This is a genomic window from Klebsiella sp. GL120222-02 (genome assembly GCF_003097195.1).
Classification (GTDB): domain Bacteria; phylum Pseudomonadota; class Gammaproteobacteria; order Enterobacterales; family Enterobacteriaceae; genus Klebsiella; species Klebsiella variicola.
Map to the genome: position 1 here is coordinate 113,866 of NZ_QEQO01000003.1, position 57,141 is coordinate 171,006.

The window sequence follows — 57,141 nt, forward strand, 5'->3', positions numbered from 1 at the left end:
AACTGATCATAATGCGCGGGATCCACAAGCGCGCCCCCACCTTCTGCATCGCCAGGTTGCTGGGCACTTCAAAGATAAAATAGGCGACAAAATACAAACTGCTGGCGAAGCCAAAAGCCGCCTTACTCAGGCCCAGATCCTCATTCATCTGCAGCGCAGCCATACCAATATTGCCCCGGTCAATAATCGACACCAGGTAGCTGACAACCAGGAAAGGCAGGATGCGCCAGATAACCCGCCGCATGGTCTCTTTTTCCAGCGCATCGTTATCGATAGCGCGGTTCGGTAATTGATCGGTCATGGTTTCCTCGCAGGGTTTCATTATGTTTATCAGGAAAACGATGTAGTGACGAAATAAGTGACTTCAGCCTGATGCGTCCGTTTTGCCGCGTCCGGAGATGAGGATGGGCTGCCTGGGTTGTCATGTTGCTTCACCAGGTAACGCAAGCCACACGTTTCTGGCCGCAAGGTGCGGCGCGGTAACGATCTCCATGAACATCTCGCCTTTGTTGCACTGTGTACAACTTAGTTTTATTTTACAAAACTACTATAACGAGGCTGCCGTGTTTTTATCCAGTTAACGATCGGTTTAAATTATGTAAATAAGAGGTGAATCACAGATACTTCGGGTCGTTAAAACGAGGGAAAATGAAGATTTGATAAAAAACACTAATTTTTCAGTGAGTTAAGTAATTGAGATTATTGACGCAGAGCGATGCATCGCCAGGACCTGGGTCAGCCTGCGCAGCGCAGCGCCGCCGGGCAGATCGGGTAGCCCGGCTAAGCACAGCGCAAGCCGGGAAAATCTCCAGGTTAACGCGCCAGATTGTCGTAGCCGCGCCAGCGGTAGTTAAGCACCGACAGCGCCCAACAGGCGACGAACAGCCCCACCACCACAAATCCGGCATCGCCAAGGTTATCGTTTAACATCCCCACCCAGCGCCATATCCCGCCACTGAGCGCAAACTTATCCATCAGCAGGCCCAGCGCTTCCAGGCCGCCGATAAACAGCGCCACCACCACCGAGGTGCCGGTGATGGTCATATTGTAATAAAGCTTGCGCTGCGGTTTGCTGAACGCCCAGCCGTAGGCGCCGACCATCAGCACGTTATCGAGGGTATCCACCAGCGCCATACCACTGGCGAACAGCGCCGGGAAGACCATAATCGACCAGACGGAAATCCCGCTCGACGCGCCGGCGGCGGAGATACCCAGCACGCCGATTTCGGTAGCGGTGTCAAAACCGAGGCCGAACAGGAAGCCGACCAGGTACATCTGCCAGCTGCGGCTGACCAGACGGAAGGTTTTGCCAAACAGCCAGCTCATCACCCCGCCGCCGCTGACGATTTCGTCGCTCACCTTCTCACCGCGCTTCCACGCCCGAAAGCTGCGCCACACGCTGCGTAAAATCACCAGGTTGATAAAGGCCATCGCCAGTAAAAACAGGGCCGACACGGCGGTGCCGATGACGCTGCCGGTGTCATGCAGCCAGCTCATCTGCGCGCTGAAGGCGGTGGCGGTCGCGGCAATCGCCGCCGAGGCCAGCACCACAATCGATGAGTGGCCCAGCGAGAACCAGGCCCCGACGGCGAATGGCCGCCGCCCCTGCTGCATCATCTTGCGGGTCACGTTATCAATCGCCGCGATATGGTCGGCATCCACCGCGTGGCGCAGGCCGTAGCCCCAGGCCAGAAGGCTGGCGGCTATCAGCGCGCCGCTGTCGCCAAAGGCCTGCAGCGCCCAGCACCAGGCCAGTAAGTTCGCCGCGATCAACCCCAACACCAGTCCCGCAGCGCGCGGCTGCTGGCGTAAAACTGTCATTATCATTGTTATGTTCCTTGAGCCTGCCCGCGGGCGGCGGCGATCACCGCCTGACCATAGGCGATTGCGCCGTCGCCGGCCGGCAACTGCTGCGCAAACAGCAGAGTAAAATCCGCCAGATAAAAGGTCAATCGCGCCGCCAGCAAGCGGTTATGCAGCACCCCGCCGCTGCAGACCATCGTCTCGATACCGCGGGCAGTGGCGCAGTCGCGGGCCATCGCCGCCAGCCCACAGGCCAGGGCGTCATGGAAGGCCCAGGCTTTCTGCGCCGGGGTCGCCTGCCAGCCCAGCCATTGTCGCCAGAAGGTGGCTAAGTCCAGCACGTCGTCGCGCCACGGCAGCGTAACCGGGTGGCTGACGCCGGGGCAGCTGGCGGCCAGCGCTTCCAGCCGACAGGCTGCTTCGCCTTCATAGCTCAGGCTCTCCGGCGCGCAATCCAGCGCGCAGGCAACGGCATCAAACAGCCGTCCGCAGGACGAGGCGCGCGGCGCATTAATGCCGCGTTCAATGGCCTGCGCCAGCAGCGGCCAGTTGCGCTGGCGGAGGGGGGCGGTCTGCGGATAATCCTGCCAGTCAGGGACAAAGGCCAGGCACTGAGCCAGCAGATTTCGCCACGGCTGGCGCGCCGCCAGGTCACCGCCCGGCAGCGCGACGGCCGGCAACCCGCCAAGATGTTCGCACTGGCGATAGTTAACCCGCAGGCACTCCCCGCCCCACAGCGCGCCGTTCTCCCCCATGCCGATGCCGTCGAGGGTCAGGGCGATAACGTCGCCGCCGTCAAGCGGCCAGCGGTGCTCGGCCAGGCACGCCGCGGCATGAGCATGGTGATGCAGCACCGTCTCCACCGGCAGCGACAGGGACGCCGCCCACTGCGTTGAGCGATAGCCGGGGTGGGCATCAACCACCACCCGCTGCGGCACAAACGCGTAAATGCTTTGCATCAGCTGCAGGGTGCTGCGCCACTGCTGTTCAACGCCTTCCTCGCCAAGATCGCCAAAGTGCTGGCTCAGCAGCGCTTCGCTGCCGCGCGCCAGGCAGAAGGTATTTTTCATATCCGCGCCGAGAGCCAGTAGCGGCGGGATGTCTTGTAGCCCCGGCGGCAGCGGCAGCGCATCCGGGACGTAGCCCCGGGCGCGGCGCAGCATTTCACCGCTTGACCGCACCAGCGAATCATCCATTCGCTGCAGGATGTCGCGATTATGCAAGAGAAAGCCGTCGGCAATGTCGGCTAAGTCGTTGAGCGCCTGAGCATTACTTAACGCCGGCGGACGGCCGCTAAGGTTGCCGGAGGTCATGACGATGGGGCGCGCCAGGGCCTGCAGAAGTAAATGCTGCAGCGGATTAGACGGCAGCATCACCCCTACTTCCGCAAGTCCTGGCGCAATCTCGTCACACAGGCCGGAGACCTGCGCTTTAGCAATCAGTACGATGGGCGCCGCCGGGGAGCCCATCAGCGCCGCGGCGTCGGCGGGTAAGCCCGCCGCTGACGGCAACATCACCGCCAGCGGTTTCGCCGGACGGTGTTTCCTCGCCCGCAGCGTGGCAACGGCAGCGGGATTACCGGCATCGCAGGCCAGATGAAAGCCGCCGATGCCTTTTATCGCCACGATGTCGCCTGCCGCCAGCCGCGTGATGGCCGCCTGCAGCGCCGCCTCGCTGTTCAGCGTTTCCCCCTCTGCCCGCCATTCCAGCCGCGGTCCGCAGTCGGGGCAGGCCACCGGCTGGGCGTGAAAACGGCGATCCGCAGGATCGCGGAACTCCGCCTCACAAGGGGAACAGAGCGGGAACGGCGCCATTGCGGTGAAAGGCCGGTCGTAGGGCATGGCGCGGATAATGGTTAACCGCGGCCCGCAGTGGGTGCAGTTGATAAAGGGGTAGCGGTAGCGGCGCGCCCGGGGATCGTTCATCTCCGCGAGGCACGCCGGACAGGTCGCGGCATCGGGCACGATCTGAGTGCGCATGCATCCCGCCCCGCTCTCGCGGATGGTGAAATCCTGCGGCGTGGCCGTCCAGCAATAAGGGGTGCAGTCGGTGCTGTCGATACGCGCCAGCGGCGGGCAGTGGTCAGCCAGAGCGGCAGTAAAACCATCGTCGCCCCCGGCCAGCCGCACCAGGACGCCGTCACCGTCATTACAGACATCGCCGCAGCGGGCCTGCCTCCGGGCCAGCCGCCAGACAAAGGGGCGGAACCCCACCCCCTGCACTTTACCGCGAATGCGGATTTGCACCCCGTTCATGCCACGACTTACCAGGCCAGCGCCGTACGGCGACGTTTCTCGATATTCATCTGCTCCAGCTTGTTGCGGTCAACGCACACCAGGGCGTGCGTCGGGCAGACTTCCATGCAGGCCGGGCCGCTCTCGCGGTGGAAGCAGAGGTCGCACTTGTTGGCTTCGGCTTTTTCCGCCACGACGTTCAGTCCGGCACCGCTATGGCGGATCACCGGGCGCACCACCACCTCCATCGCCCCGTACGGGCAGGCAACAACGCAGGTTTTGCAGCCGATGCAGCGCTCCTGCATCACATGGACAAAGCCTTTATCGCGGCTGATGGCGCCGTTCGGGCAGACGTTGGCGCAGGGGGCGTCTTCACACTGACGGCAGGCGGTCGCCGTGGAGACATTGACCCCTTTGATCACGTGAATACGCGGTTGAAAGGTGTGAGGCGTCAGGGCGGCGCAATCCTGATGTTCCTGATGGGACACCACGCAGGCCACTTCGCAAGTGCGACAGCCGATACATTTGCTCGCATCGGCGATAATGAAACGGTTCATCCATTTCTCCAGCAGTAAGAAGGTTAGGCGCCGGAGTATGCATAATACGTTCCAGTTTTTATATTATTGATAGTTAAGAGAATTAAATCGAACATTTGCTGTCATCGTCAGTAGTGACGATGACAGCTGACGACGTCAGGCACAGGGACCCGCCACCAGTGAATCACGCTCAATTAGCGCCCCGGGGAAGCTCTGCTGAAAGTTGAACTCCCCACCATCCAGCATAAATATCAGCCGATTGATGCTCTCTTTAATCATCTCCGTCACCGGTACCCGAACGCTGGCGAGCGACGGCACCATATACGGCGCCAGCACAATATCATCAAACCCCACCACCGAGACCTGATCCGGAACCTTAACGCCCAGCTGGTGAAGCTGCTTCATCGCTCCGATCGCCATATCGTCATTGCTCGCCACCAGCGCGCTGTAGGTCACCCCGCGCTGACGCAGGATCTCCACCGCCGCCGCGCCGGTTTCCGGCGTCCAGCGCCCCTCCGCGATGAGCGCCTCGTTCAGGGCGATGCCATGGCCAGCCAGCGCGTCTTTGTAGCCGGCAAGGCGTTCGACGCCGGTGGGTGAGTCAAGGGAACCGGTAATAAAGGCGATATCGCGATGGCCAAGCGCAATCAGCCGCTCCACCACCCGCATCGCCGAGGCTTTTTGATCGGACCAGACACAGTGGCTGGCGTGGCGACGCAGGCGGCGGTTAAGCACCATGATCGGCTGCGAGTGGTTCTCAACGATCTCGTCCATCTCGTCAACGGTGAGAAAGCGCGGGTAGATGATGATCGCATCGCAGCGCAGGTCCAGCAGGTACTGGATCGCCTCCCGCTCCTCTTGCGCGCTGTGCTTGCCGTCGGCCAGGATCAGCTGTCGTCCCTTGTCTTCCGTCATCCGCGCCACGTGATACAGCAGCTCGCTGAAATAGACGCCGTGGTACAGGGTGTTGGTCACCACCAGGCCCAGGGTTTGCGTCGTTTTGGTCGCCAGGTTGCGCGCCAGCAGATTAGGCCGATAGCCGCTCTCCGCCACTGCCTTAAACACCCGGTCTTTGGTCTCCTGACTGACATAGCCGTTGCCCGACAGTACCCGCGAAACGGTTGCCTTCGATACCCCCGCGCGCTTTGCGACCTCCAGCATCGTTGCCATGTGATTCTTCCTGTTGCAAAAGTTGCAGGCAGTGTACTGCACGTTTCCCGCTTTTACAGCATTCCCCTGTTCACCACCGCGATCCGGCTCACGGCGACGCTTCGCGATCAAAATCACAAAATTGAGATCATCTTTTTTTATTTCTTGTGCAATCAAATGAAACTCACCATTATTTTGTGGAACCGGTTTCCTATATAAACATGGTATCGCCCGGCGATGCGGCGCGGTAGCAGATCAGTACCCTATTGATAAACAGGATAAAATCCGATGTCGAAAAATTATGCAGCCCTGGCGCAACAGATAGTCGCGGCAATCGGCGGAGTCGATAACGTCGCCGCCGTGACCCACTGCATGACCCGTCTGCGCTTCGTGGTCAAAGACGACGAAAAGGTCGATAGCCCCACCCTGAAAGGCCTGACCGGGGTACTCGGCGTTGTGCGCAGCGATAACCAATGCCAGGTGATCATCGGCAATACCGTTTCCCAGGCCTACCGCGAGGTGGTGAATCTGCTGCCTGGCGACCTGCGCCCGGCTGAGCCGCAGGGCAAAGCGCCGCTAACCCTGAAACGCATCGGCGCCGGGATCCTTGACGCGCTGATCGGCACCATGTCGCCGCTGATCCCGGCGATTATCGGCGGATCGATGGTCAAGCTGCTGGCAATGATCCTTGAGATGAGCGGCGCACTGCCGAAAGGCTCGCCGACGCTGACACTTCTGGCGCTTATCGGCGATGGCGCATTTTTCTTCCTGCCGCTGATGGTGGCCGCCTCCGCGGCGGTGAAATTCAAAACCAATATGTCGCTGGCTATCGCCATCGCCGGGGTGCTGGTGCATCCCGGGTTTATCGAATTGATGGCCAAAGCCGCCCAGGGCGAACACGTTGAATTTGCCTTTATTCCGGTTACCGCGGTGAAATACACCTACACGGTGATCCCGGCGCTGGTGATGACCTGGTGCCTGTCGTATATCGAGCGCTGGGTGGATCGCATTACCCCGGCGGTGACGAAAAACTTCCTTAAGCCGATGCTGATCGTGCTGATCGCCGCCCCGCTGGCGATCCTGCTGATTGGCCCGCTGGGCATCTGGATCGGTAGCGCCATTTCCGCGCTGGTGTATACGATCCACAGCTATCTCGGCTGGCTGTCGGTGGCGATCATGGGCGGGCTGTGGCCACTGCTGGTGATGACCGGGATGCACCGCGTCTTTACGCCAACCATCATTCAGACCATCGCCGAAACCGGCAAAGAGGGCATGGTGATGCCATCGGAGATCGGCGCCAACCTGTCGCTGGGCGGATCGTCGCTGGCGGTGGCGTGGAAAACCAAAAACCCGGAGCTGCGCCAGACGGCGCTGGCCGCCGCGGCATCGGCGATTCTGGCCGGGATTTCCGAACCGGCGCTGTACGGCGTGGCGGTGCGCCTGAAGCGCCCGCTGATCGCCAGCTTAATCAGCGGCTTTATCTGCGGCGCGGTGGCGGGAATCGCCGGTCTGGCCAGCCATTCGATGGCGGCGCCAGGGCTGTTTACCAGCGTGCAGTTTTTCGATCCAGCCAATCCGATGACTATCGTCTGGGTATTTGGCGTGATGGCGCTGTCGGTGGTGCTGTCGTTTGCCCTGACGCTGATCCTCGGCTTTGAAGATATTCCCGTTGAACAGGCCGCTGCCGACGCCAGAGCGCGCCAGGCCCGGGCCCAGGCATCCCACGCCTGAACACACAATTGATAATGAGGTAATGCATGGCGAGTTTCCCACAGGGATTTTTATGGGGCGGCGCACTGGCCGCCAACCAGTCTGAAGGCGCTTATCTTGAAGGCGGTAAGGGGCTGACCACCGTGGATACCCTCCCCCACGGCGCCCACCGCCTGCCGGTAAAATTAGGCCTGGAGAAGCGCTTTACGCTGCGTGAAGACGAATTTTACCCCAGCCATGAAGCGATCGATTTTTACCATCGCTATAAAGAAGATATTGCCCTGATGGCCGAGATGGGGTTCAGCGTCTTTCGCACCTCCATCGCCTGGAGCCGCCTGTTCCCGCGCGGCGACGAGCAGCAGCCGAATCCGCAGGGCATCGCCTTCTATCGCTCACTGTTTGAGGAGTGCAAAAAGCACGGTATCGAGCCGCTGGTCACGCTGTGTCATTTCGACGTGCCGATGCATCTGGTGATGGAGTACGGCTCCTGGCGCAACCGCAAAATGGTGGATTTTTTCAGCCACTACGCCCGCACCTGCTTTGAAGCTTTTGACGGTCTGGTGAAATACTGGCTCACCTTCAATGAAATCAACATCATGCTGCACAGCCCCTACTCCGGCGCCGGTCTGGTGTTTGAAGAGGGTGAAAACCAGGAGCAGGTGAAGTACCAGGCCGCGCATCACGAGTTGGTGGCCAGCGCGCTGGCGACAAAAATCGCTCATGAGATTAACCCGCAAAATCAGGTCGGCTGCATGCTGGCGGGCGGCAATTTCTATCCTTACTCCTGCAAGCCGGAAGATGTGTGGATGGCGCTGGAGAAGGACCGCGAAAATCTGTTCTTTATCGACGTCCAGGCGCGCGGCGCCTATCCGGTGTGGGCCGCGCGGGTGTTCCGGGAAAAAGGGGTCACGATTGCGAAACAGCCGGGCGATGACGAGATCCTCAAAAACACCGTCGATTTCGTCTCCTTTAGCTACTACGCGTCGCGCTGCGCCTCGGCGGAGATGAACGCCAGCAACACCAATGCCGCCAACATCGTCAAGTCGCTGAAGAACCCGCACATCCCGGCCAGCGAATGGGGCTGGGGCATCGACCCGCTGGGCCTGCGCATCACCATGAACATGATGTATGACCGCTATCAGAAACCGCTGTTCCTGGTGGAAAACGGGCTTGGCGCCCGCGATGAGATCGATGCCAATGGCGACATCAATGACGACTATCGCATCAGCTACCTGCGCGAGCACATCAGGGCAATGCGCGACGCTATCGGCGACGGTATTCCGGTGCTGGGCTACACCAGCTGGGGCTGCATCGATCTGGTCTCGGCGTCAACCGGCGAGATGAGCAAGCGCTACGGCTTTGTCTATGTCGATCGCGACGATGCCGGCAACGGCACCCTGGCGCGTAAGCGTAAAAAGTCATTCTTCTGGTACCAGAAGGTGATAGCCAGCAACGGCGCCGATCTCGACTAAGCGTCCTCGCCCACGCGCGCCCATTCCCCGCGATAAACGGGGGACGGGCGTCTGCTTTCTGTTGCATCTATTACATGCTTTTTTCTCGAGCCTGATTCCAGTTTCTGGTTTGCCTCCTGTTCACAATAACTGGTATTTTATCCAGTACTTTTACAGGGGTATCTTCAGCAAGGAGCACATCATGAGCGCACAGCACACTACCGCAGCCAGAGGGATAGCCAGGGCCATTCGCCAGTTAACCGTGGGATATGTCAGAAAACGCCATGAAGACCGCAAAACGCGGGAGACGCGGCGCTACACCCGCCACGCAGCCCTGAACCTGAACGGCGACTGGCTGGAGCAGGCGGGGTTTCCGGTCGGCACGCAGGTCAGAGTCTCGGTGTCACCCGGGAAATTAGTGATAGAGAATCTTGAGCTGGCGCCGCCGGGAACGGGGCTCCCGGCAGGTCAGTCGTGCGCCGGCGGAGAGCCCGGTTCGCCGCTGGGTTAATCGTCTTCAGCCTCCAGCCGGGCAAAGCCGCCCTGGCCCTGCCAGTCTGCCAGCTGCTGGTACACCCGGGCAACGGCCTCTTTTACCGGCTGGGTCATCGGATAATAAAAACCGACGATATCCGGCTGAATGCCGAGGAAAATCACCTCGCCGACGTCCTCTTTCAACTGATCGACCAGATAGTTGAGCGGCATGTTATGGGTGGTCATCATAAACATCTCGGCGATGTCGTCGGGGTCGATGACGCGAATGTCGCCGGGGTTGAGGCCCATATCGGTGGCATCGACAATCAGCAGGCGTTCGGGGCGTAATTCGCGGATCGCCACGATGTCGTTTTCCGGCGCGCTGCCGCCGTCGATGACCACCCACTGGCCGGCCGGGTTCGCCGCGCACATCTCCGCCAGCAGCGGGCCGGCACCGTCGTCGCCCATCATGCTGTTGCCAACACAGAGTAAAACGTCAGTCACGTAATCTCCTCACCATCAGATAGATGGCGCTCTCCTGGTGAATATCATGCAGCATGCTGAGCAGGGTTTTACTCCACGCCTGCTGCTGCGGGGTCTGCGCGGACTGCGCTTTATCAAAGGCGTTGGCCAGCATCGCCACATGGCTGCTGTCGATGACGATTTCGCCATACTTCGGCACACCCTCCATTTTGCGCCGCGCGGCGCTCCCGGCCTCAAGGGTGGCGATCCATGCCAGATACGCCTCCCACGGGCAGCTCAGCGCCGCCTCGAGACAGTCGATGACGCCGAGGTGGTGGCCAATCGCCAGGCTGTAATAGACCACCTGCTGCGCCTGATCCGGCGTGGCGTCGTTCTCATCAATAAATTTACGGCTCAGCTGACTGAACACCACCGTCTCGCTCATCGGATACGCGCCCCCTCGACCACCTGGTTGAGATGGGTGACGATCTCGGTCAGACGCGGATCTTTCTCCGCCTCCAGCCAGCGCAGCACCTGGCTGTCGCCCTGGCCGAGCAGACGCATATAGTCGTCAGCAATCTGCCGGCCATAGCGATAGCCCGCCAGACGCCGCGCTTCGCGATCGATGCGCACCCGCAGGGGCTGCACCATATCGGCATGCAGCAGCTCGGTCGGCTGTTCGTCGAGTTCGCCTGGCAGACGAGCATGGATTTTCTGCTCCAGCAGGCCGAGCGCCATAGCAAAGCCGTACAGGGTGGCGGCGGGCGTCGGCGGGCAGCCCGGAATATAGACATCGACCGGTACGATTTTATCGGTACCGCCCCAGACACAGTACAGGTCGTGGAAGATGCCGCCGCTGTTGCCGCAGGCGCCGTAGGAGATACAGATCTTCGGATCCGGCGCCGACTGCCAGGCGCGCAGCGCCGGGGAGCGCATGGCGCGGGTCACCGCCCCGGTAAACAGCAGGATATCGGCATGGCGCGGCGAAGGCACCACTTTAATCCCGAAGCGTTCAGCGTCGAACAGCGGCGAAAGGGTGGCGAAGATTTCAATTTCGCAACCGTTGCAGCCGCCGCAGTCGACGCGGTAGACGTAGGCCGAACGTTTAATCTTCTTCAGCAGCGAGGCCTTCATGCTGGCGATGGATTCATCCACCGTCATCGGCACGGGAATGCCGTTTTCATCGCGCGGGCCAAGTAAAGTACTCATCAGCTGGCCTCCCTCATATGGCGGGTTAGTTCAATACGATCGGACGGCACCAGGCATTTCTGGCGCTTGCATTCCGGGCAGGTTTCGAAGCTTTCGCGGTGCAGCTCGGCGCGGGTATCGCCGTTATGCTTGAGCAGCGCGATGGCGTAGTCGATCTCCTTCTGCACCGCGAACGGACGCTGGCACTCCCGGCAGTGGCAGATAGCGAAGCGCGACTGCTGGAGGAAATCCTCTTTCTTCCACACCGCCAGCTCATACTCCGGCGACAGCTTAATCGCCGCCGTCGGGCACACCTCTTCACAGCGGCCGCAGAAGATGCAGCGCCCGAGGTTGAACTGCCACGCCAGCTGTTTAGTGGTCAGATCGGTCTCGACCGTCAGGGCGTTCGACGGGCAGGCGTTCACGCAGGCCGCGCAGCCGATACACTGCTGCGGCGTATGCTCCGGCTTGCCGCGAAAGTTTTTGTCTACCGGCATCGGCTCCAGCGGGTAGGCGTGCGTCGCGGTGCCGGTCTTAATAACTTTTTTAATAAAGGTAAACATGGCGATTCCTTATTTCAGCGGCGAGTTTTTACGCTCGATGCTGTAGCGCTCCAGCTCTTTGTACGGCACCACTTTGCTCTTCTTCTTGCGTACGTCGACAACGGTCATGCGGTCGGTACAGGAGTAGCACGGGTCGAGGCTGCCGATGATCAGCGGCGCATCGGAAACGGTGTTGCCGCGCAGCATATAGCGCAGGGTCGGCCAGTTGGCATAGGTCGCCGCCCGGCAGCGCCAGCGGTACAGTTTCTGGTTGTCGCCGGTCATGCTCCAGTGGATATCGTCGCCGCGCGGCGCCTCGGAGAAGCCCAGTGCGAAGCGGTGCGGAATATAGGTGAACCCTTCCACCATCAGCGGGCCGCCCGGCAGGTTATCGAGACCGAAATCAATCATATTCAGCGCGGTATAAACCTCGTTGATCCGCACCTTGAGGCGAGATATTACGTCGCAACCCTGCTCGCTGTGGACTTCCATCGGCAGCAGGCCGTAGCCGACAAACGGGTGGTCGGCGCGGGTGTCGCGGGCGTGGCCGCTGGCGCGCACCATCGGGCCGACGTTACTAAAGTCGCGGGCGATTTCCGGATCCAGACGGCCAATACCGACGGTACGCTGTTCCATATTCGGCGTGCTGAGCAGCATATCCACCAGTTCCTGCACGTCGCGGCGCATCTGCTGCGCCAGCTGACGGGTCTGGATCATGTCCTCTTTCAGCAGGTCGCGGCGGATCCCGCCGATCAGGTTCAGGCCGTAGGTTTTACGCGCGCCGGTGAGAATTTCCGCCATCTTCATTGAGGTTTCGCGCACGCGGAAGAACTGCATAAAGCCGGAGTCAAAGCCGGTAAAGTGGCAGGCCAGACCGAGGTTCAGCAGGTGCGAGTGCAGGCGTTCCACCTCCAGCAGAATGGCGCGGATCATCTGCGCCCGCTCCGGCACCACGATGCCCATCGCGTTCTCCACCGAGGTGGTGTAAGCGGTACTGTGGGCGAAGCCGCAGATGCCGCACACCCGGTCCGACAGGAAGGTCACTTCGTTATAGCCCATGCGGGTTTCCGCCAGCTTTTCCATCCCGCGATGGACGTAGAACAGGCGGTAGTCGGCATCGATAATGTTCTCGCCGTCAACGAACAGGCGGAAGTGGCCAGGTTCATCAGAGGTGACGTGCAGCGGGCCGATCGGCACCACGTTGTTTTTCTTGCTGCCGAGCTCGTTAATGAACTCGTAGGTTTCCGCGTCGGTGGTCGGCGCCGGACGCTGGCGATAGTCCATGCTGTCTTTGCGCAGCGGATAGAGTTCGTCCGGCCAGTCGTCCGGTAGCACCAGACGACGTTCGTCCGGCAGGCCGACCGGCACCAGGCCGTACATATCGCGCACTTCGCGCTCGCCCCACACCGCCGCCGGGACGCGCGGCGTCACCGACGGGTATTCCGGTTTGTTGGCGTCCACTTCCACGCGCACGGTGATCCAGCATTTGGTGCCCTGCTCCATCGACAGCACGTAATAGACCGCGTAGTGGCCGTTGAGCTTACGTTCATCGTTGCCGAACAGCACCGACAGCCAGCCACCCTGCTGGTAGTAGAGAAACTCCACCACTTCCGGCAGGTAGTTGACCTTCACGGTGATAGTTAACTGGTCTTTGGTCTGCCAGGCTTCGTCCAGCACCACGCCCGGAAAGGCCTGGTGCAGCGCCGCAAGATAGTGTTGACCGATTTTTTCTTCAGACATGCTCAAACTCTCTTAATCACGCCACCAGCAAGGAGACGAAAGCTAAAAAGGCAAAACCAAACCCGGCCCAGGTGACGCGGGAGGTGGCACAAAAACGCAGACGCGCCATGCTGTTTTCAAACAACGCGATAATCAGCACCCCGACCACCAGCTTGACGATGGCGACCACCAGCGCCAATAGCAGGCCGCCGACGCTGAAGCTGGTCATCTGACCCCACGGGAAAAAGACCCCGACAAACATCTGCAGCACCACCAGCTGTTTGAGGCTGATGCCCCACTTCAGGATGCCAAAGCCGCTGCCGCTGTATTCCGACAGGGGGCCCTCCTGCAGCTCCTGCTCTGCTTCCGCCAGATCGAACGGCAGTTTGCCCATCTCAATAAAGGTGGCGAAGGCGCAGGCGCACAGCGCCAGAATCAGTGGAATGCTGCGCGCCGCCGGCCAGTGGTAAAGGGTATCGGTGATGGTGCTGATATGGGTCGAGCCGGCGACCTGCGCCGCCACCCACAGGCCCAGCAGCAGGATCGGCTCCACCAGCACGCCGAGCATCGCTTCGCGACTGCTGCCCAGCGCGGTAAACGGGCTGCCGGTGTCCAGACCAGAAATGGCAAAGAAGAAACGGGCGATGGCGAACAGGTAGATCAGGGTGATGAGATCCCCGAGCACCGGCAGCGGAGAGTCCACCGTCACCACCGGCAGCGCGGTGGCGATGGTCAGCATCACGCCCACCATGACGTACGGCGTCAGGCGAAACACCCAGCCCGAGGCGTCAGGGCCGACGCTCTGGCGGCTCAGCAGTTTCAGGATATCGCGATACTCCTGCAGTACCCCCGGTCCGCGGCGGTTATGCAGCCGCGCGCGGGCGACGCGAACGATCCCGGACAACAGCGGCGCGACGGCAAACAGCACCAGCGCCTGTAGCAATGCAATTAACAGACTCATTCTCAGGCTCCTCGCGAAATGACAATCACCACCAGCACCGCCAGCTCAACCAGCGCGATCCCACGCAGCAGCGCCGGCGCCGAGGCCGATTGCCAGCCCGGCACCAGACGCACCGGGTTCAGCCAGTGACGCAGCTTCAGCAACGGCGCAAAGGCCTCTTTCACCGGCATGGCAAAGCCGTGGGCCGTTACCACCATCGACTGCTCGTGGTCGTAACCGCAGACCCACGCCGCGCCGCGCGAGCGCGCCGCCAGGCGATCGCCTTTAAAGAAGATCATCAGCAGGAACGGCAGCAGCGGGCAGGCGATAAGCAGCAGCGCGATCATCGGCTGCGATACCACGCTCGATACCTGAGCCTGCACCGGGAAGGCGCCGCTCACCAGCGGCAGCAGCCACGGCGCGGCGATGCCGCCAACGAGGCAGAAGACCGCCGCCAGTATTACGCTCAGGGTCATCAGCCAGGGGGCGCAGGTGGCGTTTTCCGCCTCTTTCGTCCGCGGCGCGCCGAGGAAGGTCACGCCATAGACTTTCGCCATACACATCACCGCCAGTGCGCCGGTGATCGCCAGGCCGACGGCCAGCAGCGGCCCCAGCAGACGGCCAATAAACAGGTCGCCGGTGCTCATTTTGAAGAAGGACTGGTAGATAACCCACTCGCCGGCGAAGCCGTTCAGCGGCGGCAGGGCCGCCATTGCCATCAGTCCTACCAGCATGGCGAGGGAGATCAACGGCATTTTTTTACCGATGCCGCCCAGCTTCTCGATATCGCGATGGCCGGTACGGAACCACACCGCCCCGGCGCCGAGGAACAGCGTGGTTTTGAACAGGCTGTGGTTAATCAGGTGATACATGCCGCCGATAAACCCCAGCACCATCAGCGTGCTGTTGCGGGTTGCCACGCCGGTAACAAAGGCGCCCAGCCCCAGCAGGATGATGCCGATGTTCTCGAGGGTGTGATAGGCCAGCAGACGCTGAATGTTATGCTCCATCAGGGCATACAGCCCGCCGATAAAGGCGGTGATCATCCCCAGCGCCAGCAGCATGACGCCCCACCACAGCGGCGGCACGCCGCCGGCCAGCGAGACGGTCAGCATGCCGTAAAGACCGACCTTCATCACCACGGTGGAAAACAGCGCGGCGGCCGGCGCGCTGGCCCCGGCGTGAGCCTGCGGCGCCCAGCCGTGCAGCGGGATCGCCCCGGCCAGCAGGGCGAACCCCACCAGTCCCGGCAGCCACAGCAGCGGGTTCTGCATCATATCCACTGCCTGGAGGTTGATCTGCGCCAGCTCGAGGGTGCCGTAGGTCGACCACACCAGCCAGCAGGTCCAGGCCATCAGCAACGTGCCGAGACGCCCCAGGGCAAACCACAGCTTACCGGAAGCGGCGCAGCCGGTGAGAAACGCCGCGCAGAGCGCCATGATCTCCGCCATCACCACCAGCGAACCGATATTGGTCACCACCACCGCGCAGGTGGCGGCGGCCAACAGCAGGTTGACCAGCAGGCCGTTGGCCTTCACCTGCGGATGGCGATGCCAGCTAATATTGAACAATGACACCGGCAGCGCCGACAGGCCGATGGCCAGCAGCCACAGCGCGTTGACACCGCCCACCCGCATCGTCAGATGCAGAAACTGCAGCATTCCGCCGTGGATCCGTTCCGGCATCAAGAGCGCTGAGCCGCCGGCAACCACCAGCATGGCGCTGGCCACCGCGCCGCCGATCCCGGCAATAGCGCCGCTGAGCGGTTTACGCATGGCAAACACAAAGGCCAGCACGGCGCTGGCGGCGTACCACATCACCGCCTGATTGACTAATCCTATTACACTCATTCCCTCTCCCCCTGTTGCGCCTGGAACAGCGACAAGTCGCCAAGGTCGGTATTAAAGGTCAGCTGGCGTTTACGCTTGCTGGCCTGGGCGATATCCCGGCTATCCACCAACAGCAGCGCGTTGGTCGGGCAGGTCCTCACGCAGGCCGGGCCCTGGTCATCGAAGTGGCAGAGGTCGCATTTCACGGCAATGGCGCGCACGCCGGGCACCCAGTCGAGCAGCGAGCTGACACGGGCCGGCGCCGGCGGCGCGGGGGGCGCCAGTCGGGTATTGGCATTGGCCGGAATATCCAGCGGACGGCTGCCGGAAAATTCGATGGCGCCAAACGGGCAGGCGATGCCGCACAGTTTGCAGCTTACGCACAGGCTCTCGTTGAGCTGGACGGCGCCATCGACGCGCTGGATGGCGTTAACCGGGCAGACGGTGGCGCAGGGGGCATCTTCGCAGTGGTGGCACATCTGCGGTGCCGATTCTTTTTCATTACGCATCACCTGCAGCCGCGGCATAGCCTGCAGGCCGCGCTGGCGATGCGTCTCAGAGCAGGCGGCTTCGCAGGTGCGGCAGCCGATACAGACAGTGGAGTCAGCAATTACAAAACGGTTCACCGGGTCATCCTCGGGTGAAAGTCATTTTTGACGAAATCAGGTTGCGCAGGTGTCATTTTCGACACGTGTCGACACCTCGCGATCAGTGGGTCAGGGCCAGATGGCTTAAATCCACCGGTTGGTCTTGCTCCATGGCGTCATATAGACGGTCATAGACAGTGGCGATAATCGCCAGATAGTGCTCCAGCACCTGGTCGCGGGAGCGGTTGCTGATCCGCCCGTCCACCGTGCCATCTGCCACCAGCGTGGCCTGAGCAATCAGGTACTTATCACCGCCGCCTTTGTTTTCGACGTAGTATTCGATGGTGTGGCTGTTAAAGCCTTCCGCCAGCGCGACAAACACCTGAAAATGGCCGAACAGCACGAAGCACAGCTCTTTATCCGGCGCGCAGCTCATCGCGTGATGCAGGCGGGCCTTCGACAGGGTGATCCCCTGAACCAGCGAGTTACAGTAGATGTGCCACTGCTCCTGCTGCTGCCGGTGACGGTCGGCGATGTAATCCGCCTTTTCACTTATTTCCCAAATAGTCATATCGGTTTCTCCGTTGCATGAGATGCACCCTCTAAGCATTTTTCATGCCATTTTTTATTTAATTGATTTAACTATGTTTTTGTATTCATCCCTACCGATGCGACATGTCGATGACAGCCCCGGGGCGTCGACATCGACATCGACGGCCACGACGATTTCATTCTGGCATCGTTATTGCATACAAGGCGCATTGCGATACGGAGGCGACTATGCACGAAATCACCCTCAGCCAGCGGGCGCTGGAAATTATTGAACAACAGGCGCAGCAGGCCGGCGCGCGACGGGTGACCGGCGTGTGGCTCAAGGTCGGCGCATTTTCCTGCGTGGAAGCCAGCGCCCTGACCTTCTGCTTTGAGCTGGTCTGCCGCGGCACGCTGGCGGAGGGGTGCGAACTGCATATCGCCGAACAACAGGCTGAATGCTGGTGCGAACGCTGCCAGCAGTACGTCCATCTTGTCTCGCAGCACGTCCGCCGCTGCCCGCTCTGCAATAACGACCAGCTACAGATCGTGGCGGATGACGGCTTACAGATTCAGCGTTTAGAACTGGAGTAAACTATGTGTACAACATGCGGCTGTGGCGAAGGCAACCTCTATATTGAAGGAGACGAACGAAACCCGCATTCCGCGTTCCGCAGCGCCCCCTTCGCGCCCGCCCCACGCCAGACGATGACCATCACCGGTGTCAAAACCGATCACTTCGCCCCCACCCGCACGCCAGAGGGCGACCTGCATTACGGCCATGGCGAGGCTGGGACTCACGCCCCGGGGCAGAGCCAGCGGCGGATGCTGGAAGTGGAGATCGACGTGCTGGATAAAAACAACCGTCTGGCGGCGCGCAACCGCGCACACTTTGCGGCGAAACAGCAGCTGGTGCTGAATCTGGTTTCCAGCCCCGGCTCCGGTAAAACCACCCTGCTGACCGAAACCCTCACCCGGCTGAAAGGACGCGCCGACTGCGCGGTGATTGAAGGCGATCAGCAAACGGTCAATGACGCCGCCCGCATTCGCGCCACCGGCACCCCGGCGATTCAGGTCAATACCGGGAAAGGCTGCCATCTCGATGCCCAGATGATCGCCGACGCCGCCCCGCGCCTGCCGCTGGCTGACCACGGCATTCTGTTTATCGAAAACGTCGGCAACCTGGTCTGCCCGGCCAGCTTTGATCTTGGCGAACGCCATAAGGTGGCAGTGCTGTCGGTCACCGAAGGCGAAGACAAGCCGCTGAAATATCCACATATGTTTGCCGCCGCCAGCCTGATGCTGCTCAACAAAGTCGACCTGCTGCCGTATCTCAATTTCGACGTTGAGAAGTGCCTGGCCTGCGCCCGTGAGGTCAATCCGCATATTGAGATTATTCTCCTCTCGGCCACCAGCGGCGAAGGCATGGAGCAGTGGCTCACCTGGCTGGAGACGCAGCGATGTGCATAGGCATTCCGGGACAAATTTGCGCCATCGACGGCGTGCTGGCTAAGGTGGAAGTCTGTGGCATTCAGCGCGACGTCGACCTGACGCTGGTGGGCGCCGTTGACGAGCAGGGTCAGACGCGTCTCGGCCAGTGGGTGCTGGTGCACGTTGGGTTCGCCATGAGCGTGATCAATGAAGCCGAAGCGCGCGACACTCTCGAGGCGCTGCAAAATATGTTTGACGTGGAGCCGGACGTCGGCGCCCTGCTGTACGGCGAGGAGCGATAATGCGTTACGTTGACGAATACCGCGCCCCCGAACAGGTGATGCAGCTGGTGGCGCATCTTCAGCAGCGTGCGCGTCTGCTGCCGCACACCGCCGCGCGACCGCTACGCATCATGGAGGTCTGCGGCGGCCATACTCATGCCATTTTTAAATTCGGGCTCGACCAGCTGTTGCCGGAGAATATCGAATTTATTCATGGGCCAGGCTGCCCGGTGTGCGTCCTGCCGATGGGGCGCATCGATGCCTGCATTGAGATTGCCAGCCGTCCGGGGGTCATCTTCTGCACCTTCGGCGACGCCATGCGCGTGCCAGGTAAAAACGGCTCGCTGCTGCAGGCGAAATCCCGCGGCGCCGATGTCCGCATCGTTTACTCGCCGATGGACGCCCTGCGGCTGGCGCAGCAAAACCCGCAGCGTGAGGTGGTCTTTTTCGGCCTCGGTTTCGAAACCACCATGCCCGCCACCGCCCTCACCCTGCGTCAGGCGCGGGAGCGCAACGTCGATAACTTCTACTTTTTCTGCCAGCACATCACCCTGCTGCCGACCCTGCGCAGCCTGCTGGATCAGCCGGACAACAGTATCGACGCCTTTCTCGCCCCGGGCCACGTCAGTATGGTGATCGGCACCGAAGCCTACGGCTTTATCGCCAGCGACTATCATCGTCCTTTAGTGGTCGCTGGTTTCGAACCGCTTGATCTACTGCAAGGCGCGGTGATGCTGGTTGAGCAGACAATAGCGCAGCGCAGCGATGTGGAAAATCAGTACCGTCGCGTGGTGCCGGATGCCGGCAACCCGCTGGCGCAGGCGGCGATGGCCGACGTCTTTCGCCTGGATGGCGACAGCGAATGGCGCGGCCTGGGGGTCATTAGCGACTCCGGCGTGCAGCTTACGCCAGCCTATCAGCGCTTCGATGCCGAGGCGCATTTCCGCCCGGCGCCGCAGCGCGTGTGCGACGACCCGCGGGCCCGCTGCGGCGAGGTGCTGACCGGCCGCTGTAAACCGCACCAGTGCCCGCTCTTCGCCCGCACCTGCAATCCGCAAAGCGCCTTTGGCGCGCTGATGGTCTCCTCAGAAGGGGCCTGCGCCGCCTGGTATCAATATCGCAGTCAGGAAAATGAAGCATGAAAAGCGTCCAGTTAGCCCACGGTAGCGGCGGTCAGGCAATGCAGCAGCTGATCGGCGACCTGTTTATGCAGGCCTTCGCCAACCCCTGGCTGGCGGAGCAGGAGGATCAGGCGCGCCTCGATCTGGCGGCGCTCGCCGCCCAGGGGGACCGCCTCGCCTTCTCCACCGACAGCTACGTGATTGACCCGCTGTTCTTTCCCGGCGGCAATATCGGCAAGCTGGCCGTCTGCGGTACCGCCAACGATGTGGCGGTCAGCGGCGCCATCCCCCGCTATCTTTCCTGCGGCTTTATTCTCGAAGAGGGGCTGGAGATGGCCACCCTGGAAGCGGTGGTCGCCAGCATGGCCGACACCGCCCGGGCGGCAGGGATCGCCATCGTCACCGGCGACACTAAAGTGGTGCCGCGCGGCGCGGCGGATAAGCTGTTTATTAACACCGCCGGCATCGGCGCCATCCCGGCGGACGTTCGCTGGGGGACGCAGCAGATTAGCGCCGGTGATGTGCTACTGGTCAGCGGCACGCTGGGGGATCATGGCGCCACCATCCTTAACCTGCGCGAGCAGATGGGGCTGGACGGCGCGCTGTCCAGCGATTGCGCGGTGCTGACGCCGCTTATCCAGACCCTGCGGCCACTGAGTGGAGTGAAAGCTCTGCGCGACGCCACCCGCGGCGGGGTCAATGCCGTCGCCCATGAGTTCGCCGCCGCCAGCGGCTGCGGCATCGAACTGCAGGAGGCAACGCTGCCGGTCAACGATACGGTGCGCGGCGTCTGCGAACTGCTTGGGCTGGACGCCCTGAACTTCGCCAATGAAGGCAAACTGGTGCTCGCCGTCGCCCGCGAGGCCGCGGAAAACGTGCTAGCGCATTTGCGGTCTCACCCACTGGGACGCGATGCGGCGATAATCGGCGAAGTGGTCGACCGCCCGGGCGTGCGTTCCGTTGGGCTGTACGGCGTGAAGCGTACGCTCGATCTTCCCCACGCCGAGCCGCTGCCGAGAATTTGTTAACGACGGCGTCGGGTCCCGGATAGCGGCTGGCGCCTTATCCGGGCTACAAAACTGCGCGCACGTAGCCCGGCTAAGCGCAGCGCGAGCCGGGGTTAAAGCGGCAATAACCGCTTTATTAACATACTATTATTTGTACCATCATTTTCTTATGCGCCACGTTGTCGGCGCGTTTTGGACGTAAGCAATGTCGTATACACCGATGAGCGATCTCGGCCAGCAAGGGCTGTTCGATATCACCCGGCTTTTATTACAGCAGCCCGATCTGGCCGCGCTGAGCGAAACTCTCACCCGCCTGGTGCAACAGTCTGCGCTCGCCGACGAGGCGGCCATCATCCTGTGGAACGCGGGTAACCACCGCGCGGCCAGGTACGCCTGCGATGAAGCCGGTCACCCGGTGAGCTACGAGGACGAAACCGTGCTCGCCCACGGTCCGGTGCGCCGCTTACTCTCCCGGCCGGATGCCCTGCATTGCGACCACGAGACCTTTGCCGACACCTGGCCGCAGCTTATCCGCAGCGGGCTCTATCGCCCGTTCGGGTACTACTCGCTGCTGCCGCTGGCGGCTGATGGGCGGATCTTCGGCGGCTGTGAATTTCTGCGCCGTGACAACCGGCCGTGGAGCGAGAAAGAGTTCCAGCGGCTGCATACCTTCACGCAGATCGTCGCCGTCGTCACCGAGCAAATTCAGAACCGGGTCAGCAATAACGTCGATTACGATCTGCTGTGCCACGAGCGCGACAACTTTCGCATCCTGGTGGCGATCACCAACGCGGTGCTCTCACGCCTGGATATCGACGAGCTGGTCAGCGAGGTGGCGAAAGAGATCCATCGCTACTTCCGGATCGACGCCATCAGCGTGGTGCTGCGCAGCGACCGCAAAGGGAAGCTCAACATCTATTCCACGCATTATCTTGACGCCAGCCATCCCGTCCACGACCAGAGCGAGGTGGATGAAGCTGGTACCCTCACCGAGCGCGTGTTCAAAAGCAAAGAGATGCTGCTGCTCAACCTGCACGAGCATGACACCCTCGCGCCGTATGAGAAAATGCTCTTCGAGATGTGGGGCAATAAGATCCAGACCCTGTGCCTGCTGCCGCTGATGTCCGGCAATACCCTGCTCGGGGTGCTGAAGCTGGCGCAGTGCGACGAACAGGTCTTCACCACCACCAATCTCAAGCTGCTGCGGCAGATCGCCGAGCGGGTATCGATCGCTATCGATAACGCCCTCGCCTACCGCGAAATTCAGCGCCTGAAAGAGCGGCTGGTGGATGAGAACCTCGCCCTCACCGAGCAGCTCAATAATGTCGAGAGCGAATTCGGCGAGATCATCGGCCGCAGCGAGGCGATGAACAATGTGCTCAAACAGGTCGAGATGGTGGCGCACAGCGACAGCACCGTGCTGATCCTCGGCGAAACCGGCACCGGTAAAGAGCTTATCGCCCGCGCCATCCACAACCTCAGCGGGCGTAACGGTCGACGGATGGTGAAGATGAACTGCGCCGCGATGCCCGCCGGGCTGCTGGAGAGCGATCTGTTCGGCCACGAACGCGGCGCGTTCACCGGGGCCAGCGCCCAGCGTATCGGCCGCTTCGAGCTGGCGGACAAAAGCTCCCTGTTCCTTGATGAAGTGGGCGATATGCCGCTGGAGTTGCAACCTAAACTGCTGCGCGTCCTCCAGGAGCAGGAGTTCGAACGTCTGGGGAGCAACAAGCTGATCCAGACCGACGTCCGGCTGATCGCCGCCACCAACCGCGATCTCAAGCAGATGGTTATCGACAGGGAATTCCGCAGCGATCTCTACTATCGGCTCAACGTGTTCCCCATCCACCTGCCGCCGCTGCGCGAACGTCCCGACGATATCCCGCTGCTGGTGAAGGCCTTTACCTTTAAAATCGCCCGCCGCATGGGGCGCAACATCGACAGCATTCCGGCGGAAACCCTGCGCACCTTGACGCGGATGGAGTGGCCGGGCAACGTGCGCGAGCTGGAAAACGTTATCGAACGGGCGGTGTTACTCACCCGCGGCAACGTACTGCAGCTCTCCCTGCCGGAGCGGGAGATCGTGGAAGTTCCTCGAACGCCGGCGGTCCTGCCTGAGGAAGGTGAGGATGAATATCAGCTGATCGTCCGGGTGCTGAAGGAGAGCAACGGCGTGGTGGCCGGGCCGAAAGGCGCCGCCCAGCGACTGGGGCTCAAGCGCACCACGCTCCTGTCGCGCATGAAGCGGCTGGGTATTAATAAAGACGAACTGGTGTAACCTCGCGCGCTCCCCCTTTCCGCCCCGGTGAGAGGGAGCGCTGGCGCCGCGCGCTATTTATCGCTGGTAAAACCGTTGCTGGTCGCCAGTTCGGCAAACCACAGCGCATTGCGTTTTATCTGTCGCTCGCCGGTCACCAGATCCAGTCGCCAGAAGCCGTAGCGTCGTTTGAAGGCATTGATCCACGACCAGTTGTCGATAAACGTCCACTGGTGTACGCCAAAGCAGTTCGCGCCGTCGGCAATGGCGCGGTGCAGCTGCACCAGATGCTCCTCCATCAGCTGGATGCGGAAATTATCGTCTATCACCCCGTCCGCCCCGGGCTCTCCCTCTGATTGTCGATCCATCGCGATGCCGATTTCCGCGAGATACCACTTAATGTTGCCGTAGTTATCGCGAATATTGGCGGCAATGTCATAGATCGCCTGCGGCAGGATCTCGTTGTTATCACGATAGGGATTAAAGCGGCCCTGCGGGTTCACCGCGTTTTCGAAATAGTATTCCGGGGTGAAATAATCGAGATCATATTCGCCCTCACGCGCTTTTACCCGCCGCGGCACGTAATAGTTCACCCCAAGAAAATCGATATCCGCGCTGAGGATCAACGCCACGTCGTCTTTGCTGGTCGTCGGCAGGCAATCGTGGGCGGCGAGGATCTCGCACAGCGCTTTGGGGAATTCATGTTTTACCAGCGGGTCAAGGAAGCTGCGGTTAAAAAACAGGTCGGCATACCCGGCGGCTTTTTTATCCGCGTCGCTGTCGGTGAGGGTATAGCTCGGGGTCAGGTTGAGCACCACGCCGATCTCGCCCACCAGCGCCAGTTCACGATAAGCCGTTACCGCTTTGGCGTGCGCCAGCATAATGTTAAACGCCACCTGCGCCGCCAGCCGGCCATCTTTCTTACACGGATAGTGGAAGTCGTACAGGTAGCCCCCCTCAACCGGCACAATCGGCTCGTTGAAGGTTATCCAGTATTTAACCTTATGGCCAAACAGGCTAAAGGCGGTGCGGGCAAAGCGGGCAAACAGCTCGGCCACGTGCGCCGATTCAAAGCCGCCGTACTGTTTCTGCAGCGCTTCCGGCATATCAAAGTGGTAGAGATTGATCATCGGCTCAATGCCGTTGGCGATCATCTCATCGAGATAGGCGTGATAAAAACGCACCGCGTCCGGGTCCGGCGCACCGGTTTCTAAATCAGCGATCAGTCGTGACCACTGTATCGAGGTGCGAAACGAGTTGAAGCCGGTCTGTTTCATTAGCGCCACGTCCTGCGGATACTGATGATAAGTATCACATACGGTTTGCGGCCCTACCTGCTGATAAAATCGCTCCGGTTGTTCGGCAAACCAGCTATCCCAGATGGAACGATGGCGCTTATTGGTGACCCCTTCCGTTTGCGGGCCGGACGCCGCCGCCCCCCACAGGAACCCTTGCGGAAACTGATATTGCTGCATAACCTCTCCTTCGAAAAAAGGCTGCGCCCGTCTGGCGCAGCCTGAACGTACTACTCTGCGACCACTTCGATCGATTTAATGAACATATAGCCCCAGTCGCCGGCGAAGCGGCCGAAGTCAATCTGATTAGTCCCCGCGTTAAGCGTCACCGGTATCCGCAACTGCTGGCCCTGCTCATCCGTCTGCGGGAAGGCCACGGCCTGCGGAGCGCCCCCGTTGACGACAAATGAGTTCTGCTTACCGCCCCATTTGCCGTTGAAGGTTACATTGAGCAGGAACTGACCGCTCCACGGCGCCTGCACCTGCCAGCTGACCTTATCCCCCTCGTTGGCAAATGGGCCGAGGAAGCCGTCCTCGCCAACTGTCAGCGCGTCTTTATCACTCTTCATCACCGTCAGCCGCCCCTCAGCCACGCCATAAACTTCGCCCTGATAACGACAAAAATCTGCTGGCGCTTTCCCCGTCGCTTCGCCCACCGTCACGGTCACGGTTTTGCTGCTTTTCAGCAGCCCATCGTCCGCCGTGAACGTCAGCGCATAGGTACCTGGCGCCGTAAACCAGGCCCGGGTTTGAGCCCGATCGGCATGGCAAAAATGCACCTGCCCCTCACCGGCGTGCTGCCAGCCCACCTTAACCTCTCGCGACGGCAGGCCATCGTCCTGCCAGCTGGCCGTAAGCTCGACGCCCTGGTCCTGCGTGGTGGTTAGGGCCGGTTCCAGCGTGACAACCGGCGGCTGATTCTCCTCGCTATGCTGCACGCTAATCACATTGGAAGGAGCCGAATGACCGCTCTCGTTTTTCGCCGTCACCCGGTAGTAATACGTATGCCCGAGCTGAAGCTGACGATAATCGTCGCGGAACAGAACCATGGTTACCGGATTCCATTCGTTAACGCCATCGGAGATATCCCGGCCCACCACCGTCCACGGCCCGGTCGGCGAGGCGGCGCGTTCGACATCGTAGCTGCGTCCCACCGCGGCTCCCATCCAGTTGATCGCGAAGGGCGAGGTGGTCTCGCGCAGCAAAGGCGCGTCCGGCTTCGGCAGCGGCGCCATCGTCTGCTGCCCGGCCATCTGCGCCGCGGCCGTGCGCACCAGATCGACCACCGCCTGCTCCTGGTTCGCTTCGCCTTCTTTGGCAAACCCCGGCAGGTGGTAACTGTAGTGCCCGGTCGACTCCTTATGCCAGTAGAAGCCGCCGTCGTGACGATGGCCGCGGAAGCCCCAGATAAGCCCGCCGGCGGCTTGCGCCCCGTTGACGTCGCTGTGAACGATCGACTGCATAATGGCGTTCAGTTGATCCGCCGGCAGCAGGCCAAACTCGCCGACGAGATAGACTTTTTGCCCGCCGACGGCGCGCAGATCCTGCGTCACCTGCCCGGGATGGTTATTATCGGCATTGGTGTAATAGTGATTGCTGACGATATCTACATTGGGGTCGGTCAGCGCAAAGGAATTGATTTTCTTATAGGTGCCATCCACCACCAGCTGATGAGGGGCCCATTTTTTAATCCACGCCGCGGTCTGATGCAGGAAATCGGCGTTGGTATCCTCCAGCTCGTTACCGGTTTCCCAGGCCATGATCGCCTTTTCATCATAATAGGCGCGGCCGGTGACAGTATTTGTCCGGGTGATAACCTGGCGGATCACATCCAGATAGGCTTTGAAGGTCTTGCTATCGGTCCGATAAAAGTCTTCCGCTTTTTCGTGGTAGAACGCCGCCAGCTGCTCACGCCCGCCCCACCACCACCAGTGGTCAATAAACGGCAGGATCAGTCGCAATCCCTGTTTATCCGCTTCGGCAATCATGTTGTCATACACCCGCATGGCTTTCTCATTCAGCCGCGGCATGCCGTCCGCCGTTTCCGGCGCCAGAATATGGGTCTCGCGCCCGCAGGCTTTATCAAATTCCTGCTGCACCGACAGCACGTAGACGCGCTGGGCTTTCGCCCCGGTTTGCACCATCGCCTGGATCCAGTTTTGCTGCTCCTGCGCCGTTGGCCATTTAAAGTATTGTCCCCAGCCGCGCGGGTCTGCTCTGCAGGGGCCGCGGGCGTCGTCTTCAATGCGGTGCAGCTCCGGCGCGTGGATCCCGGCGAAACGAAACACCTTGTCGCCGTCCTTGAGGGTGGCGCCGTCGCGAGTGATAAAGTGCGTAAAGTGCGAGCGCTCGGCGGCCAGCGCCCCGCCGGCCCCCAGCGCGGACAGCAGCCCCATCAGCAGCAGGTTTTTCATCGGCTTCATCGTTGTCTCTCCTTAGAACCAGACCTCGGCCTGTACGCCGAAGTTAACGGTGTCGGTAGAGCCACTGCGGGAATACCCGCCGGCGGTGATGGTATTGGTATCCCAGTTGTAGTTGCCGTCCAGCGCATCGGAGACACCTTTATCCCACTTCGCGTAGGTGACGAAGAAGCGCAGCTGCGGGCGTGCCCAGAAACCGGAGTCAAAGGTCAGGGTTGGCGCAACGGTGACTTTGGTCAGGCCGCCTTTGCCTTTGCCGTTTACCCCTTTGTAGTTTTTGTCATCCAGGTATTCGTAGCCCAGCTCGTACTGCATGGCAAAGTTGCGGGTGATCTGATGATAAGGGCGGATACCGGCGACCCACATCGAGCGTCCCCAGCCATGGTCATCTTCCGTCCACCAGCGGTAGTTTTTATCTTTCTGCCAGAAAGCGAAGGTCGAGATCTCCAGGTCGCCCATCGAGGCCACGCTATCCAGCACCACTCGCCAGGACTGAGTGTTTTCCAGATTGGCCCAGCCCCAGCCGTTTTTACCCAGTGAGTCACCCGCCGCCAGCCCTTTCCCGTACTGCAATGCAAGGCGGGAGTAGCCTCCGGTCAGACCATAGAAACCGTCAAAGTTATAAATACCGGTCACGCCATAGCCCTTCTCGGCGGAAGTCGGGTGGTTTTCGTTACGGTTCATATGGTGGCCGATCAGCTCCAGATCGAAGCCTGTCCCCGCGATCTTTTTCAGCCACAGGTTGAGGGAATAGTCATCCGGGTAGCCCTGATCTCCCTTATCCACCGGGTAGGCTTTGGTTTCATCGGTGGGTGAAAAGGCGTACACCCCGGCGTCGAAGCGGGCGAAGCCGAGATCCATGTTGTCGAAGCCGCCGCCGGTGCCGTTGTACTGAATGTACTCCCAGTCGAACTGATGGCTGGAGGTGTTGGAGCTGCTGTAGCGCTTACCGGCCCAGAAGGTCATCTCCGGCGCAAAATCCAGATTGCTCAGCTCGGCGAACCCTTCGCGAAACTGTACGTCATGGCCATCGTCATCCTGACAGTTCCAGTCGGAGGTGCATTTCGACTGATGAGTGAGGTTGGCCTGCACTTTCGCCACCACGCCGCTGTCCGCCGTCAGCGTCACGGTGGGGATCAGTTCGATCTTGGTGTCTTCTTCGTTGCCCAGTCGCCACTTACCGTCCGGCATCAGGCCGACGGAGTCCGCGCGGTTGCCATCGGAGTTCGCCAGGATCCCGGAGCGGATATAGCCATGCAGCGCAAAATCATACTTCGGATCGGCGCAGGCCAGGCTGCTGGCCCCTGCCAGCGAGAGGAGAGCCAGAGGTATTGAATGTTTCAGCTTTATCATTATTTTTTTCCCACGTTATGTTTGTTAACACGAACCGATAACGGAGGGGAAATTTACGGATCAAAAATGGAAATGTACATCCGCTAATGGAAAGCGCTTTCCATAATTGCCTATCTGGTTCACAAAATTCGCTCCGCGACGAATATATTCGTGAGACTGATCACATAAAATAACAAGAATGCCGCCGGGAGCCGGCAGCAGAGCGGAAGGAGGAGCAGGTGAATGAGTGCCGCCGGGGGATAAGCCGCCGACGGCGAGGGGGTCAGCGTTCGGTTTCCGCGAGCTGGCGTTCGTACACTTTGAAGAAGGGGCGATAGAGCATCCAGGCGTTAAACATCGCGAACAGGCTCATGCACAAATTTTTCCAGCTACCGTTCGCCGACCATGCTGCCCCCAGCGGGGAAGGCATCGACCATGGCAGCATCGCCACCGCGCGGTCGAGGATACCCAGCTGAGTTAAATACCATGCGATACAGGCATTTATCAGCGGAACAAAGAGAAACGGCAGTAAAAAAACCGGGTTCATGATTACCGGAAAACCAAACAGTATTGGCTCGTTGATATTAAACAGCGACGGCAGCAGGCCAATTTTTGCCACGCTTTTCAGCTGCCGCGAGCGGCTGCGCATCGCCATCAGCACCAGCGGCAAAGTGGAGCCAATACCGCCGATCAGCAGGTAAAAATCCCAGAACCCCTGCAGATAAATATGCGGTAGCGTTGGCGAACCCGCCGCCAGCGCCTGCTGATTTTCAAACAGATAGGTCATCCAGAAGGGGTTCATGATCCCGGTGATGATCAGCGCGCCGTGGATACCGATAAACCAGAGTAAGTTACAGATAAATAAAGAGATCAGTACCGCCATCAGCGTGTCGGACGCCAGCACCAGCGGCCGCACCGCTTCGCTGATCAACTCCGGTACGATGCGTCCGGTGGTCTGCAGCAGTATGGCATTCATCACGCTTATCGACAGCATCACCACCAGCAGCGGGATCAGCAGTTGAAAGCCATTGCGGGTCATCAGCGGCACTTCATCAGGCAAGCGAATACACCAGCCTTTTTTGTAGAAAAAGCGAATTATCTCAATGGAATAGGTGCTGGATATCAGAGCGGTAAATATCCCCATACCGCCGAGATAAACATTGCTCACCGCAGTCTCGCGAAAGCCGATAAACAGCAGAAAAGCCAGACACCCGGTTAAACCGCAGAGCCGTTCCGGCAGACGGTACTGCTTGGCGAGACTGGCGCTGGCGCCGAAGGCGACAATCAGCGCCACCAGGCCAATGGTTAGCTGAAAGGTCGGCAGCAGGATAGGCCGCAGTAGCAAATAGACCTGGCCGAAACGCGAGGCGCCGTCGATGGAAACGGGCGGAAACAAAATGGGCACCAACAGGCTGCCAACAATCACAAAGGGCATCGCCAGCGCAAAGCTATCGCGCATCGCCGTAATGTGGTTGTTGCGCGTCAGAACATTCGCCAGCGGCGCCAGCCGCTGCTCGATGATGTCCACGGCCACATTCATTAACTGAATGTTCATACTCCTACCTTTGCGAATGGTTGTCTCGCCGGGATGATCGCCCACAACACCGGAAAGTGAAAGCCTGCCATAGGTGATCATGGTCACAATTAATAAATCCACAAACGGAAAGCGCTTTCCGTAATGCATCCATTTTGACTATAGTCCGCTCATCCAACCTCATCAGGAGCGGTACTTATGAAAAAAATTATGTTGTGTTGTTCGGCAGGCATGTCCACCAGCCTGCTGATGAAAAAAATGATTGCCGAAGCCGAACAGCGGGGCCTGCCGGTAGAGATCAATGCCTATGGCGTAGCGGAGTTCGCCGAACAGGTTGGCCATTATCAGGTGGTGCTGCTGGGGCCGCAGGTGAAATACATGCAGCAGGATCTGCAAAAACAGGCGGATAAATACGGTATTCGCGTCGAACCCATCAATATGATGGACTACGGCATGCAAAAAGGCGCCGCGGTCCTCGATTTCGCCCTTTCCCTCATTGAAAACAAGAACTAAGGAAAGAACATGAGCTCTCTGTACGCTAAACTGATCGATGTGATCGAACGGCAGATCACGCCTATGGCGGGGGCGATCGGCCAGCAAAAATACGTCACCTCGATCCGCGACGGTTTTATTACCGCCCTGCCCTTTATGATCGTAGGCTCGTTTTTGCTGGTATTTATCTTTCCGCCGTTTTCTCCGGATACGACGTGGGGCTTTGCCCGCGCCTGGCTGCAATTTTCGCTCGATCATCGCGATGCGCTGATGCTGCCGTTCAACTTCAGCATGGGGGTGATGACCCTGTTCATTGCCGTCGGGATCGCCGCCAGCCTCGCCAAGCACCATCACCTGGACTCGCTGACCGCCGGGATGCTGTCGCTGATGTCGTTTCTGCTGGTGGCCGCGCCGCTGAAAGATGGCCAGATCTCTACGGCCTACTTCTCCGGCCAGGGGATCTTCACCGCCATTCTGGTGGCCATCTATTCCACCGAGCTGTACGCCTTCCTCAAGCGGCATAACATCACCATTCGCCTGCCGCCGGAAGTGCCTGCCGGGGTGGCGCGCTCGTTCGAGATCCTGATCCCGGTGCTGGCGATCATTCTGACGCTGCATCCGCTGAACCTGTTTATCGAGGCTCAGCTGGGGATGATCATTCCGGAAGCGATCATGTCGCTGGTCAAACCCCTGGTCGCGGCTTCCGATACGCTGCCGGCCATTCTGTTGTCAGTGCTGGTCTGTCAGGTACTGTGGTTCGCCGGGATCCACGGCGCGCTGATCGTCACCGGGATCATGAACCCGTTCTGGATGGCCAACCTGTCGGTCAATCAGGCGGCCATGGCGGCAGGTACCGCTATCCCGCACATCTATGTCCAGGGCTTCTGGGATCACTATCTGCTGATCGGCGGCGTCGGCTCCACCCTACCGCTGGCGCTGATGCTGCTGCGCAGCAAGGCCGTGCATCTGCGGACGATTGGCCGGATGGGGGTCGTGCCGGGGGTATTCAATATTAACGAACCGATCCTCTTCGGCGCGCCGATCATCATGAACCCACTGTTTTTCCTGCCGTTCGTGCTGGTGCCGATGGTCAACGCGACCCTGGCGTACTTTGCGCTGAAGCTGGATCTCGTCAGCCGCGTAGTATCGATGACGCCGTGGACAACGCCGGCGCCCATCGGCGCCTCGTGGGCGGCGAACTGGAGCTTTAGCCCGGTGATTCTGTGCCTCATTTGTATGGCCACCTCCATGGTGATGTACCTGCCATTTCTCAAAGCTTACGAAAAACAGCTGCTGGCCCAGGAGCGTGAAAACGCCGTCGGCCAGGCTGACAACGCGGCGCAAACCGCTTAACGCTAACGATTCAGAGGATAATCATGGAATTAGAAGAACAGGTGATGGGGATCATCATCAACGCCGGCCAGTCACGTAGTCTGTGCTACGAAGCGCTGCACGCCGCTAAAGCGGGTGATTTCGCCACCGCCGACGCCAAAATGCAGGAAGCGGCGCACTATTCCCGCGAAGCTCACCTTGTACAGACCCAGCTTATCGAAGCTGACGAAGGCGAGGGAAAAACCAAAATGACGCTGGTAATGGTCCATGCTCAGGATCACCTGATGACCTCCATTCTGGCGAAAGAGCTGATTGCCGAACTGATTGCGATTTACCGCGCGCAACCGCTTCACGCCTAGCGCGTTCCCCGGCCAGGCGCGCTGGCCGGGTCTGATTCCCCGAGGTCACTATGTTACATCTTGGAATAGATATTGGCGGCACCAAAATGGAAGCCGTACTGCTGGACCCGGCAGGCGAATGCGTCCAGCGCCTGCGCCGGCCGACCCACAAAGAGAGCTATGACGCCTTTATGCGTCAGCTGCTGACCCTGATTGCCGATATTCGCGCGGTCAGCCCGCAGCCATTCACCCTGGGGATCGGCCTGCCCGGGGCTATCGATCCGCAAAGCGGGCGCATTAAAAACTGCAACTGCCTGGTGCTCAACGGTCACGATCTGCGCCGGGATATCATGCAGCAGCTTGGCCAGCCGGTGTGGATGGCAAACGATGCCGACTGCTTCACCCTTTCGGAGGCGGTGGATGGCGCCGGCGCCGGGGCCTCCACCGTCTTCGGGGTGATTATCGGTACCGGCTGCGGCGGCGGGATCGCCGTTCATCAACAACTGCTCAGCGGCCCCAACGCTATCGCCGGGGAGTGGGGGCATAATCCGCTGCCGGGCTATACTCCTGAGCGCGATGGTCCGCCGCAGCCCTGCTACTGCGGCAAAACGAACTGCATCGAAAGCTTTCTCTCCGGCACCGGCTTCGCCCGCCGCTATGGGGAACAAGCCCGTGCGGAAGCCATTGTCGCCGCGGCGCAAAACGGCGATCCGCGCGCGCTGGCCCACTGGCGACACTTTATCGATGCCTTTGCCCGTAGCCTGGCGTCGGTGATCAATATTCTCGACCCGCAGGTGATTGTGCTGGGCGGCGGTCTGTCCAACGTCAGCCAGATCTATCGCGATCTGCCTGCCGCCATCGTGCCGTGGATCTTCTCCGACACCTGCCGCACGCAGATCAAACCGGCCCGCTTCGGCGACGCCAGCGGCGTGCGCGGCGCGGCCTGGCTGCCCCGTCTGCCCGGCGCCGCGGACGGGCAGCGGTAGACACTTTTTTCAGCAGGTATGTTAAGCTAGGCGAAAATGTTCAGACAGAAAAAGCCATGCCAACGATTGATGATGTTTCAAGATTAGCGAATGTCTCAAGAGCGACGGTTTCCCGCGTGCTGACCGGCACCCGGGGCGTGCGCGAAGAGAGCCGGGAAGCTGTGCTGCGGGCCGTTGAAGAACTCAACTATCGCCCGAGCTTTGCCGCGCAAAACCTCGCCAGTCAGACATCCAGCCACGTTGGTCTGGTGATTTCCGCGCAGGACGAAAGCCACGGCGCGCGTCTGCTGCCGCTGCTCTCTCAGGCGCTGAAAGGGCTGAATAAAAGCCTGCTGGTCCAGTATGTCAGCGATCCGGTAGAGCAGGCGGCGGTGATCGACGATCTGCAGCGCCAGTGCGTGGCGGTGGTGGTGCTGGGCGCCGTTGCCGCCGACGCGCCGCGCAACGTTATCGCCTTTGACCGCTTCGGCGTCGCCGGGAGCAACAGCCAGGGCTACGACTTCGCCTTCGCCACCGAAAGCGCCTGCCGCTATGTGATTGGCAAGGGACACCGCAACATCGCCCTGCTGGTGGACAGCGATAGCGACGATGCCAGCCGTCAGATGCTGGAAGGCTACCGCAACGTCCTGCAAAACTACTCCATTCCTTTTAACCGCCAGCTGGTGCTGACGGCCAACGATGACGTCGAGCAGGCGCTGCTGACCTTAATTAACAGCTTCAGTAAATACTCAGTCATTATCGTTAAACGCGACCGCTACGCGGCTGAGGCGATGCGTCTGTTACGCGAATTCACCATCGCCGTCCCGCAGGAGGTCTCCCTGTTGAGCCTTGAGGATTCCCCGCTCGCCTCGCTGCTCTACCCGCCGCTGACCTGCATCTCCTGGCCACTGGAGGCGCTGCTGGATAACTGTATTCAGCGTATTCGCAGCCTGATTGACGACCGGCCAACCTTCACCGCCGAGGGCCGCTCGCTGGCTGGCCGCCTGATCCCGCGCCAGTCTGTCGCCGATATCTCTTGATCTTCGCCCGGTTCGCGCCGGGCCAGCCTTATCTCCCCCTTTCTTGTCGCTTTCGTTTCCCGGCTCATTATTACTCACGCATGCAAATAAGAATTATTTTCATTTGTAAATAGCTTGTGCTATATAACATAGCAATGGCTATAAACGCTGGGAAATTAACCACACCATTGCGAGGGATCCTATGCAACACCTGACACTGCTGAAATCATTGCTGCTGGCCAGCGCGCTGGCTCTGCTGGCCGCGACGCCGGCCACCGCGCAGGAGAAATTCAGGGTTATCACTACCTTCACGGTTATCGCCGATATGGCGCAGAACGTGGCCGGCGACGCCGCCGTCGTCAGTTCCATCACCAAACCGGGCGCGGAGATCCACGATTACCAGCCCACGCCCGGCGATATCAAACGCGCGCAGGGGGCGCAGCTGATCCTCAGCAATGGGCTTAATCTCGAGCGGTGGTTTGCCCGTTTTTATCAGCACTTACAGGGCGTTCCGGAGGTGGTAGTCAGCGAGGGGATCCAGCCGATGGGCATCAGCGCGGGCCCCTATAGCGGGAAGCCCAATCCCCATGCCTGGATGTCGGCAGATAACGCCTTGATCTATGTCGATAACATTCGCGATGCGCTGGTGAAGTACGATCCGCCTCAGGTCGACACCTATCGCCGTAACGCCGAGGCCTATAAGGAGAAGATCCGCCAGACGATGGCGCCGCTGCAGGCCAGACTGGCGCAGCTGCCGGCGGATAAGCGCTGGCTGGTCACCAGCGAGGGGGCCTTCTCCTATCTGGCCCACGACTATGGTCTGCGCGAACTGTATCTGTGGCCGATCAATGCCGACCAGCAGGGCACCCCGCAACAGGTGCGCAAGGTTATCGACATCATGAAGAAAGAACGCATCCCGACCATCTTCAGCGAAAGCACCATCTCCGATAAACCGGCGCGTCAGGTGGCGCGCGAAGCCGGGGCCCACTACGGCGGCGTGCTGTATGTCGATTCGCTGAGCGCCGCCGACGGCCCGGTGCCGACCTGGCTCGACCTGCTGCGCGTCACCACCGAAACCATCGTCAACGGTATCCAGGACGGGATGAGGAAGCAGCCATGAATGCAGCGCAAGCGGGACTGTATGTCGACCAGCTCACCGTCACCTGGCGCAACGGCCACACTGCCCTGCGCGACGCCTCGTTCAGCGTACCGCGCGGCTCCATTGCCGCACTGGTGGGCGTTAACGGCTCGGGTAAATCCACACTGTTTAAAGCGCTGATGGGCTTTGTGCGCGTCGGCCACGGCGAGATCGCCATACTCGGCCAGCCGGTCAACCGCGCGCTGCGCCAGAACCTGGTCGCCTATGTCCCGCAGTCGGAAGAGGTGGACTGGTCCTTCCCGGTGCTGGTGGAGGATGTGGTGATGATGGGCCGCTACGGCCATATGGGCTGGCTGCGGCGGGCAAAGCCGCGCGATCGCGAGATTGTCGATGCCGCGCTGGCCCGCGTGGGCATGAGCGAGTTCCGCCATCGGCAGATTGGCGAGCTCTCCGGCGGGCAGAAAAAGCGCGTTTTCCTTGCCCGCGCTATCGCTCAGCAGGGTCAGGTGATCCTGCTGGATGAGCCTTTTACCGGCGTCGATGTGCAGACCGAAGCGCGGATCATCAGCCTGCTGCGCGAGCTCCGCGATGAGGGCTGTACCATGCTGGTCTCCACCCACAACCTCGGGTCAGTGAGCGAATTTTGTGATTACACGGTGATGGTGAAAGGCACCGTGCTGGCCAGCGGCCCGACAGAAACCACCTTCACCGCCGAGAATCTGGAGCGGGCTTTCAGCGGCGTGCTGCGCCACGTCGCGCTCACCGGCGGGGAAGCGCAGGTTATCACCGATGACGAGCGGCCGTTTATCAGCCGGCGCGCGGCAGGAGGCCCACGATGAGCTGGCTGCTGGAGCCGTTTGGCTATCACTATATGATCAATGCGATGTGGGTGTCGGCGCTGGTAGGCGGCGTCTGTGCGTTTCTCTCCTGCTACCTGATGCTGAAGGGCTGGTCGCTGATTGGCGACGCCCTCTCCCACTCGATTGTGCCCGGCGTCGCCGGGGCCTATATGCTCGGCCTGCCTTTCGCGCTCGGCGCGTTTCTCTCCGGCGGCCTGGCGGCGGGCAGCATGCTGTTTTTGCAGCAGCGCTCGCGGCTGAAAGAGGATGCCATTATTGGCCTGATCTTCTCCTCCTTCTTCGGGATCGGGCTGTTTATGGTGTCGCTGAATCCGACGTCGGTGAATATCCAGACCATTATCCTCGGCAATATTCTGGCCATCGCCCCGGAGGATATTATCCAGCTGGCGGCGATCGGCTTTATCTCGATGGCGATCCTGCTGCTGAAGTGGAAAGATCTGATGGTGACCTTCTTTGATGAAAACCATGCCCGCTCGATTGGCCTGAACACCCGCGGCCTGAAGCTGCTGTTCTTTACCCTGCTGGCCGCCTGCACCGTGGCGGCGCTGCAGACCGTCGGCGCCTTTCTGGTCATCTGCCTGGTGGTGACTCCCGGGGCCACCGCGTGGCTGTTAACCGACCGCTTTCCGCGCCTGCTGGCCATCGCCGTGGCTATCGGCAGTCTGACCAGTTTCTTCGGCGCCTGGCTCAGCTACTATCTCGACGGCGCCACCGGCGGCATTATCGTGGTCGCGCAAACGCTGTTGTTCCTCATCACCTTTATCTTCGCGCCGAAGCACGGCCTGCTGGCCAGCCGCCGCCGTGCCAGGGAGGCCGCATGCTGAACCTGTTCCTGGCCCCGTTCCAGTTTCCTTTTATGGTCAATGCGATAGCGGTATCGATCATCGTGGCCGTGCCCTGCGCGCTACTGTCGGTTTTTCTGGTGCTCAAAGGCTGGGCGCTGATGGGCGACGCCATGAGCCACGCGGTCTTTCCGGGCGTGGTGCTGGCCTACATTATCGGCATCCCCTTCGCCATCGGCGCGTTTATCGCCGGGCTGCTGTGCGCCGTGACGACCGGTTTTCTCGACGATAACAGCCGACTCAAGCGCGATACCATCATGGGGATTGTCTTCTCCGGCATGTTTGGCGCCGGGCTGGTGCTGTATGTAGCGATCCAGTCCGATGTTCATCTCGACCATATCCTGTTCGGCGACATGCTGGGGATATCCCTTCGCGATATTGGACAAACGGCGGCTATCGCGCTGGTGATTGCGCTGATTATCGGTCTCAAATGGCGGGATTTTTTGCTGCACGCCTTTGACCCGACGCAGGCCAAAGCCAGCGGCCTGCGCGGCGGGCTATTGCACTACGGCCTGCTGTGCATGATCGCCCTGACCATCGTCGCGACGCTGCAGTCGGTGGGGATTATTCTGTCGATTTCGCTGCTGATTGCTCCCGGGGCGATCGCGCTCCTGCTGGTGCGGCGCTTTATCCACGCCCTGCTGCTGGCGGTAGCGGTGGCCATCGGCTGCTCGGCGGGAGGGGTGTGGCTGGCGTTTTATCTCGACAGCGCGCCGGCGCCGACTATCGTGGTGCTGTTTTCCGCGCTGTTTGTGGTCGCCTTTGTGGCAAGCACAATTCGGGATAGTCAGAAACAGAGGGCTTCAGCAACCATCCCCGGTGGCGGCTAATGCCTTACCGGGGCCGACTTGTCGCCCGGCTACGCGCCGCGCTGACCAGGGAAAGGCCGCTATTTTTTCGGTCGGTATTTTTCCGGTAGCGCCGGCACCGGGCGCCTGTCGTCCAGCAGATGGCGAATAGTGAGGATCGGGTGGCGCCAGAGCATTCGCGGCCCGGCCCAGCGCATAATCTGCTTCATCTCTTCGCGCTTCGCCGGCTGGTAGCAATGCACCGGACACTGCTTGCAGGCTGGTTTATTCTCGCCAAACACGCACTTATCAAGGCGCTTGTCGGCGTAGGCGTTCAGCGCCTGATAGTGCGCATTATCGGCCAGCGCCCCGGGACAGCGCCGCTGGTAGAGGGCAATCATCCGCTGAATCGTCATCTTTTCCCGTTCGATACGCTTCCCCATCTCCCCGCCTTTCGCCTGTTATTAAGATGCATATATTATACACCTTATTGTTCGTGCCCGACCAGCCTCACTGCTTGAGATGCTGGATCAACTGCAGGGCTGCCCCGGACAGAACCCCGAAATGGCTGTAGGCATAGAAATCGCGGATAAAAACGCTGCCCTCGAGTTCGAACGGACGCAGCAGGCCCAGCGCTTCCTCGTGCCGGTAAACCGGGGCCGGCATCGACGTTAACAGATCGCTCTCGCACAGAAAGGCCTTAATGGCCGAGGAGGACGCGCACTCAATCACCGGCTGCGGACAGGGTAGCTGATGGGCACGAAAGATATCCTCAAGGATGTTCATCGGGGTACTTAACGGCGGCGGCATGATCCACGGATAGTCCAGCATCGCCTCGAGGGATAAGTTCGCCGCCTGATGTAGCGGGTGGTACTGCCTGGCGACGATGCAGATCCGGTCCTGCCAGTTAATTTTACCGCGCACCACGATTTTCTCATCATGCGGTAAGGGGCCGCAGAGGGCGATATCGATGTCGTGCATCCGCAGGAGTTTAAAGAGCTCGGAGTCAATGCGGTCAACGATCCGCAGATGGATCTTGGGATGACGCTGATGGAAAGCCGCCAGCTTATCGATGAAATGGCTGGTCAGCAGGCTGGAAACACAGCCAATCCGCAGGATACCTTTCCCGGCGCCGCGGATGAGCGCAATCTCCTCGCGGGCCTTTTGTTCGGTATTCAGCATCGTCAGCGCATAGGGTAAAAAGGCGCTGCCATATTCGCTCAACGCCATACCGTGTTTGTGTCTTTCGAATAAGGTCGCGCTCAGGTCCGCTTCCAGGCTCAATAACAGCCGGCTCAGTCCCGACTGAGTGATCCCCATCTTCTCTGCGGCCAGGGTCATATTGCCTTCGTGAGCGACAGTAATAAAAGCCTGAATCTGCTTAAATTTCATTGGCATGATATTTACTCATTGAATAAACGGTTTTTGCATTTCCCTTGCGGCCTGTTTTAGCGAATAAATGTCGCTATCAATACGCTCAAAAATAGCTACCGCGCATCAGGAAAAACGGATTTATTAACCTCATCACGCACGGCAAAAACGAATTGCGGACCCGAAGATAATTTATAACGAGAATATATCACCATGACACAGAACAATATTCTATTAATTTCAGGCGCTATATTACCGGTCATCATTACCGTCATCATCGGCTATATTAGCGGTAAACGAAAAGACTTTAACTGGCAGCAGGCAGGAGACATCAATAAAATTGTGATGCTCTATGCATTACCACTAAGTATTTTCAGCAATATGGTGATGACGCCGCGACACATCGTCATGACCATGGGCCCGGTTGCGGTGGCCATTATCCTCGCGCTGATTCTGAGCTTCGTCATTCCCTTACTGGTCGCCCGCTATCTGTTCCGACGCGACCTCGCCCTCAGTACGCTGCAGGCGCTGGCCATCGGCTCGCCGGCGGTTCCTTTCATCGGCACCTCAGTGCTGGCCTTTTTATTTGGCACCGTCAGCGCGTCGCTGATCACGGTGTCCAGCATCACGCAAAATGTCTTCCAGCTGCCGCTGGTGATGATTCTGATGTCGGTCGCCACTGGCGATAAAAGCCAGCATATCTCCTTTGGCACACGGGTGATAAACGCCATTAAACAACCTGTGGTCTGGTCACCGGTGATCGCCCTGATCATCGTGCTGGCGGATATCCATATTCCGCAGACTATCTCGATGTCGCTGGGTCTGCTGGGTAAAGCCTCTGGCGGGCTGGCGCTGTTTGCCGCCGGGATCGTGCTCTATACACGCAGCATTGTTATCACCACCGCTACCATTATCACCGTTATCGCCCGCAATATTTTGGTGCCCGGCGCCTGCTATCTCCTGTTATTAAAAATGGGCTTCAGCATGGAGCAAATAAAGGAAGTCGTATTGACGATGGCTATCCCGGTAGGCTCCATCGCGATAATTATTGCCATGCAGTATAAAACCGGCGAGCAGGAAATGGCCTCGACGATGGCGCTGAGTATTATTGCCTCCATCATTACGATGGGCGGATTTATTTTCTTAACCTTTTAATTATCGCGATTACACCGCGTGAATACGGAGAGAATATGGCCTCTATCACATTATCGGCTGCTGAACTGTTACTGCATCGGCTACAGGCGCTGGACGTGGCATATATTTTTATTAACTCGGGCACCGATTATCCGCCAGTTATTGAAGCCTGGGCAAAGGCCCGGGCGACCGGGCAAAAGGTACCCGAGCTGGTGATCTGCCCGCATGAAAACGCCGCCATCGGCATGGCGCACGGCTACTACCTCGGCACTGGCAAGGTGCAGGCGGTAATGGTTCATACCAACGTCGGGTTAGCCAACGCCGCCTGCGGTGTCATCAATCTGGCGAACAGCAATATCCCGGTGCTGATTTTTGGTGGTCGCACGCCGATTAGCGAACATTCCCACTTCGGCTGCCGCAATACGCCGATTGGCTACGGCCAGGAGATGCGCGACCAGGCGGCGCTGATCCGTGAATCCGTGAAGTGGGATTTTGAACTGCGGCTGGCCGATCAGATCGGCGAGCATGTTGACCGGGCCTGGGCGATTGCCAGCTCCCTGCCGAAAGGGCCGGTCTACCTGAGCTTACCGCGCGAGCCATTGTGCGAGACCTTTGCTATTGATGAGGCCGCACTGCAGGCCGGTCCTTCGCAGCAGCCGGTCCGCTATGCGCCAGTCCGGGAAGATATCGCCCGGGCCGCCGAGGCAATCGCCTGCGCCAGGCATCCCGTCATCTTCGCCCAGCGCGGCGCCCGAACGGCGGGTGGCTTTGCGCGACTTAATAGCCTGGTGCGCGAATGGGCGATCCCATTGGTGGAATACTGGGGTACCGAGGTGACCCTGAGCGCCGATAACCCACTGCTCGCCGGGGCTGATCCCAGCGCCTGGCTCGCCGACGCCGATGTGATTCTGGTGGTCGACTCGCAGGCGCCATGGATGCTCGCCGAGGGCGACTGTCGCCAGGACTGCACCGTGATCCAGATGGGCCCCGATCCGCTCTTCTCCCGCTACCCGGTACGTGGCTATCGCGCGGACATCAACCTGGCGGGCGAGACCGATGAAGTCTTCAGCCTGCTGGAAGAGGCGCTGCGCCCGCTGCAGGCCGCCCGCCAGCAACATGTGGCGGAGCGGGCGGCATATACGCAGAACCGCATCCAGCAACAGAAAAACCAGCGCGACGCGCTTCTCCATGCCAGCCAGACCGGGGCCATTACCAAACCCTGGCTCAGCTACTGCCTCGGTCATCTGGCGAATCAACACCGTGGCCGGATCGTTTCTGAACTGACCACGCTGCCGCAGTTTGCCGGACTGATCCATGCCGAGAGCTATTACCAGGAAGCGCTGGCCGGCGGCCTGGGCGAAGCCCTGCCTATCGCGCTGGGGCTGCAGCTTGCGCGCCGGGAAGAGCTGATTATTGCCGCCGTCGGCGACGGGTCGTACCTGTTCGCCAACCCTGCGGTCTGCCACCATATTGCGGAGGTAATGAAGCTCCCTGTCCTCGTCGTGGTCGGAAATAACGGCGGATGGGGCGCCGTCGCGGGCGGCACCAAAGCGCTCTACCCGGACGGCTACGCAGCCCGCGCGGAGACCATTCCGGCCACCGCCTTTACCACCTCGCCGGATTTCGCCGCGATCGCCGCCTCCAGCCGCGCGGCGGCCCTGTCGGTTTCCCGGGCCGAGGATCTCCCCGGCGTGCTGGAAGAAGCGGTCACCCTCATACGCACCCGCCGACAAAGCGTGCTGGTTGACGTGCAGTTAGCCCGCTAACGGCTTCTCCTCCGGGCGCTTGTCGCCCGGAGGGGGTTGTCACCCCTTCTGCTCACCTTTATCCACATGGCCCAGCGGCTTCTCCGGGAAACAGACATCGCGCACCCGGCGTTTCAGCTCGGCCGCATCCGGAAAACCGCCATCCTGCTTGCGCTCCCAGATCTGCTGGCCATCGATATCGATCGTGAAGATCCCGCCGGTCCCCGGCACCAGCGTCACCGAGGCGATGTCGGTGCTGAAGGTATGTAACAGCTCCTGCGCCATCCAGCTGGCGCGCAGCATCCAGTTGCACTGGGAACAGTAGGTGATGGTGATGGCCGCTTTTGAGTTCATCGTCGTCTCGCTAAGTCTGAAAGGGCAAATTGTAAACAAAGTGCAGTTTAAATGAAGAACACATGATTATTTTGTTGCAAACGATAATACCTATCATTACCATTCGCAATCAACAAATGGAGTAAGACCCCATCCGCAACGGAAAAGACGGAGCAACCTGCAACTCTGGAAGTAACGCGTGAGCCGATACTAATAACGATCAAGGCGTGGCGACTATGTACAAATCGACTCCGTCAGCAGCATGGTGTAAAAAACGCCTGCTGGTGACCTCTTTGCTTGCAGCAATTTATCAGACTTCTGCCATCGCAGCAGACACTTCCGCCGTTAGCGGCGAGGCGGTGGATGACACCTCGGAACAAATGACCGTTACCGCTCCCGCACCGGTGCAGAAAGCCGGTAGTGAGCACAGCATCAGCGCCCGGGAGCTGGAGGATAAAGGCGCTAACGATTTTGGCTCTATCATGCGCTATGAGCCGCTCATCAGCGCCACCGGGGCCAGCGGCGGCTCCGGCAACGGCAAAAGCGGCTTCGACCGCGGAGGCTACACCGGCTACAACATCCGCGGCATGGAGAGCAACCGCGTCGGCATCGACGTGGACGGTATTGCCCAACCCAACGCTACCGGCCGCGGCTACGTCGGTCGCGCCGGGCTCAACACCTTCGGCATCGGCCGCGATTATATCGACCCGTATATGTATGGCAGTGTGGATATTCAGTCCGGCGCCACCTCGACGGAAACGGCCAACAGCGCTATCGGGGGAAATGTCTCCTTCCGCCCGAAATCGGCAGATGATTACCTGCGCCCGGGCAAGACCAGCGCCTTCGGCTACCGCAGCGGTTACGACTCTGCGGATCGCAGCTGGCACAACGGGGTGACCGTCGCCGGCGGCGATGAGTTCCTGCGCGGAATTTTGGTCTATAGCCGCCGTGACGGCCAGGAAACCGAAAACAACAGCGGCACCGTCGACGCCTACCCGGCGAACTGGCACTCCGATGCGTTTCTGGCCTCCGGGATCTGGCAGCCTAACGATGAGCACAAGCTGACCAGCACCTTCGACTATTACCATAAAACCAACCACACCCACTACGATACCTGGGACTCCAGCGGCAACAGCACCATCGGCACCGCCAACCAGACCAGCCAGACCCGGCGCTGGGGCCTGAGCCTGAAGGATGACTGGACGCCGATGAACGACTACCTCGACAGCGTCTCCACGAAAATCTACTACCAGCATACCGAAGCCCATGACTGGACTTATATGCCGGACAGCGTCACCCGCAGAATGCAGACGGTGAACTCTAACTACGATACCGATACCTGGGGCCTGCAGACCGCGCTGGCGAAAACCCTGGGCCGCCACGATCTGAGCGCCGGCATCAACGCCAGCACCAGCAAAACCCAGCGGCCGTTCAGCCAGTCGCCGATCCCCAGCGTTTACAGCGAGATCATGCAGCCGGAGGCAGACAGCCGCAGCTACACTCTCGGCGGCTTTGTCCAGGATAAGATCAACTTCGACCTTGATAGCCACAACTTCGCCATTATTCCCGGCGTGCGCGTGGTGCATCAATCGACTAAGCCGGAAAATCTGTCCGACCTTGCCGCCAACAGCAGCGTACTGACCGAATCGTCGGTGGCGAATCTGTACGGCAAAAACAGCGATACCCAGGTTCTGCCGTCGTTGACCTTCCAGTACGACCTCACCCCGCGCCTGATGACCTACCTGCAGTACCAGCGCGGCGCGCAGTTCCCCAACGCCAGCCAGCTGTATGGCTCCTGGAACCTTGGCTCCAGCTACGCCGGCAGCCAGCAATATGCCCTGCTCGGCAATACCGATCTGAAGACGGAAACCAGCGATAATCTCGAGTGGGGGCTGAAGGGGGAAGTCACCGAAGGCATCACCGTGCGCACGGCGCTGTTCTACAACAGCTATAAGAACTTTATCGCCTATACGCGCTATACCCGCGCCAATAATCCGGGCCAGTTCACGAATGTGCCGTCGAACATCTACACCATTTATCAGGCGGAAAACCGCGATAAAGCCTATATCTACGGCGGTGAGATCAGCACCAAATTTAACTTTGGCACCTGGTTTGAGCAGGTGAACGGCCTGAGCACCACCCTCGCCCTCGGCTATAGCGAAGGGAAATCGAAATCCAGCTACAGCGGCGATAAATACGTCGACCTCGACAGCGTGGCGCCGATGAAAGCCATCGTCGGCGTGGCGTGGGACGATCCGGCGAAACGCTACGGCACCGCCCTGACGGCGACCTTTGTCAAAGGGAAACAGGCGACCACCACCAACCGAGAAAGCTACAGCAACAGCGGGTCCGCCATTACCGATGCCAGCAGCGACTATATGCGCGTGCCGGGCTACGGCATGCTGGACTGGACCGCGTACTGGCAGGTGGCGAAAAACGTGCGCCTCAATGGCGGGGTCTACAACCTCACCGATCGTAAATACTGGGATTACCTGAGCAGCCGCAATATCGAGACCGGCACCAACCAGGACGCCAACGATAAAGCGCTGGCGGTGATGCCGGGCCGCACCTGGCAACTGGGCGTCAACGTCGACTTCTGATTGCCCGAATAATAACGCACCTGCCCCCGGCCCGCCGGCCGGGGATATTCATCGTCGAGAAGGATATGATTATGCCAAATGCACACCCTGACCTGTGGCAGCGCTACCAGGCCACCAAAGCGGCCAGTACCGCGAAATATGCCCGCGATATCGCCGCGGAAATGGGGATCAGCGAAGCCGAGCTGACCGCCGCCCGCCTCGGCCATGATGCCGTGCGCCTGAGCGATGACGCCCGGACGCTGATTGCCGCCCTGGAGCGCGTCGGCGAAACCAAATGCATCTGCCGCAACGAGTATGCCGTGCATGAGCAGGTGGGCCAGTTCACGCACCAGCACCTCAGCGGCCACGCCGGGCTGGTGCTGAACCCGCGCGCGCTCGACCTGCGTCTGTTCCTCAGCCAGTGGGCCAGCGCCTTCCATCTGAACGATAATGGCCGTCAGAGCATCCAGTTTTTCGACCACCACGGCGACGCCCTGCTGAAAGTCTATGCGACCACGCAGACCGACATGGCGGCCTGGGACACCCTGATCGCGGAACATCGGGTGGCGGCGCCGGCACCGCTGGCCCTGCGCCCGCTGGAGCCGGTGAAATATGCCGATACCGCCGACAGCGCCGCCCTGGAGAACGACTGGCGCGCGATGACCGACGTTCACCAGTTCTTCGGTCTGCTGCGTAAATATCAGCTTTCCCGCCAGCAGGCTTTCCGTCTGGTGAGCGACGACCTCGCCTGCCGCGTGGATCGCCATGCGCTGCCGCCGCTGCTGGAGACGGTGCGCCAGGAAGGTAATGAAATTATGATTTTCGTCGGCAATCGCGGCTGCGTGCAGATCTTCACCGGCGCCCTGGAAAAGCTGGCCCCCATGCGCGGCTGGCTGAATATCTTCAATACCACTTTTACCCTGCATCTGCGCGAAGAGAGCCTCGATGAAGTGTGGGTGACCCGTAAACCGACCTCAGATGGACACGTCACCAGCGTCGAACTGTTCGCCAAAGACGGCACCCAGATTGCCCAGCTCTATGGCCAGCGCAGCGAAGGCCACCCAGAGCAGGCACAATGGCGCCAGCAGGTAGATCGTCTGACCCGTGAAGGACTGCCCGCATGATGCGCTGGTTACTGCTCTTCATCGCTTTCCCGCTGCTGAGCCACGCCGCCGTTGAGCGACTCGTCACCCTCGGCGGAGATGTCACTGAGATCGTCTATGCCCTTGACGCGGAACAGAGCCTGGTGGCGCGGGACAGCACCAGCAGCTGGCCCCCGGCGGCGCAAAAGCTGCCGGACGTCGGCTACCTGCGACAGCTGAACGCCGAGGGGATCCTCGCGTTACGCCCGCAGCTGGTATTAGCGAGCGCCCAGGCGCAGCCCTCGCTGGTCTTACACAAAGTACAGGCGAGCGGGGTGAAGGTGGTTAACGTGCCGGGCGGCGAAAGTCTGTCCGCGATCGATAACAAAGTGGCTGTCATTGCCGAAGCGTTAGGCAAAACGGCGGCAGGCGACGCGCTGCGCCAGCAGCTTCAGCAACAGATCGCCGCCATTCCCACGCAGCCGGTTGCTAAGCGGGTGCTGTTTATTCTCAGCCACGGCGGAATGAATACCCTGGTGGCCGGACAGCACACCGCGGCCGATGGCGCCATTCGCGCCGCCGGGCTGCAGAACGCGATGCAGGGCTTCGACCACTATCGCGCCATGTCGCAGGAAGGGGTCGCCGCCAGCCAGGCGGATCTGGTGGTGATCTCCGCCGATGGTCTCAAAGGGATGGGCGGCGAAGCCGGGCTGTGGAAACTGCCCGGTCTGGCACAGACCCCGGCGGGGCGTCATAAACAGCTGCTGACGATCGACGATATGGCCCTGCTCGGCTTCGGGCCGCGCACCCCGCAGGCGATAATCGCGCTGCGAAACAAAGCGGAGCAGTTGCCCTGATGCGCCCTGCCCTCGCCCGCCGTTTGCTGTTGATGACGCTGCTGCTGGTCTCCCTGACGCTGTTTGCCACCACCCTCGGCGCTATGCGCTTGCCGCTGGTCAACCTGCTGCCTTCCGGGGATGAGATGCTGCGCCACATCTGGCTGAGTATCCGTCTGCCGCGGGTGCTGCTGGCCCTGCTGGTGGGCGCGGCGCTGGCCCTCTCCGGTTGCGTGATGCAGGGGCTGTTTCGCAACCCACTTGCCGACCCGGGCCTGCTGGGCATCAGCAGCGGCGCCGCGCTGGCGGTGGCCAGCTGGCTGGTGCTTCCGTTCTCCGCTACGGGGCTGATCGCCCTGTACATGCCGATGCTGGCGGCGTTTATTGGCAGCCTGGCGGTGATGGTGGTGATTTTCATCCTCAGCCGGGCGGAAGAGGGTTCGCTGTCGCGCCTGCTGCTGGTGGGGATCGCCATCAACGCGCTGTGCGGCGCGCTGGTCGGCGTCCTGTCCTGGCTGAGCAATGACGCCCAGCTGCGCCAGCTGTCGCTGTGGGGCATGGGCAGTCTGGGCCAGGCCGAATGGCCGACGCTGCTGGTGGCCGCGACCTTGATTATCCCGGCGGCGCTGGCGGTGTGGTGGATGGCGTCCCGCCTCAATCTGCTGCAGCTTGGCGATGAAGAGGCACACTATCTCGGGGTCAACGTGCAGGCGCTACAGCGCTGGCTGCTGCTGTGCAGCGCGGTGCTGGTGGCCGCCGCGGTGGCCATCAGCGGAGTCATCGGCTTTATCGGCCTGGTGGTGCCGCACCTGATGCGCCTGTGGCTGGGGCCGGACCATCGCGGACTGATCCCCGGCTCGCTGTTGGCCGGCGCGATCCTGCTTCTGCTGGCCGACACCCTGGCTCGCACCGTGGCGGCGCCGGCGGAGATACCGGTCGGTCTGCTCACCAGCCTGCTGGGCGCCCCCTGGTTTCTGTGGCTGGTCTTTCGTCGGGAGAACTCCAGACATGGTTAATGAATACTGCGCCCAGGGGCTGTCACTTCACCTTGGTAAACGACAGATTATCGACAACGTCTCCGTCGCGCTGCGCGGCGGCGAGATGACAGCGCTTATCGGACCGAACGGCGCCGGGAAATCCACCCTGCTGCGGCTGTTGACCGGCTTTCTGACTCCGGACAGCGGCACCCGCCGTCTTGCAGGCAAGCCGCTGGAGGCCTGGTCCCCCGAGGCGCTGTCGCGCCGTCGGGCGGTCATGCTGCAGCGAACGGCCCTGCAGGCCGACTGGACGGTGGAAACGGTCATTGCCATGGGACGCGCACCGTGGGGCGCGACGGCAGATCCGGCGGTGCTGGCGGCGGTGATGGCCGTCACCGGCTGCGATGGCCTTGCCGGTCGCCGCTATCCCGGCCTCTCCGGCGGCGAGCAGCAGCGGGTGCAGCTGGCCCGCTGTCTGGCGCAGCTGTGGCGCGACGGCGCGCCGCAGGGCTGGCTGTTTCTCGATGAGCCCACCTCGGCGCTGGATCTTTACTATCAGCAGCACCTGCTGCGTTTGCTCAAACGGCTCACCGCCGGCGGGCAACTGCATGTCTGCGTGGTGCTGCATGACCTTAACCTCGCCGCCCTGTGGGCCGACCGCATTCTGCTGCTCCACCAGGGCCATCTGGTCGCCCAGGGCACGCCGCAGGAGGTGATCCAGCAGCCGGTTATCCATCGCTGGTACGGGGCGGATGTCCGCCTCGTCCAGCACCCGGACAACGCGGCCCCCCAGGTTTATCTGGCGCCATAATCCCCGCGCGGCGCAACTGGAATCCGGATCGCGCCGCGCTTACGCTTTCTGGCAATAATTGCCTGCATTATATTATTGAGGGTCATTTATATTTAAAATCTATACCAATGGCGTAATAACCCAATGAAATATTTACGACAGCTATTTTTAAATATAAACCATCATTACAGAGAAGATATTTCCCGTATTAATCCAAAAACGACACATTGATTATTTACTGCGCTTAATCAACTCGATACACTGTTTTCTTACTAATGATAATAGAGGGAAGAAGAAGCATGGCTATTCCAGGTAATATGTGGATATACGACGACGGTGGGGCACTAATCAAAGGTGGTTGTGATGTGTTATCGCCCGTTATGTTCCGTGGTTAGGTTGGATAGGACTTGTAAACTCAATTTATCAAGCCTCAAGGAAAACTCACGAAAATACAAACCAATAGCTCGCCACAAAGACCGTATACAATGGACATCCTTTTAATGAAAAGCATTCAAGATCAGGTTTTAGACTTGTTTAAAGATGAGATCTCAACCCGTTTAGATAAAAATTGGAAAGAAATCCCATTGGAACTTGATTATGACTTATTTGATGCTCCCGGCGACGATCTGCATGACGCTTTAAATAAATTTGAACAAAAATTTAATGTTGATCTTTCCAGTGTTAAATGGTCGTGTTATTTCCCTTGGGAGAATACTCCAATGCTAACTCGGTGGTTTAAAGTAAAACGAGAAGATGTAGAAAAAACGCGTAAACCTTTAACCATCAAAATGTTTGCCGAATCAGCAAAAGCAGGTAAATGGCTTTACGACTAGCAACCACAAGCCGTTGTCGTAACGAGGTCTGCGGCCAGAAGGCAGAACAACATCGACGGCGAACGTAATGCATGAAGACGATCGCGTGCCGGTGATTCAACCACTGTGACGGTACCCCGCCCCCTCTGCAACTGGAATCCGGATCGCGCCGCGCGCTTTCGTCGGTTTCCCTCACCTGCCCATCTCCGTTATTATGTCTCATCCATGTGATAACGACGACAACTACAAAATCGCAGCCATTTCAAATCAGGGATCTGGATAACACCCCATGAGCACAATTGACAATCTCGACGCCCACACGCCGATGATGCAGCAGTATCTCAAGCTGAAGGCGCAACATCCTGACATTCTACTGTTTTACCGGATGGGGGATTTTTACGAGCTATTTTATGACGATGCGAAACGCGCGTCGCAGCTGCTCGATATCTCGCTGACCAAGCGCGGCGCCTCCGCGGGCGAACCCATCCCGATGGCCGGCATCCCCCACCACGCGGTCGAGAACTACCTCGCCAAACTGGTCAACCAGGGCGAGTCGGTGGCCATTTGCGAGCAGATTGGCGACCCGGCCACCACCAAGGGACCGGTCGAGCGTAAAGTGGTGCGTATCGTTACGCCGGGCACCATCAGCGATGAAGCGCTGCTGCAGGAGCGCCAGGACAACCTGCTGGCCGCCATCTGGCAGGACAGCAAGGGCTTTGGTTACGCGACGCTGGATATCAGCTCCGGGCGCTTTCGCCTGAGTGAACCGGCCGACCGCGAAACCATGGCGGCAGAGCTGCAGCGTACTAATCCGGCGGAACTGCTGTATGCGGAAGATTTTGCCGAATCGTCGCTGATCGAGGGCCGCCGCGGTCTGCGCCGTCGCCCGCTGTGGGAATTTGAAATCGACACCGCGCGCCAGCAGCTTAACCTGCAGTTCGGCACCCGCGATCTGGTCGGCTTCGGCGTGGAAAACGCCCCACGCGGCCTGTGCGCCGCCGGCTGCCTGCTGCAGTATGTCAAAGACACTCAGCGCACCTCGCTGCCGCACATCCGTTCCATCACCATGGAACGCCAGCAGGACAGCATCATTATGGATGCCGCCACCCGCCGTAACCTCGAGATCACCCAGAATCTGGCCGGCGGCACCGACAACACCCTGGCCTCGGTACTCGACTGTACGGTGACGCCGATGGGCAGCCGGATGCTCAAGCGCTGGCTGCATATGCCGGTCCGCGATACCGCCGTGCTGGTGGAGCGCCAGCAGACCATCGGCGCGCTGCAGGAGCGCTATACCGAGCTGCAGCCGGTGCTGCGCCAGGTCGGCGATCTGGAACGTATTCTGGCGCGTCTGGCGCTGCGTACCGCCCGTCCACGCGATTTAGCCCGCATGCGTCATGCCCTGCAGCAGTTGCCGCTGCTGCGTGAGCTGCTGGCCGACGTTGACCGTCAGCCGGTGCAAAAATTGCGCGAGAAAATGGGCGAGTTCACCGAACTGCGCGAACTGCTGGAGCGCGCGGTGATTGACGCGCCGCCGGTGCTGGTCCGCGACGGCGGAGTCATCGCTCCGGGCTATAGCGAAGAGCTGGACGAGTGGCGGGCGCTGGCCGATGGCGCCACCGATTATCTCGATAAGCTGGAGATCCGCGAGCGCGAGCGGCTGGGCCTCGATACCCTGAAAGTCGGCTACAACGCCGTCCACGGCTACTACATCCAGATTAGCCGCGGCCAGAGCCACCTCGCGCCGATCCACTACGTGCGCCGCCAGACGCTGAAGAACGCCGAACGCTACATTATTCCTGAGCTGAAGGAATACGAAGATAAGGTGCTGACCTCCAAGGGCAAAGCGCTGGCACTGGAAAAACAGCTTTATGACGAACTGTTCGACCTGCTGCTGCCGCATCTCGCCGACCTGCAAACCAGCGCCAGCGCGCTGGCCGAGCTGGACGTGCTGGTCAACCTGGCGGAACGGGCGGAAACCCTGAACTACTGCTGTCCGACCTTTAGCGATAAGCCGGGCATTCGCATCAGCGAAGGCCGCCATCCGGTGGTCGAGCAGGTGCTGAAAGAGCCGTTTATCGCCAACCCGCTGCAGCTAGCGCCGCAGCGGCGGATGCTGATCATCACCGGGCCGAACATGGGCGGTAAAAGTACCTATATGCGCCAGACCGCGCTGATTGCGCTGCTGGCCTATATCGGCAGCTACGTCCCGGCGCAGAAGGTGGAGATCGGGCCCATCGATCGCATCTTTACCCGCGTCGGCGCGGCGGATGACCTGGCCAGCGGCCGCTCGACCTTTATGGTGGAGATGACTGAAACCGCCAATATTCTGCACAACGCCACCGAGCATAGCCTGGTGCTGATGGATGAGATTGGCCGCGGCACGTCCACCTACGACGGGCTATCGCTGGCGTGGGCCTGTGCGGAAAATCTGGCCAACAAAATCAAGGCGCTGACGCTGTTCGCCACCCACTACTTCGAGCTCACTCAGCTGCCGGAGAAAATGGAAGGCGTCGCCAACGTCCACCTCGACGCGCTGGAGCACGGCGATACCATCGCCTTTATGCACAGCGTGCAGGATGGCGCGGCCAGCAAGAGCTATGGCCTGGCGGTCGCCGCGCTGGCCGGGGTGCCGAAAGAGGTGATCAAGCGCGCGCGGCAGAAACTGCGCGAGCTGGAGAGCATCTCGCCCAACGCGGCGGCGACCCAGGTCGACGGCACGCAGATGTCGCTGCTCGCCGCCCCGGAAGAGACCTCGCCTGCGGTTGAAGCACTGGAGAATCTTGATCCCGACTCCCTGACCCCGCGTCAGGCGCTGGAGTGGATCTACCGTCTGAAAAGCCTGGTTTAGCCACCCATTAAGGTGAAAAACGGCAGCGCCGCTCAGCGCTGCCGTTTTAACAAACTAAAAATGGGTGCTAGAGGATGCGTCCTGACAACCCATACGCGGGGTTGCCCCCGCGCGGATGCTACTTCTTCGATTCGTAAGCGAGAACAGCTTTAAACTCAATATTACGCTCTTTAATACTCAGCTCGCATAGTGAGCTGTGCACCAACAGCGTAAATCCCAGTACCGTAATACAGAGTACGATGATTGCCACAAGGGCATATTTTGTCAGCATATCTTGCCTCCCTGCAAAGAAGAGACTAACATCTGAATTGTCGATGTTCATTCGCTAGCCTCAGTTGATAGAAATATCTCCTGGGGCTTTCGTCTGTCTGGGGTCCTGGTAATGCTCAAGGCCAGACAGCCTCAAGCACCCGCCGCTATTCTATACTCGTCAGGGCGTGAAATTTATCTGCAAGGAATTAATCAGACGGATTTTATAATAATCTGGAAGCAGGCTCGCAAAGTCATCCCAGTATATTAACCCTTCGCGTAATTTTTTAATTTAATGAAAAAATAGCTTCCATAATTGTACTAAATATAAAAAAGGCCCGACTTAGCGGGCCCCTTTCATTAACGCTTATCTTCCGGCAATAGCGGCGGTACGTGTGGCACCTGCGGTGCCTCATCAATATCTTTCTGCGTCATGCGGAACGCTTCCGGATAGTGTTCGCGACTGGTGCGGCGCAGCGGCTCGGTATCTCGCCAGGTGTAAAGACAGTGCTGGCACTGATACACGGTCCAGACCCCTTTCACCGGCGAGGTCGCCATGACTTCAATCTTTTCATCGGCGCAACGTGGACAAATCATCTTTTTCTCCTTATTTACGGTTGGCCAGCATAGCGGTCAGTTTTTCAGCCCAGGCTTTAGTTTCCGGCAGATCCTGCACCGGCTGGCTGTAGTGGCCGCGAAGGTCCGGCGCAACCGGGGTGGTGGCGTCGATAATCAGTTTGTCGGTGATGCCTGCCGGGCTGGAGCCAGGGTCAAGTTCAAGGACCGACATGTTCGGCAACTGCACCAGGTCACCCGCCGGGTTAACTTTCGAGGAGAGCGCCCACATCACCTGCGGCAGGTTGAACGGGTCGACGTCTTCATCAACCATGATCACCATCTTCACATAGCCGAGGCCGTGCGGAGTGGTCATCGCCCGCAGGCCCACCGCGCGGGCAAAACCGCCGTAGCGTTTTTTGGTGGAGATGATCGCCAGCAGACCATGGGTGTACATGGCGTTGACCGCCTGCACTTCCGGGAACTCTGCCTTCAACTGCTGATACAGCGGCACGCAGGTCGCCGGGCCCATCAGATAGTCAATCTCGGTCCACGGCATACCGAGATAGAGCGATTCAAAAATCGGTTTGCTGCGATACGAGACTTTGTCGATACGCACTACCGTCATGTTACGACCGCCGGAGTAGTGACCGGTAAACTCACCGAACGGCCCCTCGATCTCACGCTTACGCCCTTCAATGACCCCTTCGAGGATCACTTCCGAACCCCAGGGCACGTCAAAGCCGGTCAGCGGCGCGGTGGCGATGGGATACGGGCTCTCGCGCAGCGCGCCAGCCATTTCATATTCTGATTGATCGTATTTCAGCGGCGTGGCGCCCATCAGGGTAATAATCGGGTCGTTACCGAGGGTAATAGCGATCGGCAGATCTTCCCCACGCTCTTCCGCTTTGTGCAGATGCAGCGCGATATCGTGCATCGGCACCGGCTGCAGGCCGAGCTTGCGCTTGCCTTTCACTTCCATGCGGTAGATACCGACGTTTTGCTTACCGAAGTTGTCAGGATCAAGCGGATCGCGCGAAACGACACAGGCTTTATCGAGGTAGAAACCGCCGTCACCATCGTTGAGGCGGAACAGTGGCAGAATATCGAACAGGTTGATATCGTCGCCATCCACGGTGTTTTCCGCCCACGCCGGGTTGGCGCGGCGCTCTGGCGTCACCGGGAAGTTATCCCAGCGGCGAATGAATTCATCAATCTGCTTTTTCACCGGCGTGTTGGGCGGCAGGCCCAGCGAGATGGCATGGTTCTGCCACGAGCCGATGGTGTTCATCGTCACGCGGGCGTCGGTAAAGCCGCGAATATTATCGAACCACAGCGCCGGGGCGCCGTCGCCGATGCGTCCGGTCGCATTGGCGGCCGCCGCCAGATCGGGCTCAGCGTTCACCTCTTCACTGATTTTCAGCAGTTGTCCCTGGTCATTCAGCGCCTGCAAAAAGCTGCGCAAATCATCAAAAGCCATTATTCGATCTCCTGTGCAAATTGTTCTGCCGTGCGCAAGCCGTTCCAGCGGCGCGCTTTGTGATAGTCGAGGCCAAACTGATCCAGCACCCGGGTGACGATATGATTGGTGATATCGTCAACCGTCTCCGGGTGGTTGTAGTAAGCCGGCATCGGCGGCACCATCGCCACGCCCATGCGCGACAGCGCCAGCATGTTCTCCAGATGGATCGTGCTGAGCGGCATTTCCCGCGGGACCAGCACCAGCTTGCGCCCCTCTTTGAGCACCACGTCCGCCGCGCGGCCCACCAGCCCTTCGGCATAACCCGCGCGAATGCCTGCCAGCGTTTTCATACTGCAGGGAATAACGATCATGCCGTCGGTACGAAATGAACCGGAAGAGATGGTGGCGGCCTGGTCTGCCGGGCTGTGGGAAAAGTCCGCCAGCGCGGCCACTTCGCGCGCTGTCCAGGGCGTTTCCAGCTCGATGGTGGTTTTGGCCCATTTCGACATCACCAGGTGGGTTTCCACCTCCGGCATATCACGTAGCGCCTGCAGCAATGCCACCCCAAGCGGAGCCCCGGTGGCCCCCGTCATCCCAATAATCAGTTTCATTCCAGACCTCATTCATTTTGTTCGTACACGAACTTTATATTTAAATTACCCTCTCCGGACAGGGATGACAAGATCGTTCGTATACGTGCGCATTTTTAATCAAAAACGCAGAAAGGGTATAAAATGGCGTACGAACGGCTATCATAGAGGTGACAGTTTTGTTACGGAGTATTCATGGAGTTACGAAACGAAGCATTTCACCTGCTGCGCCAGCTTTTTCAACAACATACCGCCCGCTGGCAGCAGGCGTTACCGGACCTGACTAAACCTCAGTATGCGGTGATGCGCTCGGTAGCGGAGCAGCCGGGTATTGAGCAGGTCGTGCTGATTGAAGCGGCGGTCAGTACCAAGGCCACGCTGGCGGAGATGCTCAGCCGGATGGAGGCGCGCGGCCTGGTGCGCCGGGAACACGATCCCGCCGATAAACGCCGCCGTTTTGTCTATCTGACCGAACAAGGCGAGGCGTTGCTTAACCGTTCGATTCCGCAGGGCAATGAGATCGATGACGAGTTTCTCGGCCGCCTGAGCGATGGCGAACGTGAACAGTTCACCCGGCTGGTGCGCAAAATGATGGCGCCCTGAACGGGCGCTTAACCGACCTTCTCGCGCAGGAAGTCAATAAACGCCCGCACCCGGGTCGGCATATGCTGCGCATCGGGATAAAGGGCATACACGCCCTGCTGTGGGAAATGGTATTCCGACAGGAGCGGCACCAGCTCCCGCTGCGCCACTTTTTCGGCTACCAGCCATGCCGGCAGCAAGGCGATGCCGCACCCGGCCAGGGCAAAGCTCATCAGCGCCGTAGCGCTGTCGGCTGAAAAGCGCGGCGCGCTGGCGATGGCGAAATCTACCTCTGTCTGTTGATCCGTGCGCAGCTGCCAGCGCAGCGGCGCCGACAGACGCTCATGAATAATCCAGTCAGCTTGCGCCAGATCGGACAGCGTCTGCACCGGATGGCTTGCCAGCCAGGCCGGAGAGGCGACGGGCAGGATCGCGAAACTGGCTATCCGCGTCGCCCGATAGCGGGAATCGGCCAGCGTACCGAGGCGTATCGCCACATCAAATCGTTCTGAAATGAGGTCCGCATGATGGGAGGAGGAGACGTGGCGCACCCGCAGCGCCGGGTGACGACGGGCAAACGCGGCTAGCGCCGGAATGATAACCTGCGCGCCATACTCCGGCGTGGTGGTGATCCGCAGCTCGCCACTTAAGCCGGTATGGCTGGCCCGCACCTCATCCTGCAGATTTTCCGCCGCTTTCAGCAGCGCCACCCCGCGCTGATAGAACAACGTCCCGGCGTCAGTGAGCCGCAGACGACGCGTAGAGCGCAGCAGCAGGGTCACCCCCAGCTCATTTTCCAGTTGCCGCACGTTAAAGCTGACCACCGCCTTGGTCTGCCCCAGCGCCGCAGCGGCCAGGGTGAAGCTGCCGGCATCCACCACGGCGATAAACATGGTCACACGCTGAAGATTAAGCATTGTCGTCCGGATGATTGTCAAAAATATTCAGACAGTATATCCCGACCAGCCCCGTTTATCCCCCGCAGAACCGGGTTTACAGTAGCCGCCTGTCTGAGGGAGTGAACCATGACCTATCGCCACCGCGTTGCCACCGTTTTTCTGTTCGGCTTTTTTCTCGATTTGATCAATATGTTTATCGCCAGCATCGCCTTCCCGGCCATCAGCCGCGCGCTGGCGGTTTCCGTCTCTCAGCTGGCGTGGGTCAGCAATGCCTATATTCTCGGTCTGACGGTCGTCGTACCGTTCAGCGCCTGGCTTAGTCAGCGCTGGGGGGCGAAACGGCTGTTTTTACTTTCGCTGGGGCTGTTCAGCCTCGGCGCGCTGGCGGCAGGGCTTGCCAGCAGTCTCGGCGAGCTGATTTTCTGGCGGACGCTGCAGGGGATGGGCGGCGGGCTGTTAATCCCCCTTGGCCAGGCATTGACGTGGCCGCTGTTTCAGTCGCATGAGCGGGCGAAACTCTCGGCGGCGGTGATGCTGGTCGGCCTGCTGGCGCCAGCCTGCTCGCCGGCGATCGGCGGCTTGTTAGTCGAGGCCTTCAGCTGGCGCTGGGTCTTTTTCGCCAGCCTGCCTGTGGCTCTGCTAACCTTTGTGCTGGCAGTGCGATGGCTGAACGACAGCCCCGGCCCGGTTCGCCCAACTCGCTTTCTTCCGCTGTCGTTGCTGGCC

55 protein-coding genes and 2 pseudogenes (2 of these 57 cut by a window edge) are annotated in these 57,141 nt (G+C 60.1%); 31 read left to right on the plus strand and 26 right to left on the minus strand.

Annotation, left to right across the window (positions count from 1 at the left end; translation table 11 throughout):
• The 5 genes from N438_RS10465 to N438_RS10485 form a co-directional block, all read right to left on the minus strand.
• A protein-coding gene (locus N438_RS10465; RefSeq protein WP_022065928.1) for an MFS transporter crosses the window boundary here: on the minus strand, positions 1–301 show its start. It extends 1,034 nt beyond the left edge of the window; the window shows 301 of its 1,335 coding nt (coding positions 1–301); its start codon is at positions 299–301; its stop codon lies off the left edge, out of view.
• A gap of 512 nt (positions 302–813) precedes the next feature.
• Entirely contained in the window at positions 814–1,827 is a 1,014-nt protein-coding gene (locus N438_RS10470; protein ID WP_116696279.1) for a HoxN/HupN/NixA family nickel/cobalt transporter, read from the minus strand.
• A gap of 2 nt (positions 1,828–1,829) precedes the next feature.
• Positions 1,830–4,058, minus strand: coding sequence for a carbamoyltransferase HypF (hypF, locus tag N438_RS10475; protein WP_116696280.1), 2,229 nt, complete (start codon positions 4,056–4,058; stop codon positions 1,830–1,832).
• Positions 4,059–4,066: 8 nt separating this feature from the next.
• Entirely contained in the window at positions 4,067–4,594 is a 528-nt protein-coding gene (gene hydN / locus N438_RS10480; protein WP_008806174.1) for an electron transport protein HydN, read from the minus strand.
• Positions 4,595–4,729: 135 nt separating this feature from the next.
• Positions 4,730–5,743: a LacI family DNA-binding transcriptional regulator gene (locus N438_RS10485; RefSeq protein ID WP_022065321.1), complete on the minus strand. Its 1,014-nt coding sequence runs from the start codon at positions 5,741–5,743 to the stop codon at positions 4,730–4,732.
• Between the two features lie 267 nt (positions 5,744–6,010).
• Here N438_RS10485 and ascF point away from each other — a divergent pair, with 267 nt between their 5' ends.
• From ascF to N438_RS10505, 3 genes are all read left to right on the plus strand, one after another.
• The gene (gene ascF / locus N438_RS10495) at positions 6,011–7,453 is read left to right on the plus strand and encodes a PTS cellobiose/arbutin/salicin transporter subunit IIBC (protein WP_012967363.1); all 1,443 of its coding nucleotides are present in this window, start codon (positions 6,011–6,013) and stop codon (positions 7,451–7,453) included.
• A 26-nt stretch (positions 7,454–7,479) separates the two neighbouring features.
• Entirely contained in the window at positions 7,480–8,904 is a 1,425-nt protein-coding gene (locus N438_RS10500) for a 6-phospho-beta-glucosidase (RefSeq protein ID WP_022065322.1), read from the plus strand.
• Positions 8,905–9,085: 181 nt separating this feature from the next.
• Complete coding sequence (locus N438_RS10505) at positions 9,086–9,394, plus strand: SymE family type I addiction module toxin (protein WP_012967361.1); 309 nt, start codon at positions 9,086–9,088, stop codon at positions 9,392–9,394.
• On the opposite strand, the gene hycI is transcribed toward N438_RS10505, so the two are convergent.
• From hycI to hycA, 9 genes are all read right to left on the minus strand, one after another.
• Positions 9,391–9,861 carry a hydrogenase maturation peptidase HycI gene (gene hycI, locus N438_RS10510; protein ID WP_008806179.1) on the minus strand — a complete coding sequence of 157 codons (471 nt, stop codon included), beginning with the start codon at positions 9,859–9,861 and terminating at the stop codon, positions 9,391–9,393. The genes N438_RS10505 and hycI overlap by 4 nt on opposite strands.
• Positions 9,854–10,264, minus strand: a complete 411-nt coding sequence (locus tag N438_RS10515) for a formate hydrogenlyase maturation HycH family protein (protein ID WP_032731137.1) — start codon at positions 10,262–10,264, stop codon at positions 9,854–9,856. Before N438_RS10515 ends, hycI begins: the two co-directional genes overlap by 8 nt.
• On the minus strand, positions 10,261–11,028 hold the full coding sequence (locus tag N438_RS10520; RefSeq protein ID WP_002914891.1) for an NADH-quinone oxidoreductase subunit B family protein: 768 nt from the start codon (positions 11,026–11,028) through the stop codon (positions 10,261–10,263). The genes N438_RS10515 and N438_RS10520 overlap by 4 nt, the downstream gene beginning before the upstream one ends.
• Positions 11,028–11,570 carry a formate hydrogenlyase complex iron-sulfur subunit gene (locus N438_RS10525; protein WP_032731138.1) on the minus strand — a complete coding sequence of 181 codons (543 nt, stop codon included), beginning with the start codon at positions 11,568–11,570 and terminating at the stop codon, positions 11,028–11,030. Before N438_RS10525 ends, N438_RS10520 begins: the two co-directional genes overlap by 1 nt.
• A 9-nt stretch (positions 11,571–11,579) precedes the next feature.
• Complete coding sequence (hycE, locus tag N438_RS10530; RefSeq protein ID WP_004151044.1) at positions 11,580–13,289, minus strand: formate hydrogenlyase subunit HycE; 1,710 nt, start codon at positions 13,287–13,289, stop codon at positions 11,580–11,582.
• 16 nt (positions 13,290–13,305) lie between these two features.
• Positions 13,306–14,229, minus strand: a complete 924-nt coding sequence (locus N438_RS10535; protein WP_012967358.1) for a respiratory chain complex I subunit 1 family protein — start codon at positions 14,227–14,229, stop codon at positions 13,306–13,308.
• A gap of 2 nt (positions 14,230–14,231) precedes the next feature.
• A complete protein-coding gene (gene hycC / locus N438_RS10540; protein WP_049163400.1) occupies positions 14,232–16,058 on the minus strand; it encodes a formate hydrogenlyase subunit 3 in 1,827 nt (608 codons plus the stop codon).
• Positions 16,055–16,663 (minus strand): 4Fe-4S dicluster domain-containing protein, encoded by a 609-nt coding sequence (locus N438_RS10545; RefSeq protein WP_049163403.1) that lies wholly within the window; start codon positions 16,661–16,663, stop codon positions 16,055–16,057. The genes hycC and N438_RS10545 overlap by 4 nt, the downstream gene beginning before the upstream one ends.
• Before the next feature lie 82 nt (positions 16,664–16,745).
• On the minus strand, positions 16,746–17,195 hold the full coding sequence (gene hycA / locus N438_RS10555; protein WP_116696281.1) for a formate hydrogenlyase regulator HycA: 450 nt from the start codon (positions 17,193–17,195) through the stop codon (positions 16,746–16,748).
• Between the two features lie 209 nt (positions 17,196–17,404).
• On the opposite strand from hycA, the gene hypA reads away from it, so the two are divergent.
• The 6 genes from hypA to flhA all read left to right on the plus strand — a co-directional run bounded on the left by hypA (position 17,405) and on the right by flhA (position 23,273).
• Positions 17,405–17,749 (plus strand): hydrogenase maturation nickel metallochaperone HypA, encoded by a 345-nt coding sequence (hypA, locus tag N438_RS10560; RefSeq protein ID WP_012540763.1) that lies wholly within the window; start codon positions 17,405–17,407, stop codon positions 17,747–17,749.
• 3 nt (positions 17,750–17,752) lie between these two features.
• Positions 17,753–18,625, plus strand: coding sequence for a hydrogenase nickel incorporation protein HypB (gene hypB, locus N438_RS10565; protein ID WP_049163405.1), 873 nt, complete (start codon positions 17,753–17,755; stop codon positions 18,623–18,625).
• Positions 18,616–18,888, plus strand: a complete 273-nt coding sequence (locus N438_RS10570) for a HypC/HybG/HupF family hydrogenase formation chaperone (protein WP_022064696.1) — start codon at positions 18,616–18,618, stop codon at positions 18,886–18,888. The genes hypB and N438_RS10570 overlap by 10 nt, the downstream gene beginning before the upstream one ends.
• Positions 18,888–20,009, plus strand: a complete 1,122-nt coding sequence (gene hypD / locus N438_RS10575) for a hydrogenase formation protein HypD (RefSeq protein WP_012967355.1) — start codon at positions 18,888–18,890, stop codon at positions 20,007–20,009. The genes N438_RS10570 and hypD overlap by 1 nt, the downstream gene beginning before the upstream one ends.
• Positions 20,006–21,016 carry a hydrogenase expression/formation protein HypE gene (gene hypE, locus N438_RS10580; protein ID WP_008806188.1) on the plus strand — a complete coding sequence of 337 codons (1,011 nt, stop codon included), beginning with the start codon at positions 20,006–20,008 and terminating at the stop codon, positions 21,014–21,016. The genes hypD and hypE overlap by 4 nt, the downstream gene beginning before the upstream one ends.
• A gap of 184 nt (positions 21,017–21,200) precedes the next feature.
• Positions 21,201–23,273: a formate hydrogenlyase transcriptional activator FlhA gene (gene flhA / locus N438_RS10585; protein ID WP_008806189.1), complete on the plus strand. Its 2,073-nt coding sequence runs from the start codon at positions 21,201–21,203 to the stop codon at positions 23,271–23,273.
• 53 nt (positions 23,274–23,326) lie between these two features.
• Here flhA and N438_RS10590 read toward each other — a convergent pair whose 3' ends face one another.
• From N438_RS10590 to N438_RS10610, 4 genes are all read right to left on the minus strand, one after another.
• The gene (locus N438_RS10590; RefSeq protein WP_116696282.1) at positions 23,327–24,727 is read right to left on the minus strand and encodes a glycoside hydrolase family 1 protein; all 1,401 of its coding nucleotides are present in this window, start codon (positions 24,725–24,727) and stop codon (positions 23,327–23,329) included.
• Positions 24,728–24,777: 50 nt separating this feature from the next.
• The gene (locus tag N438_RS10595) at positions 24,778–26,970 is read right to left on the minus strand and encodes a CBM35 domain-containing protein (protein ID WP_110233408.1); all 2,193 of its coding nucleotides are present in this window, start codon (positions 26,968–26,970) and stop codon (positions 24,778–24,780) included.
• 12 nt (positions 26,971–26,982) lie between these two features.
• On the minus strand, positions 26,983–28,320 hold the full coding sequence (locus N438_RS10600; RefSeq protein WP_008806192.1) for a carbohydrate porin: 1,338 nt from the start codon (positions 28,318–28,320) through the stop codon (positions 26,983–26,985).
• 262 nt (positions 28,321–28,582) lie between these two features.
• A complete protein-coding gene (locus N438_RS10610) occupies positions 28,583–29,854 on the minus strand; it encodes a PTS transporter subunit EIIC (RefSeq protein WP_004151052.1) in 1,272 nt (423 codons plus the stop codon).
• A gap of 177 nt (positions 29,855–30,031) precedes the next feature.
• Here N438_RS10610 and N438_RS10615 point away from each other — a divergent pair, with 177 nt between their 5' ends.
• From N438_RS10615 to N438_RS10655, 9 genes are all read left to right on the plus strand, one after another.
• Entirely contained in the window at positions 30,032–30,346 is a 315-nt protein-coding gene (locus N438_RS10615) for a PTS sugar transporter subunit IIB (RefSeq protein ID WP_002914979.1), read from the plus strand.
• A 9-nt stretch (positions 30,347–30,355) separates the two neighbouring features.
• A complete protein-coding gene (locus N438_RS10620; RefSeq protein WP_012967351.1) occupies positions 30,356–31,678 on the plus strand; it encodes a PTS cellobiose transporter subunit IIC in 1,323 nt (440 codons plus the stop codon).
• A gap of 23 nt (positions 31,679–31,701) precedes the next feature.
• Entirely contained in the window at positions 31,702–32,016 is a 315-nt protein-coding gene (locus N438_RS10625; RefSeq protein ID WP_002914983.1) for a PTS lactose/cellobiose transporter subunit IIA, read from the plus strand.
• Positions 32,017–32,066: 50 nt separating this feature from the next.
• Complete coding sequence (locus N438_RS10630) at positions 32,067–32,981, plus strand: ROK family protein (protein WP_012540756.1); 915 nt, start codon at positions 32,067–32,069, stop codon at positions 32,979–32,981.
• Positions 32,982–33,037: 56 nt separating this feature from the next.
• Positions 33,038–34,000: a LacI family DNA-binding transcriptional regulator gene (locus tag N438_RS10635; protein WP_002915031.1), complete on the plus strand. Its 963-nt coding sequence runs from the start codon at positions 33,038–33,040 to the stop codon at positions 33,998–34,000.
• 181 nt (positions 34,001–34,181) lie between these two features.
• Positions 34,182–35,099, plus strand: coding sequence for a metal ABC transporter substrate-binding protein (locus N438_RS10640; protein WP_116696283.1), 918 nt, complete (start codon positions 34,182–34,184; stop codon positions 35,097–35,099).
• Positions 35,096–35,917, plus strand: coding sequence for a manganese/iron ABC transporter ATP-binding protein (locus tag N438_RS10645; protein ID WP_004181057.1), 822 nt, complete (start codon positions 35,096–35,098; stop codon positions 35,915–35,917). Before N438_RS10640 ends, N438_RS10645 begins: the two co-directional genes overlap by 4 nt.
• Complete coding sequence (gene sitC / locus N438_RS10650) at positions 35,914–36,762, plus strand: iron/manganese ABC transporter permease subunit SitC (protein WP_008806197.1); 849 nt, start codon at positions 35,914–35,916, stop codon at positions 36,760–36,762. Before N438_RS10645 ends, sitC begins: the two co-directional genes overlap by 4 nt.
• Positions 36,756–37,610, plus strand: coding sequence for a metal ABC transporter permease (locus N438_RS10655; RefSeq protein ID WP_012540752.1), 855 nt, complete (start codon positions 36,756–36,758; stop codon positions 37,608–37,610). The genes sitC and N438_RS10655 overlap by 7 nt, the downstream gene beginning before the upstream one ends.
• Positions 37,611–37,669: 59 nt before the next feature.
• Here N438_RS10655 and N438_RS10660 read toward each other — a convergent pair whose 3' ends face one another.
• A complete protein-coding gene (locus tag N438_RS10660; RefSeq protein WP_008806199.1) occupies positions 37,670–38,011 on the minus strand; it encodes a nitrous oxide-stimulated promoter family protein in 342 nt (113 codons plus the stop codon).
• Between the two features lie 67 nt (positions 38,012–38,078).
• Entirely contained in the window at positions 38,079–38,966 is an 888-nt protein-coding gene (locus tag N438_RS10665; RefSeq protein ID WP_012967349.1) for a LysR family transcriptional regulator, read from the minus strand.
• A 186-nt stretch (positions 38,967–39,152) separates the two neighbouring features.
• Between N438_RS10665 and N438_RS10670 the strand changes: the two genes are divergently transcribed.
• Both N438_RS10670 and N438_RS10675 read left to right on the plus strand, forming a co-directional pair.
• Complete coding sequence (locus N438_RS10670; RefSeq protein ID WP_008806201.1) at positions 39,153–40,094, plus strand: AEC family transporter; 942 nt, start codon at positions 39,153–39,155, stop codon at positions 40,092–40,094.
• A 35-nt stretch (positions 40,095–40,129) separates the two neighbouring features.
• Positions 40,130–41,839 (plus strand): thiamine pyrophosphate-requiring protein, encoded by a 1,710-nt coding sequence (locus N438_RS10675; RefSeq protein ID WP_048268097.1) that lies wholly within the window; start codon positions 40,130–40,132, stop codon positions 41,837–41,839.
• Between the two features lie 39 nt (positions 41,840–41,878).
• Here the strand turns inward: N438_RS10675 and N438_RS10680 are convergent, their stop codons facing one another.
• Entirely contained in the window at positions 41,879–42,172 is a 294-nt protein-coding gene (locus N438_RS10680) for a SelT/SelW/SelH family protein (protein ID WP_008806203.1), read from the minus strand.
• A 215-nt stretch (positions 42,173–42,387) separates the two neighbouring features.
• On the opposite strand from N438_RS10680, the gene N438_RS10685 reads away from it, so the two are divergent.
• From N438_RS10685 to mutS, 9 genes and pseudogenes are all read left to right on the plus strand, one after another.
• A complete protein-coding gene (locus N438_RS10685) occupies positions 42,388–44,751 on the plus strand; it encodes a TonB-dependent receptor (protein ID WP_116696284.1) in 2,364 nt (787 codons plus the stop codon).
• 71 nt (positions 44,752–44,822) lie between these two features.
• Positions 44,823–45,854: a ChuX/HutX family heme-like substrate-binding protein gene (locus tag N438_RS10690; RefSeq protein ID WP_116696285.1), complete on the plus strand. Its 1,032-nt coding sequence runs from the start codon at positions 44,823–44,825 to the stop codon at positions 45,852–45,854.
• Complete coding sequence (locus N438_RS10695; protein WP_012540746.1) at positions 45,851–46,669, plus strand: hemin ABC transporter substrate-binding protein; 819 nt, start codon at positions 45,851–45,853, stop codon at positions 46,667–46,669. Before N438_RS10690 ends, N438_RS10695 begins: the two co-directional genes overlap by 4 nt.
• Positions 46,669–47,664, plus strand: a complete 996-nt coding sequence (locus tag N438_RS10700) for an iron ABC transporter permease (protein ID WP_032740911.1) — start codon at positions 46,669–46,671, stop codon at positions 47,662–47,664. Before N438_RS10695 ends, N438_RS10700 begins: the two co-directional genes overlap by 1 nt.
• Positions 47,657–48,436: a heme ABC transporter ATP-binding protein gene (locus N438_RS10705; protein WP_116696286.1), complete on the plus strand. Its 780-nt coding sequence runs from the start codon at positions 47,657–47,659 to the stop codon at positions 48,434–48,436. The genes N438_RS10700 and N438_RS10705 overlap by 8 nt, the downstream gene beginning before the upstream one ends.
• A 278-nt stretch (positions 48,437–48,714) precedes the next feature.
• A pseudogene (locus N438_RS10710) lies at positions 48,715–48,783 on the plus strand (type VI secretion system tube protein Hcp); the annotation flags it as partial.
• Positions 48,783–48,916: pseudogene (locus tag N438_RS28755) on the plus strand (STM2901 family protein); the annotation flags it as partial. The pseudogenes N438_RS10710 and N438_RS28755, both read left to right, overlap by 1 nt.
• Positions 48,901–49,248, plus strand: coding sequence for a DUF1493 family protein (locus tag N438_RS10715; protein WP_008806210.1), 348 nt, complete (start codon positions 48,901–48,903; stop codon positions 49,246–49,248). The pseudogene N438_RS28755 and the gene N438_RS10715, both read left to right, overlap by 16 nt.
• Positions 49,249–49,516: 268 nt before the next feature.
• Positions 49,517–52,078, plus strand: a complete 2,562-nt coding sequence (gene mutS / locus N438_RS10720; protein ID WP_012967342.1) for a DNA mismatch repair protein MutS — start codon at positions 49,517–49,519, stop codon at positions 52,076–52,078.
• Positions 52,079–52,196: 118 nt separating this feature from the next.
• On the opposite strand, the gene N438_RS10725 is transcribed toward mutS, so the two are convergent.
• The 4 genes from N438_RS10725 to N438_RS10745 all read right to left on the minus strand — a co-directional run bounded on the left by N438_RS10725 (position 52,197) and on the right by N438_RS10745 (position 54,955).
• Positions 52,197–52,349, minus strand: coding sequence for a Hok/Gef family protein (locus tag N438_RS10725; RefSeq protein WP_002915097.1), 153 nt, complete (start codon positions 52,347–52,349; stop codon positions 52,197–52,199).
• Positions 52,350–52,687: 338 nt separating this feature from the next.
• Positions 52,688–52,924 (minus strand): non-oxidative hydroxyarylic acid decarboxylases subunit D, encoded by a 237-nt coding sequence (locus N438_RS10735; RefSeq protein WP_002915098.1) that lies wholly within the window; start codon positions 52,922–52,924, stop codon positions 52,688–52,690.
• A gap of 10 nt (positions 52,925–52,934) precedes the next feature.
• Entirely contained in the window at positions 52,935–54,362 is a 1,428-nt protein-coding gene (locus tag N438_RS10740; RefSeq protein WP_023340664.1) for a non-oxidative hydroxyarylic acid decarboxylases subunit C, read from the minus strand.
• Entirely contained in the window at positions 54,362–54,955 is a 594-nt protein-coding gene (locus N438_RS10745; RefSeq protein ID WP_002915099.1) for a non-oxidative hydroxyarylic acid decarboxylases subunit B, read from the minus strand. Before N438_RS10745 ends, N438_RS10740 begins: the two co-directional genes overlap by 1 nt.
• A gap of 174 nt (positions 54,956–55,129) precedes the next feature.
• Here N438_RS10745 and N438_RS10750 point away from each other — a divergent pair, with 174 nt between their 5' ends.
• A complete protein-coding gene (locus tag N438_RS10750; protein WP_008806213.1) occupies positions 55,130–55,537 on the plus strand; it encodes a MarR family transcriptional regulator in 408 nt (135 codons plus the stop codon).
• Between the two features lie 8 nt (positions 55,538–55,545).
• On the opposite strand, the gene N438_RS10755 is transcribed toward N438_RS10750, so the two are convergent.
• Positions 55,546–56,433: a LysR family transcriptional regulator gene (locus N438_RS10755; RefSeq protein ID WP_012540741.1), complete on the minus strand. Its 888-nt coding sequence runs from the start codon at positions 56,431–56,433 to the stop codon at positions 55,546–55,548.
• 108 nt (positions 56,434–56,541) lie between these two features.
• Between N438_RS10755 and N438_RS10760 the strand changes: the two genes are divergently transcribed.
• Positions 56,542–57,141: the 5' end (the start) of an MFS transporter gene (locus N438_RS10760; protein WP_032740915.1), read on the plus strand. It continues 603 nt past the right edge of the window; 600 of the gene's 1,203 nt are visible here — the first part of the coding sequence; its start codon is at positions 56,542–56,544; its stop codon lies off the right edge, out of view.

Coding starts and splice junctions, on each gene's coding strand:
- hycC (WP_049163400.1), bottom strand. CDS start 16,058: ATGAGTGTAATAGGATTAGTCAATCAGGCGGTGATGTGGTACGCCGCC.
- flhA (WP_008806189.1), top strand. CDS start 21,201: ATGTCGTATACACCGATGAGCGATCTCGGCCAGCAAGGGCTGTTCGAT.
- N438_RS10755 (WP_012540741.1), bottom strand. CDS start 56,433: ATGCTTAATCTTCAGCGTGTGACCATGTTTATCGCCGTGGTGGATGCC.
- N438_RS10705 (WP_116696286.1), top strand. CDS start 47,657: ATGGTTAATGAATACTGCGCCCAGGGGCTGTCACTTCACCTTGGTAAA.
- N438_RS10670 (WP_008806201.1), top strand. CDS start 39,153: ATGACACAGAACAATATTCTATTAATTTCAGGCGCTATATTACCGGTC.
- mutS (WP_012967342.1), top strand. CDS start 49,517: ATGAGCACAATTGACAATCTCGACGCCCACACGCCGATGATGCAGCAG.
- N438_RS10535 (WP_012967358.1), bottom strand. CDS start 14,229: ATGAGTCTGTTAATTGCATTGCTACAGGCGCTGGTGCTGTTTGCCGTC.
- hycA (WP_116696281.1), bottom strand. CDS start 17,195: ATGACTATTTGGGAAATAAGTGAAAAGGCGGATTACATCGCCGACCGT.
- N438_RS10725 (WP_002915097.1), bottom strand. CDS start 52,349: ATGCTGACAAAATATGCCCTTGTGGCAATCATCGTACTCTGTATTACG.
- N438_RS10675 (WP_048268097.1), top strand. CDS start 40,130: ATGGCCTCTATCACATTATCGGCTGCTGAACTGTTACTGCATCGGCTA.
- N438_RS10715 (WP_008806210.1), top strand. CDS start 48,901: ATGGACATCCTTTTAATGAAAAGCATTCAAGATCAGGTTTTAGACTTG.
- N438_RS10690 (WP_116696285.1), top strand. CDS start 44,823: ATGCCAAATGCACACCCTGACCTGTGGCAGCGCTACCAGGCCACCAAA.
- N438_RS10685 (WP_116696284.1), top strand. CDS start 42,388: ATGTACAAATCGACTCCGTCAGCAGCATGGTGTAAAAAACGCCTGCTG.
- N438_RS10740 (WP_023340664.1), bottom strand. CDS start 54,362: ATGGCTTTTGATGATTTGCGCAGCTTTTTGCAGGCGCTGAATGACCAG.
- N438_RS10595 (WP_110233408.1), bottom strand. CDS start 26,970: ATGAAGCCGATGAAAAACCTGCTGCTGATGGGGCTGCTGTCCGCGCTG.
- ascF (WP_012967363.1), top strand. CDS start 6,011: ATGTCGAAAAATTATGCAGCCCTGGCGCAACAGATAGTCGCGGCAATC.
- hypF (WP_116696280.1), bottom strand. CDS start 4,058: ATGAACGGGGTGCAAATCCGCATTCGCGGTAAAGTGCAGGGGGTGGGG.
- N438_RS10485 (WP_022065321.1), bottom strand. CDS start 5,743: ATGGCAACGATGCTGGAGGTCGCAAAGCGCGCGGGGGTATCGAAGGCA.
- N438_RS10655 (WP_012540752.1), top strand. CDS start 36,756: ATGCTGAACCTGTTCCTGGCCCCGTTCCAGTTTCCTTTTATGGTCAAT.
- N438_RS10600 (WP_008806192.1), bottom strand. CDS start 28,320: ATGATAAAGCTGAAACATTCAATACCTCTGGCTCTCCTCTCGCTGGCA.
- N438_RS10630 (WP_012540756.1), top strand. CDS start 32,067: ATGTTACATCTTGGAATAGATATTGGCGGCACCAAAATGGAAGCCGTA.
- sitC (WP_008806197.1), top strand. CDS start 35,914: ATGAGCTGGCTGCTGGAGCCGTTTGGCTATCACTATATGATCAATGCG.
- N438_RS10735 (WP_002915098.1), bottom strand. CDS start 52,924: ATGATTTGTCCACGTTGCGCCGATGAAAAGATTGAAGTCATGGCGACC.
- N438_RS10660 (WP_008806199.1), bottom strand. CDS start 38,011: ATGGGGAAGCGTATCGAACGGGAAAAGATGACGATTCAGCGGATGATT.
- N438_RS10520 (WP_002914891.1), bottom strand. CDS start 11,028: ATGAGTACTTTACTTGGCCCGCGCGATGAAAACGGCATTCCCGTGCCG.
- N438_RS10700 (WP_032740911.1), top strand. CDS start 46,669: ATGCGCCCTGCCCTCGCCCGCCGTTTGCTGTTGATGACGCTGCTGCTG.
- N438_RS10505 (WP_012967361.1), top strand. CDS start 9,086: ATGAGCGCACAGCACACTACCGCAGCCAGAGGGATAGCCAGGGCCATT.
- N438_RS10615 (WP_002914979.1), top strand. CDS start 30,032: ATGAAAAAAATTATGTTGTGTTGTTCGGCAGGCATGTCCACCAGCCTG.
- N438_RS10680 (WP_008806203.1), bottom strand. CDS start 42,172: ATGAACTCAAAAGCGGCCATCACCATCACCTACTGTTCCCAGTGCAAC.
- hydN (WP_008806174.1), bottom strand. CDS start 4,594: ATGAACCGTTTCATTATCGCCGATGCGAGCAAATGTATCGGCTGTCGC.
- hypE (WP_008806188.1), top strand. CDS start 20,006: ATGAAAAGCGTCCAGTTAGCCCACGGTAGCGGCGGTCAGGCAATGCAG.
- N438_RS10695 (WP_012540746.1), top strand. CDS start 45,851: ATGATGCGCTGGTTACTGCTCTTCATCGCTTTCCCGCTGCTGAGCCAC.
- N438_RS10590 (WP_116696282.1), bottom strand. CDS start 24,727: ATGCAGCAATATCAGTTTCCGCAAGGGTTCCTGTGGGGGGCGGCGGCG.
- N438_RS10525 (WP_032731138.1), bottom strand. CDS start 11,570: ATGTTTACCTTTATTAAAAAAGTTATTAAGACCGGCACCGCGACGCAC.
- N438_RS10635 (WP_002915031.1), top strand. CDS start 33,038: ATGCCAACGATTGATGATGTTTCAAGATTAGCGAATGTCTCAAGAGCG.
- hypB (WP_049163405.1), top strand. CDS start 17,753: ATGTGTACAACATGCGGCTGTGGCGAAGGCAACCTCTATATTGAAGGA.
- N438_RS10750 (WP_008806213.1), top strand. CDS start 55,130: ATGGAGTTACGAAACGAAGCATTTCACCTGCTGCGCCAGCTTTTTCAA.
- hypD (WP_012967355.1), top strand. CDS start 18,888: ATGCGTTACGTTGACGAATACCGCGCCCCCGAACAGGTGATGCAGCTG.
- N438_RS10665 (WP_012967349.1), bottom strand. CDS start 38,966: ATGCCAATGAAATTTAAGCAGATTCAGGCTTTTATTACTGTCGCTCAC.
- N438_RS10570 (WP_022064696.1), top strand. CDS start 18,616: ATGTGCATAGGCATTCCGGGACAAATTTGCGCCATCGACGGCGTGCTG.
- N438_RS10745 (WP_002915099.1), bottom strand. CDS start 54,955: ATGAAACTGATTATTGGGATGACGGGGGCCACCGGGGCTCCGCTTGGG.
- N438_RS10515 (WP_032731137.1), bottom strand. CDS start 10,264: ATGAGCGAGACGGTGGTGTTCAGTCAGCTGAGCCGTAAATTTATTGAT.
- N438_RS10620 (WP_012967351.1), top strand. CDS start 30,356: ATGAGCTCTCTGTACGCTAAACTGATCGATGTGATCGAACGGCAGATC.
- N438_RS10645 (WP_004181057.1), top strand. CDS start 35,096: ATGAATGCAGCGCAAGCGGGACTGTATGTCGACCAGCTCACCGTCACC.
- N438_RS10470 (WP_116696279.1), bottom strand. CDS start 1,827: ATGATAATGACAGTTTTACGCCAGCAGCCGCGCGCTGCGGGACTGGTG.
- N438_RS10625 (WP_002914983.1), top strand. CDS start 31,702: ATGGAATTAGAAGAACAGGTGATGGGGATCATCATCAACGCCGGCCAG.
- hypA (WP_012540763.1), top strand. CDS start 17,405: ATGCACGAAATCACCCTCAGCCAGCGGGCGCTGGAAATTATTGAACAA.
- N438_RS10640 (WP_116696283.1), top strand. CDS start 34,182: ATGCAACACCTGACACTGCTGAAATCATTGCTGCTGGCCAGCGCGCTG.
- N438_RS10500 (WP_022065322.1), top strand. CDS start 7,480: ATGGCGAGTTTCCCACAGGGATTTTTATGGGGCGGCGCACTGGCCGCC.
- N438_RS10610 (WP_004151052.1), bottom strand. CDS start 29,854: ATGAACATTCAGTTAATGAATGTGGCCGTGGACATCATCGAGCAGCGG.
- hycE (WP_004151044.1), bottom strand. CDS start 13,289: ATGTCTGAAGAAAAAATCGGTCAACACTATCTTGCGGCGCTGCACCAG.